This window comes from Aureimonas phyllosphaerae, from assembly GCF_047943035.1.
Classification (GTDB): domain Bacteria; phylum Pseudomonadota; class Alphaproteobacteria; order Rhizobiales; family Rhizobiaceae; genus Aureimonas; species Aureimonas phyllosphaerae.
On the sequence record NZ_CP181348.1, the window covers coordinates 3,411,000 to 3,464,305 of the forward strand.

At 65.1% G+C, this 53,306-nt stretch carries 68 protein-coding genes and 1 tRNA gene (2 of these 69 cut by a window edge); 13 read left to right on the plus strand and 56 right to left on the minus strand.

The window, feature by feature from the left end:
• The 5 genes from frr to ACLNGM_RS16265 form a co-directional block, all read right to left on the minus strand.
• On the minus strand, positions 1-54 hold the beginning of the coding sequence (gene frr / locus ACLNGM_RS16245; protein WP_055885618.1) for a ribosome recycling factor. The gene continues 504 nt to the left of window position 1, outside the view; only the first 54 of its 558 coding nucleotides appear in the window; it begins with the start codon at positions 52-54; its stop codon lies off the left edge, out of view.
• A gap of 40 nt (positions 55-94) precedes the next feature.
• Positions 95-808, minus strand: coding sequence for a UMP kinase (pyrH, locus tag ACLNGM_RS16250; RefSeq protein WP_055885615.1), 714 nt, complete (start codon positions 806-808; stop codon positions 95-97).
• A 104-nt stretch (positions 809-912) separates the two neighbouring features.
• Complete coding sequence (gene tsf, locus ACLNGM_RS16255) at positions 913-1,839, minus strand: translation elongation factor Ts (protein WP_090964487.1); 927 nt, start codon at positions 1,837-1,839, stop codon at positions 913-915.
• A gap of 105 nt (positions 1,840-1,944) precedes the next feature.
• Positions 1,945-2,739: a 30S ribosomal protein S2 gene (gene rpsB, locus ACLNGM_RS16260; protein WP_090964485.1), complete on the minus strand. Its 795-nt coding sequence runs from the start codon at positions 2,737-2,739 to the stop codon at positions 1,945-1,947.
• Between the two features lie 167 nt (positions 2,740-2,906).
• Positions 2,907-3,716: an EipB family protein gene (locus ACLNGM_RS16265; protein WP_416355732.1), complete on the minus strand. Its 810-nt coding sequence runs from the start codon at positions 3,714-3,716 to the stop codon at positions 2,907-2,909.
• A gap of 101 nt (positions 3,717-3,817) precedes the next feature.
• Here ACLNGM_RS16265 and ACLNGM_RS16270 point away from each other — a divergent pair, with 101 nt between their 5' ends.
• From ACLNGM_RS16270 to ACLNGM_RS16285, 4 genes are all read left to right on the plus strand, one after another.
• The gene (locus ACLNGM_RS16270; RefSeq protein ID WP_090964481.1) at positions 3,818-4,282 is read left to right on the plus strand and encodes a RidA family protein; all 465 of its coding nucleotides are present in this window, start codon (positions 3,818-3,820) and stop codon (positions 4,280-4,282) included.
• A 4-nt stretch (positions 4,283-4,286) separates the two neighbouring features.
• Positions 4,287-5,006, plus strand: a complete 720-nt coding sequence (locus tag ACLNGM_RS16275) for a glycerophosphodiester phosphodiesterase family protein (RefSeq protein ID WP_416355733.1) — start codon at positions 4,287-4,289, stop codon at positions 5,004-5,006.
• A 27-nt stretch (positions 5,007-5,033) separates the two neighbouring features.
• Entirely contained in the window at positions 5,034-6,236 is a 1,203-nt protein-coding gene (locus ACLNGM_RS16280) for a GNAT family N-acetyltransferase (protein WP_416355734.1), read from the plus strand.
• A 65-nt stretch (positions 6,237-6,301) separates the two neighbouring features.
• A complete protein-coding gene (locus ACLNGM_RS16285) occupies positions 6,302-6,724 on the plus strand; it encodes an HIT family protein (RefSeq protein WP_416355735.1) in 423 nt (140 codons plus the stop codon).
• A 4-nt stretch (positions 6,725-6,728) separates the two neighbouring features.
• On the opposite strand, the gene ACLNGM_RS16290 is transcribed toward ACLNGM_RS16285, so the two are convergent.
• The 5 genes from ACLNGM_RS16290 to ACLNGM_RS16310 form a co-directional block, all read right to left on the minus strand.
• Entirely contained in the window at positions 6,729-7,094 is a 366-nt protein-coding gene (locus ACLNGM_RS16290; RefSeq protein ID WP_416355736.1) for an AzlD domain-containing protein, read from the minus strand.
• A complete protein-coding gene (locus ACLNGM_RS16295) occupies positions 7,091-7,831 on the minus strand; it encodes an AzlC family ABC transporter permease (RefSeq protein WP_416355737.1) in 741 nt (246 codons plus the stop codon). Before ACLNGM_RS16295 ends, ACLNGM_RS16290 begins: the two co-directional genes overlap by 4 nt.
• A gap of 65 nt (positions 7,832-7,896) precedes the next feature.
• Complete coding sequence (gene clpA / locus ACLNGM_RS16300) at positions 7,897-10,404, minus strand: ATP-dependent Clp protease ATP-binding subunit ClpA (RefSeq protein WP_416355738.1); 2,508 nt, start codon at positions 10,402-10,404, stop codon at positions 7,897-7,899.
• A gap of 8 nt (positions 10,405-10,412) precedes the next feature.
• Positions 10,413-10,760 carry an ATP-dependent Clp protease adapter ClpS gene (gene clpS, locus ACLNGM_RS16305; RefSeq protein ID WP_416355739.1) on the minus strand — a complete coding sequence of 116 codons (348 nt, stop codon included), beginning with the start codon at positions 10,758-10,760 and terminating at the stop codon, positions 10,413-10,415.
• Between the two features lie 278 nt (positions 10,761-11,038).
• On the minus strand, positions 11,039-11,410 hold the full coding sequence (locus ACLNGM_RS16310; RefSeq protein WP_090964465.1) for a phasin family protein: 372 nt from the start codon (positions 11,408-11,410) through the stop codon (positions 11,039-11,041).
• A 324-nt stretch (positions 11,411-11,734) separates the two neighbouring features.
• Between ACLNGM_RS16310 and ACLNGM_RS16315 the strand changes: the two genes are divergently transcribed.
• Together ACLNGM_RS16315 and ACLNGM_RS16320 are read left to right on the plus strand one after the other, a co-directional pair.
• Positions 11,735-13,216: a serine hydrolase gene (locus tag ACLNGM_RS16315; RefSeq protein ID WP_416355740.1), complete on the plus strand. Its 1,482-nt coding sequence runs from the start codon at positions 11,735-11,737 to the stop codon at positions 13,214-13,216.
• Positions 13,217-13,320: 104 nt separating this feature from the next.
• Positions 13,321-13,584: a hypothetical protein gene (locus tag ACLNGM_RS16320; RefSeq protein ID WP_175526874.1), complete on the plus strand. Its 264-nt coding sequence runs from the start codon at positions 13,321-13,323 to the stop codon at positions 13,582-13,584.
• A 3-nt stretch (positions 13,585-13,587) separates the two neighbouring features.
• Here the strand turns inward: ACLNGM_RS16320 and ACLNGM_RS16325 are convergent, their stop codons facing one another.
• Positions 13,588-14,010, minus strand: coding sequence for a DUF1489 family protein (locus ACLNGM_RS16325; protein WP_416355741.1), 423 nt, complete (start codon positions 14,008-14,010; stop codon positions 13,588-13,590).
• 110 nt (positions 14,011-14,120) lie between these two features.
• Here ACLNGM_RS16325 and ACLNGM_RS16330 point away from each other — a divergent pair, with 110 nt between their 5' ends.
• On the plus strand, positions 14,121-14,819 hold the full coding sequence (locus ACLNGM_RS16330) for a DUF599 domain-containing protein (protein WP_416355742.1): 699 nt from the start codon (positions 14,121-14,123) through the stop codon (positions 14,817-14,819).
• Entirely contained in the window at positions 14,819-15,091 is a 273-nt protein-coding gene (locus tag ACLNGM_RS16335) for a DUF3253 domain-containing protein (protein ID WP_416355743.1), read from the plus strand. Before ACLNGM_RS16330 ends, ACLNGM_RS16335 begins: the two co-directional genes overlap by 1 nt.
• A gap of 3 nt (positions 15,092-15,094) precedes the next feature.
• Here ACLNGM_RS16335 and ACLNGM_RS16340 read toward each other — a convergent pair whose 3' ends face one another.
• Positions 15,095-15,892 carry a YdcF family protein gene (locus ACLNGM_RS16340; RefSeq protein ID WP_416355744.1) on the minus strand — a complete coding sequence of 266 codons (798 nt, stop codon included), beginning with the start codon at positions 15,890-15,892 and terminating at the stop codon, positions 15,095-15,097.
• Between the two features lie 63 nt (positions 15,893-15,955).
• Positions 15,956-16,786 (minus strand): aldo/keto reductase, encoded by an 831-nt coding sequence (locus ACLNGM_RS16345; protein WP_416355745.1) that lies wholly within the window; start codon positions 16,784-16,786, stop codon positions 15,956-15,958.
• Positions 16,787-16,888: 102 nt separating this feature from the next.
• Between ACLNGM_RS16345 and ACLNGM_RS16350 the strand changes: the two genes are divergently transcribed.
• Positions 16,889-17,845 carry a heparan-alpha-glucosaminide N-acetyltransferase gene (locus tag ACLNGM_RS16350; protein WP_416355746.1) on the plus strand — a complete coding sequence of 319 codons (957 nt, stop codon included), beginning with the start codon at positions 16,889-16,891 and terminating at the stop codon, positions 17,843-17,845.
• A 4-nt stretch (positions 17,846-17,849) separates the two neighbouring features.
• On the opposite strand, the gene ACLNGM_RS16355 is transcribed toward ACLNGM_RS16350, so the two are convergent.
• Together ACLNGM_RS16355 and ACLNGM_RS16360 are read right to left on the minus strand one after the other, a co-directional pair.
• Positions 17,850-18,242, minus strand: coding sequence for a MerR family transcriptional regulator (locus ACLNGM_RS16355; RefSeq protein WP_055885566.1), 393 nt, complete (start codon positions 18,240-18,242; stop codon positions 17,850-17,852).
• Positions 18,243-18,369: 127 nt separating this feature from the next.
• Positions 18,370-18,454, minus strand: a tRNA-Leu gene (locus ACLNGM_RS16360).
• A 178-nt stretch (positions 18,455-18,632) separates the two neighbouring features.
• Between ACLNGM_RS16360 and lipB the strand changes: the two genes are divergently transcribed.
• From lipB to ACLNGM_RS16380, 4 genes are read left to right on the plus strand one after another with little or no spacing between them, the layout of a single operon-like run.
• Entirely contained in the window at positions 18,633-19,382 is a 750-nt protein-coding gene (gene lipB / locus ACLNGM_RS16365; protein ID WP_416358472.1) for a lipoyl(octanoyl) transferase LipB, read from the plus strand.
• Positions 19,379-19,834 (plus strand): YaiI/YqxD family protein, encoded by a 456-nt coding sequence (locus ACLNGM_RS16370; RefSeq protein WP_416355747.1) that lies wholly within the window; start codon positions 19,379-19,381, stop codon positions 19,832-19,834. Before lipB ends, ACLNGM_RS16370 begins: the two co-directional genes overlap by 4 nt.
• 57 nt (positions 19,835-19,891) lie before the next feature.
• On the plus strand, positions 19,892-20,719 hold the full coding sequence (locus tag ACLNGM_RS16375) for a cytochrome b/b6 domain-containing protein (RefSeq protein WP_416355748.1): 828 nt from the start codon (positions 19,892-19,894) through the stop codon (positions 20,717-20,719).
• Positions 20,716-21,495, plus strand: a complete 780-nt coding sequence (locus ACLNGM_RS16380; protein ID WP_416355749.1) for a molybdopterin-dependent oxidoreductase — start codon at positions 20,716-20,718, stop codon at positions 21,493-21,495. The genes ACLNGM_RS16375 and ACLNGM_RS16380 overlap by 4 nt, the downstream gene beginning before the upstream one ends.
• Here the strand turns inward: ACLNGM_RS16380 and ACLNGM_RS16385 are convergent, their stop codons facing one another.
• The 41 genes from ACLNGM_RS16385 to rpoB form a co-directional block, all read right to left on the minus strand.
• Positions 21,496-22,215: an ATP12 family chaperone protein gene (locus tag ACLNGM_RS16385; RefSeq protein WP_416355750.1), complete on the minus strand. Its 720-nt coding sequence runs from the start codon at positions 22,213-22,215 to the stop codon at positions 21,496-21,498.
• A gap of 29 nt (positions 22,216-22,244) precedes the next feature.
• The gene (locus ACLNGM_RS16390; RefSeq protein WP_416355751.1) at positions 22,245-22,934 is read right to left on the minus strand and encodes an HAD-IA family hydrolase; all 690 of its coding nucleotides are present in this window, start codon (positions 22,932-22,934) and stop codon (positions 22,245-22,247) included.
• Complete coding sequence (locus ACLNGM_RS16395; RefSeq protein WP_416355752.1) at positions 22,934-23,923, minus strand: RluA family pseudouridine synthase; 990 nt, start codon at positions 23,921-23,923, stop codon at positions 22,934-22,936. The genes ACLNGM_RS16390 and ACLNGM_RS16395 overlap by 1 nt, the downstream gene beginning before the upstream one ends.
• Positions 23,924-23,994: 71 nt before the next feature.
• Positions 23,995-24,372, minus strand: coding sequence for a fluoride efflux transporter CrcB (crcB, locus tag ACLNGM_RS16400; RefSeq protein WP_416355753.1), 378 nt, complete (start codon positions 24,370-24,372; stop codon positions 23,995-23,997).
• Between the two features lie 4 nt (positions 24,373-24,376).
• Positions 24,377-25,711, minus strand: a complete 1,335-nt coding sequence (locus ACLNGM_RS16405; RefSeq protein WP_416355754.1) for a replication-associated recombination protein A — start codon at positions 25,709-25,711, stop codon at positions 24,377-24,379.
• 6 nt (positions 25,712-25,717) lie between these two features.
• Complete coding sequence (locus ACLNGM_RS16410; RefSeq protein WP_416355755.1) at positions 25,718-27,157, minus strand: DegQ family serine endoprotease; 1,440 nt, start codon at positions 27,155-27,157, stop codon at positions 25,718-25,720.
• A gap of 102 nt (positions 27,158-27,259) precedes the next feature.
• Complete coding sequence (locus ACLNGM_RS16415) at positions 27,260-27,430, minus strand: hypothetical protein (protein ID WP_175526873.1); 171 nt, start codon at positions 27,428-27,430, stop codon at positions 27,260-27,262.
• Between the two features lie 229 nt (positions 27,431-27,659).
• Entirely contained in the window at positions 27,660-28,613 is a 954-nt protein-coding gene (locus tag ACLNGM_RS16420) for an NAD-dependent epimerase/dehydratase family protein (RefSeq protein WP_416355756.1), read from the minus strand.
• Positions 28,614-28,763: 150 nt separating this feature from the next.
• Positions 28,764-29,186, minus strand: a complete 423-nt coding sequence (rplQ, locus tag ACLNGM_RS16425) for a 50S ribosomal protein L17 (RefSeq protein ID WP_416355757.1) — start codon at positions 29,184-29,186, stop codon at positions 28,764-28,766.
• Positions 29,187-29,333: 147 nt separating this feature from the next.
• Positions 29,334-30,353, minus strand: coding sequence for a DNA-directed RNA polymerase subunit alpha (locus ACLNGM_RS16430; RefSeq protein ID WP_090964429.1), 1,020 nt, complete (start codon positions 30,351-30,353; stop codon positions 29,334-29,336).
• Between the two features lie 136 nt (positions 30,354-30,489).
• The gene (gene rpsK / locus ACLNGM_RS16435; protein ID WP_055885547.1) at positions 30,490-30,879 is read right to left on the minus strand and encodes a 30S ribosomal protein S11; all 390 of its coding nucleotides are present in this window, start codon (positions 30,877-30,879) and stop codon (positions 30,490-30,492) included.
• A 113-nt stretch (positions 30,880-30,992) separates the two neighbouring features.
• On the minus strand, positions 30,993-31,361 hold the full coding sequence (gene rpsM / locus ACLNGM_RS16440) for a 30S ribosomal protein S13 (protein ID WP_055885544.1): 369 nt from the start codon (positions 31,359-31,361) through the stop codon (positions 30,993-30,995).
• 170 nt (positions 31,362-31,531) lie between these two features.
• Positions 31,532-32,125, minus strand: coding sequence for an adenylate kinase (locus ACLNGM_RS16445; RefSeq protein ID WP_416355758.1), 594 nt, complete (start codon positions 32,123-32,125; stop codon positions 31,532-31,534).
• Positions 32,122-33,465 carry a preprotein translocase subunit SecY gene (gene secY / locus ACLNGM_RS16450; RefSeq protein ID WP_090964425.1) on the minus strand — a complete coding sequence of 448 codons (1,344 nt, stop codon included), beginning with the start codon at positions 33,463-33,465 and terminating at the stop codon, positions 32,122-32,124. The genes ACLNGM_RS16445 and secY overlap by 4 nt, the downstream gene beginning before the upstream one ends.
• 206 nt (positions 33,466-33,671) lie before the next feature.
• Positions 33,672-34,148: a 50S ribosomal protein L15 gene (gene rplO, locus ACLNGM_RS16455; protein WP_416355759.1), complete on the minus strand. Its 477-nt coding sequence runs from the start codon at positions 34,146-34,148 to the stop codon at positions 33,672-33,674.
• A 16-nt stretch (positions 34,149-34,164) separates the two neighbouring features.
• Positions 34,165-34,368: a 50S ribosomal protein L30 gene (gene rpmD, locus ACLNGM_RS16460; RefSeq protein WP_090964576.1), complete on the minus strand. Its 204-nt coding sequence runs from the start codon at positions 34,366-34,368 to the stop codon at positions 34,165-34,167.
• 65 nt (positions 34,369-34,433) lie between these two features.
• Positions 34,434-34,985 (minus strand): 30S ribosomal protein S5, encoded by a 552-nt coding sequence (rpsE, locus tag ACLNGM_RS16465; protein ID WP_055885533.1) that lies wholly within the window; start codon positions 34,983-34,985, stop codon positions 34,434-34,436.
• Positions 34,986-35,125: 140 nt separating this feature from the next.
• Complete coding sequence (gene rplR / locus ACLNGM_RS16470) at positions 35,126-35,488, minus strand: 50S ribosomal protein L18 (RefSeq protein ID WP_090964421.1); 363 nt, start codon at positions 35,486-35,488, stop codon at positions 35,126-35,128.
• Between the two features lie 10 nt (positions 35,489-35,498).
• Complete coding sequence (rplF, locus tag ACLNGM_RS16475; RefSeq protein WP_090964419.1) at positions 35,499-36,032, minus strand: 50S ribosomal protein L6; 534 nt, start codon at positions 36,030-36,032, stop codon at positions 35,499-35,501.
• A 44-nt stretch (positions 36,033-36,076) separates the two neighbouring features.
• Positions 36,077-36,475, minus strand: coding sequence for a 30S ribosomal protein S8 (gene rpsH, locus ACLNGM_RS16480; RefSeq protein ID WP_055885525.1), 399 nt, complete (start codon positions 36,473-36,475; stop codon positions 36,077-36,079).
• 12 nt (positions 36,476-36,487) lie between these two features.
• Positions 36,488-36,793: a 30S ribosomal protein S14 gene (gene rpsN, locus ACLNGM_RS16485; protein WP_055885522.1), complete on the minus strand. Its 306-nt coding sequence runs from the start codon at positions 36,791-36,793 to the stop codon at positions 36,488-36,490.
• Between the two features lie 21 nt (positions 36,794-36,814).
• Positions 36,815-37,372: a 50S ribosomal protein L5 gene (gene rplE / locus ACLNGM_RS16490; protein ID WP_416355760.1), complete on the minus strand. Its 558-nt coding sequence runs from the start codon at positions 37,370-37,372 to the stop codon at positions 36,815-36,817.
• Complete coding sequence (gene rplX, locus ACLNGM_RS16495) at positions 37,365-37,688, minus strand: 50S ribosomal protein L24 (protein WP_416355761.1); 324 nt, start codon at positions 37,686-37,688, stop codon at positions 37,365-37,367. The genes rplE and rplX overlap by 8 nt, the downstream gene beginning before the upstream one ends.
• A 12-nt stretch (positions 37,689-37,700) precedes the next feature.
• On the minus strand, positions 37,701-38,069 hold the full coding sequence (gene rplN / locus ACLNGM_RS16500) for a 50S ribosomal protein L14 (RefSeq protein WP_055885514.1): 369 nt from the start codon (positions 38,067-38,069) through the stop codon (positions 37,701-37,703).
• A gap of 67 nt (positions 38,070-38,136) precedes the next feature.
• The gene (gene rpsQ, locus ACLNGM_RS16505) at positions 38,137-38,382 is read right to left on the minus strand and encodes a 30S ribosomal protein S17 (RefSeq protein WP_055885512.1); all 246 of its coding nucleotides are present in this window, start codon (positions 38,380-38,382) and stop codon (positions 38,137-38,139) included.
• 12 nt (positions 38,383-38,394) lie between these two features.
• Positions 38,395-38,595 carry a 50S ribosomal protein L29 gene (gene rpmC / locus ACLNGM_RS16510; RefSeq protein ID WP_055885509.1) on the minus strand — a complete coding sequence of 67 codons (201 nt, stop codon included), beginning with the start codon at positions 38,593-38,595 and terminating at the stop codon, positions 38,395-38,397.
• Between the two features lie 11 nt (positions 38,596-38,606).
• Positions 38,607-39,020: a 50S ribosomal protein L16 gene (rplP, locus tag ACLNGM_RS16515; RefSeq protein ID WP_055885507.1), complete on the minus strand. Its 414-nt coding sequence runs from the start codon at positions 39,018-39,020 to the stop codon at positions 38,607-38,609.
• Between the two features lie 26 nt (positions 39,021-39,046).
• Entirely contained in the window at positions 39,047-39,775 is a 729-nt protein-coding gene (gene rpsC / locus ACLNGM_RS16520; RefSeq protein ID WP_090964413.1) for a 30S ribosomal protein S3, read from the minus strand.
• Entirely contained in the window at positions 39,775-40,161 is a 387-nt protein-coding gene (gene rplV / locus ACLNGM_RS16525; protein WP_416355762.1) for a 50S ribosomal protein L22, read from the minus strand. The genes rpsC and rplV overlap by 1 nt, the downstream gene beginning before the upstream one ends.
• A gap of 1 nt (position 40,162) precedes the next feature.
• Complete coding sequence (rpsS, locus tag ACLNGM_RS16530) at positions 40,163-40,441, minus strand: 30S ribosomal protein S19 (RefSeq protein ID WP_055885498.1); 279 nt, start codon at positions 40,439-40,441, stop codon at positions 40,163-40,165.
• A 12-nt stretch (positions 40,442-40,453) separates the two neighbouring features.
• On the minus strand, positions 40,454-41,290 hold the full coding sequence (rplB, locus tag ACLNGM_RS16535) for a 50S ribosomal protein L2 (protein ID WP_055885495.1): 837 nt from the start codon (positions 41,288-41,290) through the stop codon (positions 40,454-40,456).
• Positions 41,291-41,315: 25 nt separating this feature from the next.
• Positions 41,316-41,609, minus strand: a complete 294-nt coding sequence (locus ACLNGM_RS16540; protein WP_055885492.1) for a 50S ribosomal protein L23 — start codon at positions 41,607-41,609, stop codon at positions 41,316-41,318.
• Positions 41,606-42,226, minus strand: a complete 621-nt coding sequence (gene rplD / locus ACLNGM_RS16545) for a 50S ribosomal protein L4 (protein ID WP_055885488.1) — start codon at positions 42,224-42,226, stop codon at positions 41,606-41,608. The genes ACLNGM_RS16540 and rplD overlap by 4 nt, the downstream gene beginning before the upstream one ends.
• Complete coding sequence (gene rplC, locus ACLNGM_RS16550; RefSeq protein ID WP_416355763.1) at positions 42,226-42,942, minus strand: 50S ribosomal protein L3; 717 nt, start codon at positions 42,940-42,942, stop codon at positions 42,226-42,228. The genes rplD and rplC overlap by 1 nt, the downstream gene beginning before the upstream one ends.
• A gap of 63 nt (positions 42,943-43,005) precedes the next feature.
• On the minus strand, positions 43,006-43,314 hold the full coding sequence (gene rpsJ / locus ACLNGM_RS16555) for a 30S ribosomal protein S10 (protein WP_006205468.1): 309 nt from the start codon (positions 43,312-43,314) through the stop codon (positions 43,006-43,008).
• Between the two features lie 168 nt (positions 43,315-43,482).
• A complete protein-coding gene (tuf, locus tag ACLNGM_RS16560; RefSeq protein ID WP_090957917.1) occupies positions 43,483-44,658 on the minus strand; it encodes an elongation factor Tu in 1,176 nt (391 codons plus the stop codon).
• Between the two features lie 63 nt (positions 44,659-44,721).
• Positions 44,722-46,812 (minus strand): elongation factor G, encoded by a 2,091-nt coding sequence (gene fusA, locus ACLNGM_RS16565; protein ID WP_090966821.1) that lies wholly within the window; start codon positions 46,810-46,812, stop codon positions 44,722-44,724.
• 30 nt (positions 46,813-46,842) lie between these two features.
• A complete protein-coding gene (rpsG, locus tag ACLNGM_RS16570) occupies positions 46,843-47,313 on the minus strand; it encodes a 30S ribosomal protein S7 (protein WP_055889358.1) in 471 nt (156 codons plus the stop codon).
• Positions 47,314-47,348: 35 nt separating this feature from the next.
• A complete protein-coding gene (rpsL, locus tag ACLNGM_RS16575; RefSeq protein WP_019998957.1) occupies positions 47,349-47,720 on the minus strand; it encodes a 30S ribosomal protein S12 in 372 nt (123 codons plus the stop codon).
• Positions 47,721-48,098: 378 nt separating this feature from the next.
• Entirely contained in the window at positions 48,099-52,298 is a 4,200-nt protein-coding gene (gene rpoC / locus ACLNGM_RS16580; protein WP_090966819.1) for a DNA-directed RNA polymerase subunit beta', read from the minus strand.
• Between the two features lie 139 nt (positions 52,299-52,437).
• Positions 52,438-53,306: the end of a DNA-directed RNA polymerase subunit beta gene (gene rpoB, locus ACLNGM_RS16585; RefSeq protein WP_090966817.1), read on the minus strand. 3,286 nt of this gene lie beyond the right edge of the window; 869 of the gene's 4,155 nt are visible here — the last part of the coding sequence; its start codon lies beyond the right edge, outside the window — the gene reads right to left on this strand; the stop codon is at positions 52,438-52,440.

Consider the following 53,306-nt stretch of genomic DNA (forward strand, 5'->3'; position numbering starts at 1 on the left):
GGTGATCGCGCCATCCATGCGGCGCTTCAGTTCGTTGAGGTCGGGAGCGGCCATTGCGGTTCCTTTCTGCTGGTCTTCGTCTTGTCTGGGCGGATTAGTCGGTGACGATGGTCGAGCGTCCGCCACCGGTGAGAATGCGCGCGAACTCGCCCTTTTCGTGGAGCGAGAACACGACGATCGGAATATGGTTCTCGCGCGCCAATGCGACAGCCGTCACATCCATGACGGCAAGACCCTTCGACAGCACCTCGTCGTGGGTCAACTGGTCGAAGCGGGTGGCGTCGGGCACGAGCTTCGGGTCGGCGCTGTAGATCCCGTCGACCTGCGTGCCCTTGAAGAGCGCGGTCGCGCCCATCTCGGCGGCGCGCAGCGCTGCGGCGGAGTCGGTGGTGAAGAACGGGTTGCCCGTGCCGCCAGCGAAGATCACGACGCGCCCGGCGCTGGCATGGGCCAGAGCGGCGCGCTGCGAGAAGCTTTCGCACAGTTCCGGCATGGCGATGGCCGACAGCACGATCGCGTCGACACCGAGTTTCGTCAGCGACGTGCGCAGGGCCATCGCGTTGATGACGGTCGCCAGCATGCCCATGTGGTCGCCGGTCACCCGGTCGCCACCCTTCGACGCGACGGCGACGCCGCGAAAGATGTTGCCGCCGCCGATGACGACCGAAATCTCGACGCCCAGATCGCGGGCTTCCTTGATGTCGGCGGCGATGCGATCGGCCACCGCGACATCGATGCCGAACCCCTGCCCGCCCATCAGCGCTTCGCCGGAAACCTTCAGAAGAACGCGCGTGAAACGGATCGCCATGGAATGTCCTTCGGATGATGCCGGCCTGCGATACAGGAAGGGCGCCCGCTTCTCAAGCGGACGCCCTTTCCCAGTTCCATGAAGGAAGAAAGCTTAGGAAACGCTTACTTCTTGCCGGCAGCCGCCGCGACTTCCGCCGCGAAGTCGCTCTGCTCGCGCTCGATGCCCTCGCCGAGGGCGAAGCGCACGAAGCCGACGATCTTGGCCGGGGCGCCGAAGTCCTTGGCGCCGGCTTCGAGGGCCTTCTCGACCGTCAGGTCGGGGTTGATGACGAAGTTCTGCTTGAGGAGGACGACCTCCTCGTAGAACTTGCGCATGCGGCCCTCGACCATCTTCTCGATGATCGCTTCCGGCTTCCCGGACTCGCGCGCTTGCTCCGAGAAGATCGCCTTCTCGCGCTCGGCGGTGGCCGGGTCGACCTCGGCGTCGGTCAGCGCCAGCGGGTTGGTCGCGGCGACGTGCATGGCGACCTGACGGCCGAAGGCGGTCAGCGCGGCCTTGTCGCCGGTCGACTCGATGGCGACCAGCACGCCCAGCTTGCCGAGACCCTCGGCGACCTGGTTGTGGATGTAGGTCGCGACCACGCCGTTGGAGACCGTGAGCTTGGCCGAGCGGCGCAGGTTCATATTCTCGCCGATCGTGGCGACGGCGTCCTTGATCGAGTCGACGACGCTCTTGCCGGTGTCGGCGAGGGTCGCGGCGCCCGTGGCGTCGGCCGTACCGTCGGTGCCGAGGGCCGCCTGCGCGACGTTGCGCACGAGCGCCTGGAAGGCGTCGTTGCGGGCCACGAAGTCGGTCTCGGAGTTCACCTCGACGACGACCGCGCTGTTGTCGCCGCTGGCGACGCCCACGAGGCCCTCGGCGGCCGTGCGGCTCGACTTCTTGTCGGCCTTGGCGATGCCCTTGGCGCGCAGCCAGTCGATCGCGGCCTCCATGTCTCCGTTGGTCTCGGCCAGGGCGGCCTTGCAGTCCATCATGCCTGCGCCGGTCTTCTCGCGCAGTTCCTTCACCATCGAAGCGGAGATCGTCATGAATTGGCCTCTATCAGAAAAAGAAACGGCGCACGGCTTCTTCGGGAAGGAGTGCGCCAGTCCTGTGACGGCGCGGTGACGCCGTCACAACGATGGTGGGTCGGATCAGGCGGCCGAAGCAGCCTGCTCCTCGGAAGCCGCCTCGGGCTCGTCGAGCGTCTCTTCCATCGGCGCCTCTTCCATCGCGCCGAGATCGACGCCCATGGAGCCCTGCTGACGGGCGATACCATCGACCGCCGAACGGGCGATCAGGTCGCAGTAGAGCGAGATGGCGCGAGCCGCGTCGTCATTGCCCGGGATCGGGTAGTCGATGCGGGAAGGATCGCAGTTCGAATCGACGATGGCGACGACCGGGATGCCGAGACGCTTGGCCTCGTCGATCGCGATCGCTTCCTTGTTGGTGTCGATGATGAAGATCATGTCCGGCACGCCGCCCATGTCCTTGATGCCGCCCAGCGCGCGGTCGAGCTTGTCGCGCTCGCGCTGCAAGGTGAGGCGCTCCTTCTTGGTGAAGCCGTGGGCTTCGCCCGCCAGGAGCTCGTCCAGCTTGCGCAGGCGCTGGATCGAATTGGAGATGGTCTTCCAGTTCGTCAGCATGCCGCCGAGCCAGCGGGCGTTGACGTAGTACTGGGCCGAGCGGTTGGCGGCGTCGGCGATGATCTCGGAAGCCTGGCGCTTGGTGCCGACGAAGAGGACGCGGCCGCCCTTGGCGACGGTGTCCGACACCGCCTGCAGGGCACGATGCAGCATCGGCACCGTCTGCGCGAGGTCGATGATGTGGATGTTGTTGCGCGCGCCGAAGATGAACGGGGCCATCTTCGGGTTCCAACGGTGGGTCTGGTGACCGAAGTGAACGCCCGCCTCGAGCAGCTGGCGCATGGAGTAGTCTGGCAGAGCCATGATCGTTTTCCTTGACCGGTTTATGCCTCCACGGAAAGAAGCGGCCGGCGGCCGCCACCGGAGGGAAGAAAGAGCTTTCGCTCTTCAGATGCCCAACTTCCGTGTGTGGAATGTCGGCGCGCATACACCATATGCGCCGCCCCGGCAAGTGGAACCCTCGCGCGGCGTCAGTTCGCCGGGCACCCCGCCGGACGGTCGTAGAAGTTCAGGCGCGCCAGTCCACCTTCCAGCGTGTAGTCGCCGAAGTCCAGTTTCAGCCGGTCGGTGACACCGTTCTCGTAGAGACGATAGCTCGTCTCGAAGATCGGCAGGCCGTCCCCGTCGCTGTCGCTGTTGTAATAGGATTCCGTCACGTTCCAGGATCGCAGGCCGTCCAGCATCTTGGCGACCTCGGGCTTGGCCGGCACCTCGTCCTTCCTTGCGGGGAGGATCAGCGAGGTCGTGGTCAGATGCTTGTCGGCGTCGTCGTCGCCGTCGAAGAGATTGGCCTGGACCATTCGCTCTCCGGCGAGCGCGCGATCGATGAGCTTGGCGGTATGGCCGAGAGGGAATACCGATAGAGGCAGCTCGGTCTCGCGCTTGACCGGCGAGGTGTAGGACACCGCCGTCGCATCGACCCCGTTGGTCGCGACGCCTTCGACGATCCCCTGCTCCACCCCGTCGACGACTGTCCGGGTGCGGAACTCGTAGCGCTTGCCGTCGCGCGTCTCCTTCGCCAGCGTCTGCTGGTCGGTCACCGTCAGTTCGTCATCCTCGTGGAACCTGGCGACGAACCGGTAATCCAGCGAGAGCGCGTCGCAGGCGTCCGGCTTCAGCTGCAGGGCGATGCGCCCGTCGACGCTGTTGAAGTTGGACGTCTGGGACGCCAGCGCCAGGTCGTAGACCGCCTCGTGCGGCTGGAGATCCGCAGCGCCGGCGGCGCCGCTTGGGACGAAGGCCAGGACGATCGCCGAAAGGGCCATGCCGTATTGCTTCAAGGCGCGTGCATCCCATCATGAAGGCTCATGGGTTCGACGATCGAACCGGCCGATAAAACCTGATAGCCGTGTGCGGCGCAAATTCCCATCCGGAGTGGATCATGACCGAATCGATCGCAGACCGCCTCGCCGCCGCCGGCGTGACCGTACCGGACGCTGCGGCGCCCGCTGCCAACTACGTCTCGTTCGTCCGTTTCGGCTCGATCCTGCAGACGTCCGGCCAGCTTCCCATGGAAGGCGGCAAGGTCGCCGTGACCGGCAAGCTCGGCGGGGGCGTATCGCTCGAGGACGGCCAGCGCGCGGCGCGGCTCTGCGCGATCAACATTCTGGCGCAGGCAAAGGCCGCGCTCGGCGATCTGGAGACGATCGGGCGCCTCCTGAAGCTGACGGTCTTCGTGGCGAGCGCGCCGGAGTTCACCGAGCAGCACAAGGTCGCCAACGGCGCCTCCGACTTCCTCGCCGAAATCCTCGGCGAGCGCGGTCGCCATGCCCGCTCGGCGGTCGGCGTGCCCGCGCTGCCGATGGATGCGGCGGTGGAAATCGAGGCGATGTTCGAGATCGCGTGATCCGATGAGCGGCGCGGCATCCGACCTCGGCTGGCTGACGGCCCGCCCGATCGCCCATCGCGGCCTGCACGACAAGGCGCGGGGCATCCCGGAGAACTCGATGGCGGCGTTCCGCGCCGCCATCGATGGCGGCTACGCGATCGAGTGCGACATCCACCGCACGCGCGATGGCGTTCCCGTCGTCTTCCACGACCACGATCTCGAACGGCTGACCGGCCGGACGGGGACGATCGACGCGCTATCGCCCGCCGAGGTCGCCGATCTCCGCCTCTTCGACACTGAGGAGGCTCCGCCGACGCTCGCCGCGCTTCTGGAACTCGTGGATGGACGCGTTCCGCTCGTCGTCGAGGCCAAGGGGATCGATGCCGCGACCGACGCCGGGTTCATGGCGGACGTGGCGCCCGTCATCGAAGGTTACCGTGGGCCGCTGGCGCTGATGTCCTTCGACGAATGGCTGCTCGACCAGACCGACGGGATCGGCGCTCCGGTGGGCCTTACGGCGGAGGGCACGCGCGCCGACGTTCTGGCGCGACATCGTGCCGTGTTCGAGAGACGCTGCGCCTTTGTGTCCTATAACGTCCACCATCTTCCCAACGCATTCGTGACGTGGGTTCGGGAGAATCGAGGCGCGCCTGTCATCACTTGGACCGTCCGCACCCCGGCCGATGTCGCGCAGACCGAAGCCCACGCCGATCAGATGACGTTCGAGGGCTTCACGCCCTAGCGTCGATACAGAGCAGGACAGACCCGCATGATCGATGAACCTTCCGGCGACGACGGGGCGGACTTCATCGTGCGGGTGGCGGAGGGCCTGAAGGACATCGAGCCGGCCGCCTGGGACGCGCTGGCCGATCCCGGCGGCACGAAGGACGCGTTTCCGCATCCCTTCACGCGGCACGCGTTCCTGTCGTCGCTGGAGGATTCGGGCAGCGTCGGCGGGCGCACCGGATGGCTTCCGCAGCACCTCCTGCTGGAGGATTCCGACGGACAGCTTCTCGCCGCCGTGCCCGCCTATCTTAAAGGGCATAGTCAGGGCGAGTACGTTTTCGACCACGGCTGGGCGGACGCATTCGAGCGCGCGGGCGGACGCTATTATCCGAAGCTTCAGATCAGCGTTCCCTTTACACCTGCGACCGGACCTCGCCTGCTCGTCGGGCATGGCGCCGAGGCGACCGTGCTGCGCGGCGCGATGGTCTCGGCCATCTCCGGCTATGTCCGGCAGACGGGCGTCTCGTCGGCGCACGCGACCTTCCTTCAGGACGCAGACCTGGAGCCGATGCTGCAAGCCGGTTTCCTGCACCGCACCGACCAGCAGTTCCACTTCGTCAATCGCGGCTACGCCAGCTACGACGACTTCCTCGATACATTGGCCTCGCGCAAGCGCAAGGGTCTGCGCAAGGAGCGCCGCGAAGCGCTGGCCGCCGGCATCACGATCGAGCGTCTGTCGGGCTCGGACATCAGCGAGGAGGCGCTCGACGCCTTCTTCGCCTTCTACATGGATACGGGAAGCCGCAAGTGGGGCCGGCCCTATCTCAACCGCGCCTTCTTCCGGCTCGTCACCGAGCGGATGGCGGAAGCAATTGTCCTCGTCATGGCCCGGCGCGAGGGGCGCTACATCGCCGGGGCGCTCAACTTCGTCGGCGGTGACCGCATCTTCGGTCGCTATTGGGGCTGCACCGAAGACCACCCGTTCCTGCATTTCGAGGTCTGCTACCACCAGGCCATCGACTACGCGATCGAGCACAAGCTCTCGATCGTCGAGGCAGGCGCGCAGGGCGAGCACAAGCTCGCGCGCGGCTACGAACCGGTGATCACCCACTCGGCGCACGACATCGCGCATCCCGGCCTGCGTTCGGCCATCGAGGACTACCTCGAACGTGAGCGTCGGCATGTTCTCCTCGCGCAGCCGGAACTCGCGGCCGCCACGCCCTTTCGTCGAGGCGAGGTCGAGTAGACGCGCCGGGGCCATCGACGCTAGATCGGGTCCGTCAGAATCGGCATCAACTTGGGACGGACTGCATGAGCGGCTACGACGACGGCAACATCTTCGCCAAGATCCTGCGCGGCGAAATTCCGGCCGCGAAGATCTTCGAGACCGACGATTTCGTGGCGATCATGGACGTGATGCCGCAGTCGAAAGGCCATTGCCTGCTGCTGCCGAAGGCGCCCTCCCGCAACCTCCTCGACGCGGACGACACGACGCTGGCGAAGGCGCTGCCGGAACTCGCGCGCCTTGCCCGAGCCGCCAAGGCCGCCTTCGACGCTGACGGCGTGGTGATCAACCAGTTCAACGAGGAAGCCGGCGGCCAGACGGTGTTCCACCTGCATTTCCACGTCGTGCCGCATTACGAGGGTGTACCGCTCAAGCGTCATGCCGGCGGCATGGCGGACCCTGCCGAACTGCGCGAGCACGCCGAAGCGATCCGCGCCGCGCTCGCCTGACGCTTCAGAGCATCCCGAGCGCCCATGGCACGCCGAAGAGAACGACCTCGGCGAACAGGATGGCGACGAGGGTTTGGCGCCCCAGCCAGAAATAGGCGGCGAACCCGGTCGCGAGCGCGGCGATCCGGATCGGCAGCGGGATCGCCTCGAGCGAGCCGCCGGGGACGAGCACAAGCCGGCCGATGACCGCCGCCACGAGTGATGTCGCAATCGTCCTCGCCAACGCCACGGCCGGTGATCGCTCGTCGAGCCGGCCGGCCGACAGGACGCCCAGCCAGCGCCAGACATCGGTCGGCAGCCATCCCGCCAGCAGAATGAAGACGTAGGGCCACCAGGCGGCGTCGATCCCGTCGTAGGTCAGCGCATTCATTCCACGCTCCCCGACGCCGCCTTCCAGCGCCCGATCGCATAGGCGACTACACCGCCGACGACGCCGGCGACGAGGATATCGAAACCGGGCGTCAGCCAGTGCGCCAGCGGAATGGCAAGAAGACCGGTCAGAAGCGCGAGGCGCCCGGACAGTTCGCGCGCCGATCCGTAAAGCGAGGTCAGGAAGTAGACGGGCGTGAAGAACGCCAGCGCTCCGGTCGCAAGGGCCGGCAGTTGGCCCATCAGGTTGAAGGCGAAGGCGACCGCCGTGGTGTTGACCGCTGTGAGCGTGATCGCGAATCCGCCGAAGAAATGCGTGCGATGGGCGCGGGGGACACCCGGCAGCTTGTCCAGAGCCACCACCCAGGCCGTCACCGCGACGAAGTGGGACAGGAACAGGAGCGTCGAGCGTCTCGTCCCGGGACCGCGAAGATCCGGTAGGAGCGCGATCACCATCGGCATCATCCGCAATGAGGAGAGGCCGACCGCCAGCGCCGTCGCGGCCAGCGACAAGCCCGCCGTGACCGCGCCGAGCAGAATCAGGTTGGCAGGCAAGGCCCAGATCGTCGCGACCATGAAGGCCGCCTCGGTCCACGTGACGCCGGCCTCGCGCGCGAGGCCCGCAAACCCGAGGTGGGCAACCACGAGAATCAGGGCCGGCGCGCTCAGCACCTGCCTCATGCCGAGAAGGATCCATCGGGAGGCGGGGTCGGCCGGCGCCTCGATCGGTTCTGTCATGTGCTTGCTCGCCCGCCTGTGCATCGAGCCAAAAAAGGCCGCTCCGGGGAGCGGCCTCTTCTAGATCATTCGGCGGGCTTTCTGGGAACCTTCGGAACCGCCCCTGCCCGCTTTTCCGCCTTTTCTCTGGCGGCTGCGGGTTCCTTCGCCGGCTGGACGTCCGGCGCGTCATCCTCCGGCTCGTCTTCGTCGAAGGACGTCGGCTCGTCCTCGATCTCCTCGCCGTCCGGTCCGACGCGGACCTTGCCTCGCGCCTCGTCGGCCTTCCTGGGCTTGGCGTAGGTTTCCTCGGGGATCGATTCGAGGTGCAGCTTGCGGCCGTCCTCGCCATCGACCACCGTCACCTTGACGGTGCCGCCACGCTTCAGCTTGCCGAACAGGACCTCGTCGGCCAGCGGCTTCTTGACGTATTCCTGGATCACGCGGCCAAGCGGACGCGCGCCCATGTGCTCGTCGTAGCCCTTGTCCGCCAGCCAGGCGATCGCCTCCTGATCGAGATCGAAGGTCACGCCGCGCTCGGAGAGCTGGGCTTCCAGCTGCATGACGAACTTCTGAACCACCTCGTGGATCACCGGCGTCGGCAGCGCGCCGAACGGGATGATCGCGTCGAGACGGTTGCGGAACTCCGGCGTGAACAGGCGATTGATCGCCTCCACGTCGTCGCCGGTCCGCTTGCTCGAACCGAAGCCGATCGCTGCGCGCTGCGACTCGGATGCGCCGGCGTTGGTCGTCATGATCAGGATCACATTGCGGAAGTCGATCCGCTTGCCGTTATGATCCGTCAGCTTCCCGTGATCCATCACCTGCAGGAGGATGTTGAACAGGTCGGGGTGCGCCTTCTCGATCTCGTCGAGCAGCAGCACGCAATGCGGATGCTGGTCGACGCCGTCGGTCAGGAGACCGCCCTGGTCGAAACCGACATAGCCCGGAGGCGCGCCGATCAGCCGCGAGACGGTATGCCGCTCCATGTACTCCGACATGTCGAAGCGCAGGAGCTCGATGCCGAGCGCAGACGCAAGCTGCTTGGCGACCTCGGTCTTGCCGACGCCGGTCGGGCCCGAGAAAAGGTAGGAGCCGATCGGCTTCTCCGGTTCGCGAAGGCCGGCGCGCGCCAGCTTGATCGCGGTCGTCAGGTTCTCGATCGCCGCGTTCTGGCCATAGACGACGCGCTTCAGCTGCTCGGAAAGGTTCGACAGAACCTCCTCGTCGTCCTTCGACACCGACTTCGGCGGGATGCGGGCCATCGTTGCGACAGTCGCCTCAATCTCCTTGACGCCGATGCTCTTCTTCCGCTTCGCCTCGGGCAGCAGCATCTGCGACGCACCCGTCTCGTCGATCACGTCGATCGCCTTGTCCGGCAGCTTGCGGTCGTTGATGTAGCGCGCCGACAGCTCGACCGCCGACTTGATCGCATCGTTCGAGAACTTCACGTGGTGGAAGTCCTCGAAATAGGGCTTGAGGCCCTTGAGGATCGCGATCGCGTCCTCGATCGTCGGCTCGGCGACGTCGATCTTCTGGAAGCGGCGGACCAGTGCCCGGTCCTTCTCGAAGAACTGGCGATACTCCTTGTAGGTGGTGGACCCGATGCAGCGGATCGCACCCGACGAGAGGGCCGGCTTCAGAAGATTCGATGCATCCATTGCCCCGCCCGACGTCGCGCCGGCGCCGATCACGGTGTGGATCTCGTCGATGAACAGGACCGCGCCCGGATACTCCTCGAGTTCCTTCACGACCTGCTTCAGGCGCTCCTCGAAGTCGCCCCGATAGCGCGTGCCGGCGAGCAGCGTCCCCATGTCGAGCGAGAAGATCGTGGCGTCCGCCAGCACCTCCGGCACGTCGCCCTCGACGATGCGCTTGGCGAGCCCCTCGGCAATCGCCGTCTTGCCGACGCCGGGATCACCGACATAAAGCGGGTTGTTCTTCGAGCGGCGGCACAGGACCTGGATCGTCCGGTTGATCTCGCTCGCACGGCCTATCAGCGGGTCGATCCGGCCGGTCTTGGCCTTCTCGTTGAGATTGACGCAGTACGCGGTGAGCGCGTCCTGGGCGGTCTTGCGGCGTCCTTCCTCCTCGTTGCCCATGACAGACTGCTCGTCCTCCGCTCCGCGCACGGTACGGCTTTCCGAGCCGCCCGGACGCTTCGAGATCCCATGGGAAAGGAAGTTCACGGCGTCGTAGCGGGTCATCTCCTGCTCCTGCAGGAAGAAGGCCGCATGGCTCTCGCGTTCGGCGAAGATGGCGACGAGCACGTTGGCGCCTGTCACTTCCTCGCGGCCCGACGACTGGACGTGGATCACCGCACGCTGGATCACCCGATGGAACCCGGCTGTCGGCTTGGAATCCTCGTCATGCCCCGTCACGAGGTTGGCGAGTTCGGTGTCGATATACTCCGTCAGCGACGAACGCAGGACGTCGATGTCGACGCTGCACCCCCGCATGACCGCGGAGGCATCCTTGTCTTCAAGCAGCGCGAGGAGCAGGTGCTCCAGCGTCGCGAATTCCTGGTGCCGTTCGTTGGCGAAGGTGAGCGCCTGATGGAGAGATTTCTCCAGGCTTTGCGAAAATGTCGGCAAGCTTCACCTCAATTCTTTTCCATCACGCACTGAAGCGGATGCTGGTGCTGGCGTGCGAAATCCATCACTTGGGTCACCTTCGTCTCGGCCACTTCGTAGGTGTAGACCCCGCACTCACCCACCCCGTGCTGGTGCACGTGGAGCATGATGCGCGTGGCCGCCTCCCGGTCCTTCTGGAAGAAGCGTTCGAGGACGTGGATGACGAACTCCATCGGCGTGTAATCGTCGTTCAGAAGCAGGACCCTGTAAAGGCTCGGCTTCTTGGTCTTGGGCTTGGTCCGGGTGATTACGGAGGTGCCGCGATCGGGCCCGTTCGGACGATCGTCGTCCGGCCCTTGCGACCGGGTCGCCATCATTCGGGCCCCATGCGGAGCCGCCCGTTCGTTCAAGGAGTTCACGTTCGCCATCGCTCGATATGTATGTGCGCCGATCGACAATTTAAGACGCCCTCAGGATGCGGCAAAATTTCGTTCCGCCTAAGCCGGCCGCCACGCCGGGTGTCGCATCTGGAATCGCCGGTCCAGCCGGGACAGTGCGGCTACGACCGGACGCCACGCAACGAAAAAAGGCCCGGCGGGAGCCGAGCCTTTCCAGGATGCATCCCCGGAGGGACGGTCCCGATCGCGAGACCGGATCAGTTCGTATGGTTGGCGGCCTGGTTCGCCATGTTCTGTGCGAACTGCTGGTTCTGCTGGGCCGAGGACTCGAGCGGGCGATAGGCCTCGCGCGCGATGTCCTGGTAGATCTCGCCCATCTTGGTCGCCTGCGACACCCAGGCCTCGTAGGCCGAACGGGCGTACTCGGACTGGACCTCGATCGCCTTGTCGAGCGTGCGGACCTGGGCGAGACGCTCCAGCATCTGCGCGGACTGCTCGTAGGACTTCTTGGTGTACTCGGTCGCCTCGGCGGCGATCTGCTGGAAGCCCTTGGTCATGGCCGACATGGAGCGGAGCGCGTTGTCCATGTTGTCCTTACCAACCTTGTTGGCGTCGGTGTATGCGTTCATCGAACTCTCCCTTGCATGGTTGGGTGACGGCGGGCAGCGTCCAACACCGTCTTCGGGTGCCATATATTGCACTGCACAAATTCCTGCAAGGGGATGGTGCGCCGCGATACCTACTGTTTGGCGACGAGGTCGATCACGACAATTCGAGGCGAATGCCACAAACCGATCACAAGGTTCCGGCAACCATAAACGGATTGGTAAGACCGCCCTGCGTATCTTTCCCTCAAGAAGAGATCGCGAAGACACAGTCTTTAGGACCTGGACAGGCGCTTGGCGTCGCGACCGGGGGCAGCATCTCGACACACGAACACGAGAGTGCCGCCCATGCCGCTGTCCATGTCGACGATCACCGCCGCAGCGAAGCGCATGTCCCACTGTTTGATGGCGGCCACCCTGATCGGCGGTGCGGTTCTCGCGATCGTCCCGGCGCAGGCTCAGGAATCTCCGGAACGCTACTCGGCGATCGTGATCGACGCGAACAATGGCAAAGTGCTCTTCTCGCGAAGCGCGGACGACCGCCGTTACCCCGCCTCCCTCACCAAGATGATGACGCTCTACATGCTCTTCGACGCGCTGGAGAGCGGCCGCGCGACGCTGTCGACGCCGATGAAGGTGTCGGCCTACGCGGCAGCCCGTCCGCCTTCCAAGCTCGGATTGAAGACCGGCTCGACGCTCTCGGTCGAGGAAGGCATCATGGGTCTCGTGACGCGCTCGGCGAACGATGCCTCGGTCGTTATCGGCGAATTCCTCGGCGGCACGGAAAGCCGTTTTGCCGAGATGATGACTGCCAAGGCGCGCAAGCTCGGCATGTCCCGGACCACGTTCCAGAACGCCAACGGCCTGCCGAACGACGCGCAGATGACGACGGCACGCGACATGGCGACGCTCGGCATCGCGCTCCGCGAGCATTTCCCGCAGTATTACAAGTACTTCAGCACACGCAGCTTCAAGTTCCGCGGCCAGACCATCGGCAACCACAACCGGCTCCTCGGCCGCGTCGAGGGCGTCGACGGCATCAAGACCGGCTTCATCAACAAGTCCGGCTTCAATCTCGTTACCTCCGTCGTTCGCGGCGACCGCAAGCTCGTCGCCGTGGTGATGGGCGGTCGCACGGCTCGCTCGCGGGACGACCATATGGCCGAGCTGGTGAAGCAGTACCTCCCGCAGGTCAGCACCCGTGCATCGACGGCCCTGATCGCGGCCTACAACCCGAGCGCTCGCGGCCCGGCCGTCACCGCCCATGCCGAGACCGTCGCGGAAGCGATGCTTCCGAGCGCCGTGCCGGTGCCGACACGCCGCACGTCCAACATCAACCAGCGCGTCGCCGAGGCCTATGGCTCCAACGCCACCGGTGCGATGAACGCGATCACGGCGCCCGAGCGCCGCTCGGTGGTCGGCCGCGACGCGATCCGGGAAGCGCTCGAGGCCAACGATCGTGCCGCGCCGAACGTGGCCACTGCACTCGCCGCGGCCCCCGTGCCCCGCGCGTCGATCCCGAACGTCATCAGCCAGGCCTCCGCAGCGACGGTCGTGCCGACCTCCAGCCGCGACGCCGTCTCGGGCTGGGTCGTCCAGATCGCCGCGACCCCTGCCGAAGCCACCGCCTACGACATCCTGGCGGAAGCCAAGCAGCGCGCCGGCTCGGCCCTCATCGGCGCCCAGGCGTTCACGCAGGCCGTCGCCAGCGGCTCGCAGACCCTCTACCGCGCCCGCTTCTCCGGTTTCGCCGACAAGGCGGCCGCCAACGCTGCCTGCGACGTGCTGAAAAGCAAGGCCTACGCCTGCTACGCCATCGCGGCGAACTGATCGCCCGCGACCACTCCACCCTAGCCGCCGTGCGTCACGCGGAGCCTCCGGGCTCCGAGCGGTCCCCCTTCGCCTGCAGTTTTCAGAGCGTAACCGAGGTTGTCATGTCGTTCGAAACCGAAAGCGCCCTCCTGCCGACCGCCGAGCAGAAGTCGACCGTGATCGGGCTGCACCCGCTGCAGCAGGCGGCTGCACGGCTGACCGACTACCGCGATGGCCGCTCGCGGATGCGTGCCAAGGATCTGGTGGGTATGCTTCTGTGCCACGGCGCGCGTGCCTGGCGGGCCTCGCAGCCGCGCTCCAACACGCGTCTCGTCGTGCGCTCGGCGTCCGGCAACCCGGCCGTCCGGATCGCGTTCGGCCGCTGAGACTCAGAGAAGGCCGAGTTCGGCCAGTTCGCGGCGGAGCGCGGAAGGGAGTTCGGCAAGATCCGCCGCATCGCCTAGATCGGCGGGCGCATCCTCGGCCGTCAGATAGCGCCACCCTTGAAACGGGCGCTTGGGCAATGGCCACGTGCGGATGAAGTCCGGCTTCAGCACGATCCGGCAGCGCTCGATCCCGTCCTCGGTGCGAATCGCGTCGAAGCGCAGGATCGGCTGTCGCACCTGAACCTGTCCCTTGATCACCCAGAAGAGCGAACCGGCGCCGACCATCTCGTCGGCGCGCTTCGGCATCACGCGGGTGACATGCGTCTGTTCGGCGCCCGGTCCGGCGGACAGGCGGGTGCGCACATGGGCCTCGAGATCCTCGACGCTGTCGACACCCACGCAAAGCTTGATCATATGGAGCGGCATGCGCGCTGTTTGCTCGCGCCTTCGGGCGTCGTCAAGGCAAGCGCCGATGTGACGGATCGGCGCCGCGGCACCGACCGTCGAAGCCCGTCCCGTCGTTGTTTCGAGCCGCTATGCGCATCGCCGACATCTTCGATCTCCCCGACCTCATCGCCTTCCTCGCCTTTCTCGGAGGCTGGGTCGCCTATTCCTTCGTGGTCGAATTTCCGGTCTTCGCCCGGCACGGGCTCAGCCGGCAGATGAACCGGCAGCGGGAGGTCTGGATGCAGACCCTCCTGAAGCGCGATCTTCGCATGATCGACACGGCGATCATGACAGGGCTCCAACAAGGGACGGGCTTCTTCGCCTCGGCCTGCATCTTTGCGATCGGCGGCTGCTTCGCGCTGATTGGCTCGGCCGAGCAGATCGCGCTGATCGTCACCGACCTGCCTCTGGAGGGGCGGTTCGACCGGGCTCTGGTGGAGGCGAAGCTGCTGGGCCTCGTCACCATCTTCGCCTATGCCTTCTTCAAGTTCGGCTGGTCCTACCGGCTCTTCAACTACTGCTCGATCCTGATCGGCGCGATCCCGATGCGGCAGGAAGCGGACGCCGATCCGGAGGCTGCCGAAGCCGCCGTCCGGCGTGCCCTCACGATGAACCGCATTGCGGCGCGGCACTTCAACGCGGGCCTGCGCGGCATCTTCTTCGGGCTGGCCTATCTCGGCTGGTTCGTCGGACCGCTGGTGCTGGTCGGCACCACCGTTCTGGTGATCCTGATCCTCGGACATCGCCAGTTCTTTTCCGATGCCAACGTGTCGCTGCGAGATTCCTGATGCCCGACCGCCACGACCAGTCAGCGCTGCGCGAGGAAATCTTGCGCGCGGTCCACGAGCGCGGAGTGGGCAAGACCGTCTGCCCGTCCGAGATCGCCCGCAATCTCGCGGGGTCCGACGAGAAGCGCTGGCGCCTTCTCATGCAGCCCATACGCCAAGCAGCGAGCGCGCTTTCGGACGACGGACTGGTCGTCATCAAGCGCAAGGGCCGCCCGGTCGCGCCGGCCGACCTGAAGGGCATCTACCGTCTATCGCTGCCGGATCGCGCCTGACGCTCAAGCCCGCGGTGCGGGAAACAGGGCGTCGGTCTTCCCCGTCATCCGGTAGACGGCGAGGCCGAGATACTCCCGGATCGCGAAATGCACCTTCTCGAGGTTTCGAACCGTCGTCGCGGATGGGCGATAAAGCGAGGTCCCGGACGGCGTCTGGTAGTCGGTCGGATAAGGCAGCACGTCGAAGCCCGCGACGCGGAAGCATCCGACGGAGCGCGGCATGTGCGCGGCCGACGTGACGAGAAGCCAGGTTTCCCCCGGCTTCGGTTGGGCAATCTCACGGGTGAAGATCGCATTCTCCACGGTGTTCCGCGAGCGGTCCTCGAGTTCGAGTCGCTGCGGTGGCAAGCCTAGCGCCGCAAACAGTTCCTCGGCCATCGACGATTCGGTGATGTCCTCTTCCAGCATGGCCGCTGCGCCGCCGCTGAAAACGACGCGCGCTTGAGGATATTTGCGCGCAAGTGCCATCGTCGTCGTGATGCGGTCGGCTGCGTCGTTGAGTTCCAGTTCGCCCCTCGTGCGTCCGATGCGGGTATCGAACGATCCACCGAGAACCACGATGCCGGCAATGTCTTCCGGTAGCTGCGGCTTCGGAAAGCGGTTCTCGAGGACGCTCAGCATCAGGAGCCCGAGCGGCGTTAGGCTGACGATCGCAAGGATGAAAAACGACGTCCCGACCAGACCGAGCCCGAGGCGCGGCATCTTCAGGAGAAAGGTGAGGATGCCGGCCGCCCCGACCAAGAGAATGATCACGAGCGGCTGGACGAGAAACCAGACGATTTTGGACGCGGCGAAGAACATGGATCAGATCGTCTCGTGGCATGGGTCGCCGCCGCGTCCCGCACGGCGAAGGGCGCTTTGGCGTCAGCGATCGTCCCAGCGCGGCGCAAAGGACGGGTTCACCAGACGCTGGCGGGCGCGCGACATCTCGTGCAGGCGGCGACGGTCTTCGTCCTGAAGTTCGAAGTCGAAGACGTCAAGGTTCTCGGCCAGTCGCTCTGGCTTCGACGTGCGGGGAATGGCCCCGACCATCGGTTGCTCGATCTCCCAACGCAGCACAACCTGCGCTGGCGTCTTGCCGTAGTGCTTCGCCATGTCGGCGACCGCAGGGTCCGTCAGTAGATCCTTGCCCTGCCCGATCGGTGAGTAGGCCATCATCGCCATGCCGAGGCGCTGGCAGGCCGCATGCACCTTCTCCTGCGACAGGCGCGGGTGATACTCGACCTGATTGCAGACCAGCGGTTGCCGACTGAGTTGGGCCGCGCGATCGAGCAGTGCCGAATCGAAATTGGCCACCCCGATGTGCCGGGTCAGGCCATCCTCGTGCGCTTTATTAAGTGCGTCGATCGTACCCTCCAGCGGAATCGCGGCGTTCGGCCAATGGATCAAGAGAAGGTCCACCGCGCCGATATCGAGCGCGCGCACCGCCGCCTCCGCCGATCGCCTGAAGTCCGCCGGCGCGAGATCGTCGGTCCAAACCTTGGTCGTGACGAAGAGCTCGTTGCGACCGATGCCACTGGCGCGAACGCCCTCGCCGACCTTGGCTTCGTTGCCGTACATGCGCGCCGTGTCGAGATGCCGGTAGCCGACGTCGATCGCCTGGCCGACCATTTCGACGCAGGTTTCGCCTTCGAGACGATAGGTGCCGAGCCCGATCGCAGGAATGCGGGCGCCGTTGGCTTCGATGATGTGCATGGTATCCGCCCGTCCCGCTGCAGTTGCTGCGGCGACCTCGGCGGTCGCCATCAAGAGGGTTTTCAGATAGGCGAGATGCCGTCAGGACCAGAGGACCAGCCTATGATCGCATCCCAGGCCAGCCGCTTCGGCTCGCGCGTCGAACTCCTCGATGTCCTGCGCGGGGTCGCGCTCCTCGCCATGCTGGCCTACCACTTCACCTGGGACCTCGAATTCTTCGGCTACCTTCCGCCGGGCTATGCGCAGGTCGGCGGCTGGCGCATCTTCGCTCGATCGATCGCGATCAGCTTCCTCGTGCTGGTCGGTCTCAGCCTCTTTCTCGCCAATCGCAACGAGGTGCGCTGGCCGTCATTTCGAAAGCGCCTGGCGCAGATCGTTGCGGGCGCTGCGGTCATTTCGCTCGCGACCTACGCGTTCACGCCCGACTCTTTCGTCTTTTTCGGCATCCTCCACCTGATCGCCGTCGCGAGCGTGATCGGCCTTCCGGCGCTTCGCGTTCCCTTCGCCGTGAATCTCGCGCTCGCCGCCGTCCTCGTCGCCCTGCCGCTCGTCGTCTCGACGCCGGTGACCGACCCGCGCTGGCTGGCTTGGATCGGGCTGTCGGAGCACCCTCCGATCTCCAACGACTTCGTGCCGGTGATCCCTTGGCTGGCCCCCGTGCTGGTCGGGATCACGCTGGCCCAAATGGCGGAACGCTTCGACGTCTGGCCCCGCTTGCGACGGCTGAATGGGCGCTTCGGACCGGCTCGCCATCTCGGACGCCTCGGCCAGCATTCGCTTCTATTCTATCTCGTCCATCAGCCAATCTCGATCGGCCTCGTCGCCGCGTTCGCGTGGATCTCGCCACCCGACCCGACCGCAGCCTTCGACCAGAGCTGCCGGCAGACCTGTCTTCAGACCCGCGACGAGGGCTTCTGCCAGCGCTATTGCGGATGCGTCCTGGGAAACCTGAAGACGCAGGATCTCCTTGCGGACCTTCTTTCCGGGCGGCTCGACGAGACCAAGCAGCAGACGGTCCGACAAACCGTCGATCAGTGCTCCTTCTCGGCCGAACCATGAGGCGTCAGCTCGTCGGCGAGATGCCAAGCTCGGCCATGCGCGTGAGGCAGGCTTCCTCGGCCTGATCGAGCTCCGACAGGAGATCCTCGATGTCGCGACGCTTCTGCTCCAGTTCGGCGCGACGCTCGCTGACGCGACGGATGATCGTCCGCAGCTGGCCGGCCTCTCCCGGCGGCGTGCGGTACATGCCCATGATCTCGCGGATCTCGGCGATCGAAAAGCCGAGGCGCTTGCCGCGCAGAATCATCTTCAGGAGCTGGCGGTCGGAATGCCGGAACAGTCGCGTGCGGCCGCGACGGATGGGAGCGATCAGCCCCTCGTCCTCGTAGAAGCGAATCGTGCGCGTGGAGATGTCGAATTCCCGCGTGAGTTCGGTGATCGTGTAGTAGTCGCGCATCCGGCAGCCCCTCTTCAGGCGAGACAAACCAGATTGACGTAAAAGTCAATCGCGACGCCATCGGACCGCCTTGCGGTGCCGCAAGGCTCAAGTCGGAACATCGATGTCAGGGGATATCAAGCAAGGCTGGTGCGGTCGAGAAGACTCGAACTTCCACGGGTTGCCCCACAGCGACCTCAACGCTGCGCGTCTACCAATTCCGCCACGACCGCACGCCGTGTTCCGGTCCGAAGGCCGGCCCGGTCTGTCTCGACCGGTGGCGGCGATGTAACAAACGCCCCGAAGGCGCACAAGCCTTTTCGCAGCGCCGCCCGCATTCTTTTTTCAAGACGGTGGCTCGGAATGCGCAAGCCCTTTGCGCACCGGCCTTTGCGGCGCTATCTCAGCCGCATGGACAACCCGACACCACGCGACGCGCTCGACACCGGAAGCTTTTTTGCCCGATCGGACAGCCCTCCGGTCGAGTGGATCGTGATCGACGGGAGAATCGACTACCCAGCGTCGGTGGCGCTGATGGAGGACCGCGCGGCTCTCGTGGCGGACGGCACGGCGCCGGAGGCGGTGTTCCTCGTGGAGCACCCCCCGCTCTATACGAGCGGCACCAGCGCACAGGACGGCGATCTCCTCGACGCGGCGCGTTTCCCGGTCTTTCGCTCCGGGCGCGGCGGCGAGTTCACCTATCATGGACCCGGACAGCGCGTGGCCTACGTCGTGCTCGACCTGAAACAGCGTCGTCAGGATATTCGCGCCTTCGTCGCGGCTCTGGAGGAATGGGTCATCTCGACGCTCGCCGAGTTCCAGGTCCGCGGGGAACGCCGCGAGGACCGCGTCGGTGTCTGGGTCCGGCGCCCCGAGCGCCCGCCGCTTCCCGGCGGCGACCCGGCCGAGGACAAGATCGCCGCGATCGGCATCCGCGTGAGAAAATGGGTGACCTTTCACGGCATCAGCCTGAACGTCGATCCCGAACTCTCCCACTTCGACGGCATCGTGCCCTGCGGCATCCGCGGCTACGGCGTCACCAGCCTTCTCGACCTTGGCTTCGTCGTTTCGATGCCCGAGGTGGACGGAATCCTTCGCCGTCGCTTCGAGGCGATCTTCGGTGCGACCGTCATGCCTGTACCCGGTGGGAGCGCGCCATGACTGCCCGTGTCATCGTCGACGCCGACGCCTGCCCGGTGAAGGACGAGGTGATGGACGTCGCGGACAGGCTCGGTGCCGGTGTGGTTCTGGTGTCGAACGGCGGGATGCGACCCTCGCGTTATCCCGGCGCCCGCATCGTCAGCGTCTCAAGCGGCTTCGACGCGGCCGACGACTGGATCGCGGACGAAGCGACGGCCAATGACGTGGTGATCACGGCGGACATTCCGCTGGCGTCCAGGGCGTTGGAAAAAGGCGCGGTGGTGATCGGCCCCGACGGGCGGCCGTTCACGCCGGACAACATCGGTGCTGCCCTATCCTTTCGCTCGTTCAACCAGCATCTTCGCGAGACCGGCGCATCGAGCGGCTACAACAAGCCGTTCACCGCGGCCGACCGCTCGCGCTTTCGACAGGAACTCGACAAAGCTCTCCGCCGCGTCATCATCGCACCGTGATGCGTCCGCGCGCCTCGTCTAGACGTAGCTTGGCACGCGGCTCTTGATGGACGACACATGAAGTTTCTCGCCAAACGCGACGGCCCGCTGGTGTATCGGCAGCGCTTCGTCACCCGCCTCACCCACTGGGTCTGGGTTGTCTGCCTGTTCTTTCTGCTGCTCTCCGGGCTACAGATCTTTATGGCGCGGCCCGATCTCTACATCGGTCAGCAGTCCGGTTTCGAGTTCGAGAATCGGGTGCTCAGCATCGGCGCCGCCTTCAACGAGGGCGAACTCGGCGGGGTCACGACGGTCTTCGGAAAGAGCTTCGACACGACCGGTGCGCTTGGCGTGATCGAGGACGAGAACGGCGATTTCCGGCCGCAGACCTTTCCCGGCTGGATGACGATCCCTTCCTACCGCGACTTGGCGACCGGGCGCGTCGTGCACTTCTTCTTCGCCTGGGCGCTGGTCGGTACCTTATTGGTCTGGCTGGTCGGAAGCCTCGTCAACCGCCATCTGACGCGCGAAATCTTGCCGCGCGGGAGCGACTGGGCGGCCCTGCCCCGCGACATCGCCGACCATGCCCGGCTGCGCTTGCACCACAAGCGCACCTATGGCCCGCTCCAGAAGATCTCCTACTTCGCGATCCTCGTCGTGGTGCTGCCGCTCATGGTGGCGACCGGGCTGACGATGTCTCCGGGGATGAACGCTTGGGCACCGTGGACGCTCGATCTCTTCGGCGGACGGCAGACCGCCCGCACCATCCACTTCGTGCTGATGCTGGCACTCGTCGTCTTCTTCGTGGTGCACATCGCGATGGTTCTCCTCGCCGGGCCGATCAACGAGATGCGCTCGATGATCACCGGCTGGATGCGGGTCGACGGCAAGGAGGACGCCCGATGAAGACGTTCCTCGACCGGCGCCGCTTCCTGGGTGGCCTGGCAGCTGCGTCGACGCTGCCGCTGTCGGGTTGCTTCGACCCGCTGGTGGCAAGCGACTCCGAGGTTCGCGGCGTTCTGGAGAGTGCGAACACGCTCACCTACAAGGCGCAGCGACTGCTCCTCGGATCGGATCATCTCGCGCGCGAGTTCGATCGTTCGGACATTCGGCAGCCGATGCGGCCGAACGGCTCGACGAACCCGCAGGATGAGCCATACCTCGCACTCGCACGCAACAGCTTCCAGGACTACCGGCTGTCCGTCACCGGAGCCGTCAGAACTCCGCTGTCGCTGTCGCTCGCCGATCTCCAGTCCATGCCCGCGCGGACACAGATCACCCGCCACGACTGCGTGGAGGGATGGAGTTGCATTGCGGAGTGGACGGGGACGCCGCTCGGCCTCGTGCTCGACCGGGCCGGGGTCGCCTCCTCCGCCCGCTACGTCGTGTTCCTGTGCTTCGACACGCTCGACAACGGGTTCGCCGGTCCGATCCGCTACTACGAATCGATCGATCTTCTCGACGCCCGCCATCCGCAGACGATCCTCGCCTACGGGATGAACGGCACGGCGCTGCCCGTGGCCAACGGTGCACCGTTGCGGGTGCGGGTGGAACGGCAGCTCGGCTACAAGATGGCGAAATACATCCGCGCCATCGTCGTCACCGACTCGCTCGTCGCTTATGGCGAAGGCAACGGGGGCTTTTGGGAAGATCGTGGCTACGAGTGGTTCGCAGGCATCTGATCAGCGGTGCAGGAAAAGGTCCGCCGCGCGCATGTCGGTAAAACGGGACGCGCGGCGGGCCTGCGCTTCCTCGTCCTCGCCCCAGAGCGAGATGTTCCAGTCCTCGTCCACATGGGCGAGGCGCCAGGCTTCGTCCGAACCGAGGCGCCCTTCGGCGACGGCCAGCGCAATGATCAACGAGCCTGTCAGGGTCGTCATCTGGTGGATCGCCGCCAGCCGGAACGGATCGTTCTCCTCGGCAAGCCGTGCCCGAAGCGCCTCGATGGTGGCGGGCTCCTGCGCGACGTGCATGACCCCGGCGCCCGTCCTGACACGAGCACCGAAGCGCGCCTCGACCCACGCGATCAGCGGATCCCACGCCTCGGCCTGCCGGGCCACAAGGCGCTCCGGCTCGTCCGCCCGGTAGGCGATGAGATCGGTCTCGGCATAGCGCGCGAGGTCGTCGCGCGTTGCGCCAAGATCGTTCACCACTCCGTCGAGCACCGTATTGGCAAGCCGCGTCACCGGCATGGTCGACGGGTCGACATGCGTCTCTTGCCGCTCCCATTCCGCTGCGATGGCCTCGGCGATGACGCGGTCCGGCACCGCCAGGAGCGTGCGGATCGGCGTGCGCACGGGCCGCCCGTCGAGGCGGATCTCGAAGCCGGCCGCAGTCTCCTCGACCGCGACACCTTGATAGAAGCGCTTCGGCAGTTCGGGCTTCTGGAGCGGGTTCGACATGGCGGGAAGTCCCTGCTGCAACTCGTTTCTCACGCTCCGACCACCCTCGACGGTTCCGGCATCGACCATGCGGCCAGCGCCGCTTCGAGTTCGCCGATCGTCTGTGCGACGCCTCGGGCGCCTGCAGAGATCAGTGTCTCCGTCGATTGCGCGCCCCAGGCGACACCCCAGCCGACCGCGCCGGCCGCAACGGCCATCTGCATGTCGTAGACGGCATCGCCGACCACAAGCGTGTCCTGCGGCCGCACGCCGAGAAGATCGCAGCACTCCGTCACCATTGCGGGGTGCGGCTTCGACGGGCAGTCGTCCGCGGTGCGCACCGCCGCGAACATCCCGTGCAGGTCGTGGGCTTCCACGACGTGGGACACGCCGCGTCGCGACTTGCCGGTCACCATGCCGAGGAGAACGTCGTCCCGCTGGGCAAGACGGCGGAGCATCGGCTCAATGCCGGGAAAGAGCCGTTCCGGGTAGGTGCCCTCCGCACGGATCTCGTGAAAGGCGTCGCGATAGGTGTCGACGAGCGCCGGCAGGTCTCGCGGCGCGACGGTCGGCGCCAGACGATGGATCGCGAGATCGAGCGACAGCCCGATGATGCCACGGGTCGCGGCGTCATCGGGCTCCGGCAGCCCTGCCTTTTCGAAACAGCGCCGCATCGTCTCGCAGATCAGGCCGAAGCTGTCGGCCAGCGTCCCGTCGCAGTCGAAGAGGATCGCACGCATCAGTCGTTCTCGGCGGCCTCGTCGAAGCCGAACAGGTTCCACGTCTGGACCATGTGCGGTGGCAGCGGCGCGATCTGGTCGATGCGCCGTCCGCCGTCGGGATGAGGAATGATGATCCGGCGGGCGTGAAGATGGAGCCGCTGCTGCACGCCGCCGGGAAACTCCCAGTTGGTGTCGTGCTCGAAATATTTCGGGTCGCCAAGGATCGGATGGCCGATATGCGCGGCGTGGACGCGCAGCTGGTGGGTACGCCCGGTATAGGGCTCCATCTCGATCCAGGCGAAGGCCTGCGCCACCTGATCCACCACGCGGTAATGGGACATGGCATGGTCTGCGCCCTCCTCGCCGTGCTTGGCGATCCGCATCCGGTCGCCGTCCCGCGTCTGCTCCTTGACAAGGTAGGTCGAGATCCGGCCGTCGTGCGGCGTCGGCACGCCCTTCACGAGAGCCCAGTAGAGCTTCTTGGTATCGCGCTCGCGAAATGCCTTGGTCAGCGAGACGGCCGCCCCGCGGGTACGCGCGACCACCAGGATGCCCGACGTGTCCCGGTCGATGCGGTGAACGAGACGCGGCTTCTCGCCCCGCTTGTTGCGCCATGCCTCCAGCATTCCGTCGACATGGCGGTTGACGCCCGAGCCGCCCTGCACGGCGAGGCCCGCCGGCTTGTTGAAGACGTAGACCTTCTCGTCTTCGTAGATCAGCATCTGACCGAGCACGTCGCCGTCGTGCTTGTCGCGCATCGTGTTGGGCGTGAGCACGGCCGTCCGCGGCCGTCCGGCGTCGACGCCCATCGGCGGCACGCGGATCATCTGGCCGGCCTTGAGGCGCGTATCGGTCTTGGCGCGGCCGCCGTCGATGCGCACCTGCCCCGATCGCAGCAGCTTCTGGAGGTGTCCGAACCCGAGGCCCGGATAATGGATCTTGAACCAACGATCGAGGCGCAGGCCCGTCTCGTCCGCCTCCACCCTGATCTGCTCGACTACCGACATCTTCTTTTCCTATCGCTCTTGCCAAGGGCGATACAGCATTCGGCGCGCGGCCGGAACACCGGGAGCGTTCTTCAGCCGAGGTGCCGGACGAGCGCGAGCCCTGCGGCGAGCGCCAAAAGTCCGCCGAACATCGACAGGCCGACATAGAGAAGAGCCGCAGCCTGGCTGCCGCCTTCCCACAGACTGACGGCGTCGAGGCTGAAGGACGAGAAGGTCGTGTAGCCCCCAAGGACGCCGACCGCGAGGAAGACGCGCAGTTCGGGCGGCATCTCCAGATGCTGGGAGAGCCAAGCGACGAGCACGCCCATCACGAACGACCCGGTGACGTTGACGAACAGCGTGCCATAGGGAAACGCGACACCGAGCCAGCGGCCTGCCGCGACGGACACGCCGTAGCGGGCGACGCTTCCCAGGGCGCCGCCCAACGCAACGAGCGCGACATTCAGCATCGGGTCATTTCCGGCGTTCCTGTCGCAGGCGAGCCCAACGTTCCATCCGCTCGGCGATCCGCGCCTCCTCGCCTCGCCCGGTCGGCTGATAGAAGCTCGTCCGACCCATGGCTTCCGGGAAATAGTCCTGCCCGGAGAAGGCGTCCGGCGCATCGTGATCGTAGGCATAGCCCGACCCGTAACCCTCGTCTTTCATAAGCTTCGTCGGCGCATTGAGGATATGGCGCGGCGGCAGCAGCGATCCGTGCTCCTTGGCCGCCCGCATCGCCGCCTTGTAGGCGACGTAGACGGCGTTCGACTTCGGTGCGGACGCGAGATAGACGACAGCCTGCGCCAGCGCCAACTCGCCTTCCGGCGAGCCGAGATAGTCGTAGGCGTCCTTGGCCGCGTTCGCGACGAGAAGCGCGCGCGGATCGGCAAGCCCGATATCTTCGGACGCCATGCGCACGATGCGCCGACCGAGATAGAGCGGATCTTCGCCTGCATCGAGCATCCGGCAGAGGTAGTAGAGCGCCGCATCGGGATCGGACCCGCGGACCGATTTGTGTAGCGCCGAGATCAGGTTGTAATGACCGTCCTGCCCCTTGTCGTAGATCGGCGCACGCCGCTGCACGACGGACCTCAGACCCTCTCCGTCGAGCATCTCGCCCGGCCGAGCCGCGCGCCATACCTCCTCGGCGAGTGTCAGCACCGCCCGCCCGTCGCCGTCCGCCATCCGGACCAGCATATCGCGGGCGGCATCGTCGAGCGGCAAAGGGCCCTTCATCGCCTCTTCCGCACGCAGGAGCAGTTGACCGAGGCTTTCCGCGTCGTGCGCCCGGAACGTCAGCACGCGGGCACGAGACAGAAGCGCCGCATTCAACTCGAACGACGGGTTCTCGGTACTGGCACCGACCAGGACGATCGTCCCGTCCTCCATGACCGGCAAAAACGAGTCCTGCTGCGCTCGATTGAACCGATGGATCTCGTCGACGAACAGCAGCGTCTGCCGCCCGCTCGTCCTGCGAAGGCGGGCCGCCTCGAATACCTTCTTCAGATCGGCCACACCCGTGAAGATCGCCGAAATCTGCTCGAACGCGTAGTCGACCTCCCGCGCCAGCAGCCGGGCAACCGTGGTCTTGCCGGACCCCGGCGGCCCCCACAGGATCACCGAGCCCAGCGAACCGCTTTCCAGCATCCTCGTCAGCGCCCCTTCGGGGCCGGTCAGGTGTTCCTGCCCGACGACATCGCCGAGCCGCCGCGGTCTCAGACGCTCGGCCAGCGGTCCGTTGACCGCCGAAGCGGCGGGTTCGCTGCGCCTGCTGGGCTGCGGGTCGGCGTCGGCGAAGAGGTCGGCCACGTCGGATCAGCGCACGGTCTGAACGAGCCGCTGCCCGTTCCGGTCAACCTCGATACGCCAGCCGCCGCGTTCTCCTGCCGCGTCTTCCTCAAGTTCCTCCGTTGAAACGACATCGCGGCCGTTCAGGCTCGCAATGATGTCCTTCGGTCGAAGCCCCAATCGCGCCGCCGGCGAGTTGCGCTCGACGTCCGTCACGACGACACCGTCGGCGGTTTGCGGCATCTCGAGTTCTCCGGCGAGGCGCGGCGAGAGGTTTGCGATCGTCGCCCCCGCGAACGGCGTGCGTCCGTCGAGCGTGCGCAGATCGCGCGCCGGGGTCTCGGGCGCCGCCTTTAGCGCTAGGCGCACCCGTTCGCGCTTGCCATCGCCCGCCATGACCTCCATCTCGGCCTCGCGCCCGAGACCCGCCGTCGCAAGGCGATAACCGAGCGTGTCGGGGTTATCGACGGGAAAGCCGTTCATCGACAGGACGACGTCACCCTCCCGCAGTCCGGCATCGTCGGCCGGCGTGCCTCGACGCACCATCTGAACCAGAGCCCCCATCGGCCGATCGAGCCCGAGCGCCTCGGCCATGTCCGACGTCACCGCCACGAAGCCGGCGCCGATGTAGGGGCGCTCGAACGGACGCCCCTCCCTTGCTGCGTCCGTGAAGGCGCGGACCATGTTCGAAGGAATGGCAAAGCCGATCCCATTGGAGCCGCCCGTCCGCGAGAAGATCGCCGTGTTCACGCCGACGAGTTCGCCGCGCATGTCGATCAGCGCACCACCCGAGTTGCCGGGATTGATCGCAGCATCGGTCTGAATGAAGTAGCCGACATCGTTGACGCCGACATGCGTTCGGGCAAGCGCCGACACGATGCCGTTCGTCACCGTCTGTCCGATGCCGAACGGATTACCGATGGCGAGCACCAGATCGCCAATCTGCGTCGTATCCGAATCGGCGATCGCGATGCTCGGGAACGGCTCGTCGTCTTCGATCTTCAGAACGGCGAGGTCGGCCTGCTCGTCCTTTGACAGGATGCGCGCGTCGTATTCGCGCCCGTCGGCCAGCGCGACGCGCACTTCCTCGGCGTCGGCGATGACATGGTGATTCGTGACGACAAGTCCCGCAGGATCGACGATCACCCCGGAACCGAGCGAGGATTCACGTCGCGTTCGCCCTTCTCCGCGACCGAAGAACTGCTCGAAAAACGGGTCGCCCGCAAACGGCGTCCGCACCGGGACCTGCCGAGCCGCGTAGACATTGACCACAGCCGGCGCGCTCTTGCGAACCAACGGGGCGAAGCTCAGCTTCACTTCGGCTTCCGAACCCGGCACCCGATCCACGGGGGCGGCCGGCGCGATCGGCGCAGGAACGACGGGAGACTGCGCCACGACGGGCGCAGAAAATGCCACCAGCGCCAATGCTGCGACGCCCGGTCCAAGAATCAGCCTGCGATGCTTCATGCTCGTTCGCCTCGAAGATCGAATCACGCGTCTGGTATCGCGCCTTCTTCGAACGAAAAAAGGGCCTCGCGGCCCTTTTTCCAAAGTCGCTGCCGAAGTGGCTCAGCGGGCGGTGACGTCCTGCTGGACGTCGACCGATGCCGTCGCCGGTAACTCGGCCGTCGCATAGCTCGCGGTCAGGATGCCGAAAGCAAAGACAGCGCCCAGAAGGGTCAGCATAGTACGACGCATCGAGAACTCGCTCGTGTGGGTGGAAGCGGTTCGATTTTCCATGATATCCGTTTAATCCGTCTAAACTCGCCGCGGTGCCGCTCGGCGATAGCCCCCATTCGCCAGCAAAATGCCGCAATCCACCAAAGGTTGCATGCGAAGCATCGGATGTCGTGAGGGGTTGCCTTCGCGCTTTCAATTGCACAAGGGCGACGTGACCGCTATCGCGGGCTAGCAACACTCACAGGATATGCACTGCGTCCTGCAGAGGGCACGACCGGCAGGGTCGCGATCACACGCAGCGATATCGGATCAGGCTTTCCCCCAGTGCGACGACAGCCTCTCCTGCCGACCGGAAATCGATCCTGAGAACGTCGCGGGCCGGGGATGTGTCCACCCGTTTCGAGCGTCCGAGATCGTCGGCCAGCATCGCGGCTCCCGGCGAAACGAAAGCGCCCAGACGAATCAGGGCGGACGGCAGTCGATGCTTCGGCAATCGCCACCGCCGGTCCGGAAACGCCTCGGCGAGAAACGCCGACAACTGAAGAAGTGACGGCGTATCGGGTGATGCGAGGAGGAAGCGCCGTCCCGCCTCCGGTGCGAGCATGGCGCGGACGTGGGCACGAGCAACGTCTCGGACGTCCACGGAGGGAATGGCGACGTCCGGCAGCAGCGGGATGCGCCCCTTCATCATCGACGCAATCAACTGCGCCGACGTGCCCAGTCGCGAATCGAGCACGGGTCCCAGCACGAGCCCGGGATTGATCGTCGAGAGCGACAGTCCCGTCTCGCGCGCCACATCCCACGCTGTGCGCTCGGCGACGGTCTTCGAACGTGCGTAGGGGGAGACGGATCGGCTCGCCAGATTCGTGAAATCGCTCTCGTCGAACGCTCGCATTCGATCGCGCGGATGCCCGTAGAAGACGGCCGCGACCGACGACGTGACGACCGCGCGCTCCACCCCCGCTCGGGACGCGGACCGCAGGGCCCTCTCGGTGCCCTGACTGGCAAGTTCCACGAGCTGCTCGGGACGGCGGGGCTGGACGAGCGGAAAGGGCGAAGCGGTGTGCAGGAGGTATCGGCAGCCCTCGGCGGCATGGCTCCAGCCATCCTGCGACCCGAGATCGGCTTCGACGAATTCGCAGCGCACGGCATCGCCCCCGTGAGCCCGCACCACCGCCCTTACCTCTTCGGCACGCGAATTGGTGCGGACGGTCCCGCGAACATCGAAGTCCTCGCGCAGCAATTCGAGAACGACATGCTTGGCGATGAAGCCGGAAACTCCGGTGACGAGAACCCTGTCGCGTGCCATCCGCATCCCCACTTGGATCTGGACAGCAAAAAGGGGCCCACAGGCCCCTTTTCAATGGCAGTCGGATCGCGGTGCGACGAAGCGTCAGGCTGCTTCGTTCTGCGCCTCGGCCTCAAGACGCGCGCGGTCGGCGGCGCCACGGGCGTTGACGTCGCGCTCGACGAACTCGATCACGGCCAGCGGGGCGTTGTCGCCACGACGGAAGCCGGCCTTCAGCACACGGCAGTAGCCGCCGTTGCGATCGGCGTAGCGCGAGGCGATCGTGTCGAAGAGCTTGCGCACGGCAGCCTCGTCGCGGATCTGGCTGATCGCCTGACGACGAGCGTGCAGGTCGCCGCGCTTGCCGAGCGTGATGAGCTTCTCGACGATCGGACGCAGGTCCTTCGCCTTGGGGAGGGTGGTGACGATCTGCTCGTGCACGATGAGCGAGGCCGCCATGTTGGCGAACATCGCCTTGCGGTGCTCGTGGGTGCGGTTGAGCTTGCGACCGGAATTACCGTGGCGCATGGGTGTTTCTCCTCAGTCAGGTCCGGCTTGGCGCCGGGGACGGCATCCTCGCAACCCGGCTTGCTGCCGGTGCATGTGCCTTTGAATCTTTTGGGTGTCATGCGTGCTGCCCGCCGCAGACGCGGCGAGCACCGTGTTCGGGTCGAATCAGTACTGATCCTCGTAGCGCTTGGCCAGATCGTCGATGTTCTCCGGCGGCCAGGCGCTGACTTCCATGCCGAGATGCAGGCCCATCGAGGCCAACACTTCCTTGATCTCGTTCAGCGACTTGCGGCCGAAGTTCGGGGTGCGGAGCATTTCCGCCTCGGTCTTCTGGATCAGGTCGCCGATGTAGACGATGTTGTCGTTCTTCAGGCAGTTGGCCGAACGAACCGACAGTTCCAGCTCGTCCACCTTCTTCAGCAGCGCCGGATTGAAGGCGAGCTCGGCGATCTGCTCCTCGGCGCCGCGCACCTCGCGCTGCGGCTCCTCGAAGTTGACGAACACCGAAAGCTGGTCCTGCAGGATGCGCGCGGCGTAGGCCACGGCGTCCTCGCCGCTGATGGAGCCGTCGGTGACGATCTCCATCGTCAGCTTGTCCTTGTTCAGGTCCTGCCCCTCGCGGGTGTTCTCGACCTTGTAGGACACCTTCTTCACCGGCGAGAACAGGGCGTCGACGGGGATGAGCCCGATCGGGGCATCCTCGGCGCGGTTCTGGTCGGCCGGGACGTAGCCCTTGCCGGTGTTGACCGTGAACTCCATGCGGATTTCGGCGCCCTCGTCGAGGGTGCAGATCTCGTGCTCGGGGTTCAGGATCTCGATATCGCCGACGGTCTGGATGTCACCGGCCGTGACGACGCCAGGCCCCGACTTGCGAAGCACCATGCGCTTCGGGCCGTCGCCCTGCATGCCGATCGACACTTCCTTCACGTTCAGGACGATGTCCGTCACGTCCTCGCGCACGCCGGCGATCGAGGAGAATTCATGCAGCACGCCATCGATCTGGATCGCGGTGACAGCCGCGCCCTGGAGCGACGAGAGAAGAACGCGGCGCAGGGCGTTGCCGAGCGTCAGGCCGAAGCCGCGCTCAAGAGGTTCCGCCACAAGCGACGCCTTCGTGCGGCTTCCGCCGTTCTTGAAGACGACCTGGTTCGGCTTCGTGAGGTTCTGCCAGTTGCTGGCGATCATGTCGCTTGCCTTTCAGCTACCTCGCCACCATCCAATCGTGGCGAAAGGTCCCTTGGGAAGGATCGGCTTCCCGAATACGGCGAAAGCCGCGCAGTCCATGTCGGACTGCGCGGCATAGTCTCGAAACTGCGCTCGCTTAAACGCGGCGCTTCTTGCGCGGGCGAACGCCGTTATGCGGGATCGGCGTCACGTCGCGGATCGACGTGATCGTGAAGCCCGCAGCCTGCAGAGCGCGCAGAGCCGACTCGCGGCCCGAACCCGGACCCGACACCTCGACCTCGAGGGTCCGCATGCCGTGCTCCTGCGCCTTCTTGGCGGCGTCCTCGGCGGCGATCTGCGCGGCGAACGGCGTCGACTTGCGCGACCCCTTGAAGCCCTGCGCGCCGGCCGAAGACCAGGCGATGGTGTTGCCCTGCGCGTCCGTGATGGTGATCAGGGTGTTGTTGAACGAGGAGTTCACGTGAGCGACGCCCGACGTGATGTTCTTGCGTTCGCGACGACGGATGCGCTGTGCGTCCTTGGCCATTTTCTTATCCTTGGATCTCGACACCGCCGTAATGCCGGCGGCTCCACCGGCCGGAGAGCGCTTGGCTTCCGGCCATCAAACTCGACCGACCCGGACGGTCCGGGTCGACCCGATTACTTCTTCTTGCCGGCGATCGCCTTCGCCGGGCCCTTGCGGGTGCGGGCGTTGGTGTGCGTGCGCTGACCGCGAACCGGCAGGCCGCGACGGTGACGCAGGCCACGGTAGCAGCCGAGGTCCATGAGACGCTTGATGTTCATCGACGTCTCGCGACGAAGATCACCCTCGACGCGGTAGTCGCGGTCGATAAGCTCGCGAATCTGAAGCACCTCGGCGTCGGACAACTCGTTCACGCGGCGCTCGGCCGAGAGGTTCGCCTTGTCCATGATCTCCTGCGCAAAGCGCGGGCCGATGCCGTGGATGTACTGGAGCGCGATGAGAACGCGCTTGTTGGTGGGAATGTTGACGCCTGCAATACGGGCCAAGAGAGCCTCCTTTGGTCGCGGATCCGCCACGACACTGATCTGCACGACCCGTCCGGGCCGCTCCTAAACGCCAAGCGACCGTACGCAAACGCTTCCGCGTATACGCCGATCGCCTGATGATGCGCGAATTGGACCGGTCCTTATAAGATTCCCCGGCCCTTAGTCAACCGTCAGGCCGAAACCCGTGTCGTCAGCAGCGTCTCGATCTCGTCGGTGACGTGATCCACCGGCGCCATGCCGTCGATCTGCCGCAGGAGACCGCGCTCGCGATAGTAGGGCGAGACTGCAGCCGTCGCCTGACGAAACTCGCGAAGACGCCGATGGAACACCTCCGGTGTATCGTCCTTGCGCACCGGAAGACCAGCCTCGGCGGTTTCCCGCGCCCGCTTCTCGATCCGCTCGACGAGCCTCTGCTCATCGACACGGAACTCCAGAACGGCATCGATGGCGAGCTTGCGCTCGTCCAGCATCTCGTCGAGCGCCCTCGCCTGCGCCACAGTCCTCGGGAAGCCATCCAGAATGAAGCCCTTGCGAGCATCGTCCTGGTCGATGCGGTCCGCAACGATGCCGATGACGATCTCGTCCGACACGAGCTGACCGGCATCCATCACGGCCTGGGCGCGACGCCCGACATCCGTCCCCTTGGCCACGGCTTCCCGCAGCATGTCGCCGGTCGAAAGCTGCGGTATCCCATGCCGCTCCACCAGACGATGCGCCTGAGTCCCCTTCCCCGCCCCGGGGGGGCCCAGCAGTATGACCCTCATCGAGCTCCTCGCCTTCCTCCGCGCAGCTTCGCCTTCTTGACGAGGCCTTCGTATTGATGCGCCAGCAGGTGTCCCTGGACCTGAGCGACCGTATCCATCGTCACCGACACGACGATCAGCAGAGACGTACCACCCAGGTAGAACGGGATGCCTGCGGCCGAGATCAGGATCTCCGGGAGAAGGCAGATCACCACGAGGTAGATCGCGCCAACCACGGTGATGCGGGTGAGAACGTAATCGATGTAGTCGGCGGTTCGCTCGCCCGGACGGATGCCCGGGATGAAGCCACCATGCTTCTTCAGGTTATCGGCCGTGTCCTTCGGATTGAAGACGATGGCCGTGTAGAAGAAGGCGAAGAACGCGATCATGCCGGCGTAAAGCAGCATGTAGAGCGGCTGGCCGTGGCCCAAAGACGCGATGATCGCGGTTGCCCAACCCGGAAGCGTACTCGTGTCGGCAAAGTTCGCGATCGTGACCGGCAGGAGCAGCAGAGACGATGCGAAGATCGGCGGAATGACGCCGGCCGTGTTCAGCTTCAGCGGAAGGTGCGACGTGTCGCCCTGGAACATGCGGTTGCCGACCTGACGCTTCGGATACTGGATCAGAAGCCGGCGCTGCGCACGCTCGAAGAACACCACGCCGGCGATGCAGGCGACGACCACGACGACGACGATCAGAATGATCGCGGTCGACAGCGCGCCCGTGCGGCCGAGCTCGAGGAGATTGGCCAGAGCCGACGGCAGGTTCGCCGCGATGCCTGCGAAAATGATCAGCGAGATGCCGTTACCGATGCCGCGCGCGGTAATCTGCTCGCCGATCCACATCAGGAACATCGTCCCGCCGACCAGCGTAATGACGCTGGACAGGATGAAGAACGTGCCCGGATTGGTGACGATGCTGCTCGTCGACTGGAGGCCCGCCGCGATCCCGTACGCCTGAACGGTCGCCAGAAGCACGGTGCCGTAGCGCGTGTACTGGTTGATGATCTTCCGCCCGGACTCCCCCTCCTTCTTGAGGGCCTCGAGCGACGGGATGACCGATGTCATCAGCTGGATGATGATCGATGCCGAGATGTACGGCATGATGCCGAGCGCGAAGATGGCCATGCGGCCGACGGCGCCGCCGGCGAACATGTTGAACAGGCCGAGAATGCCCGTCGACTGCTGCTGGAACGCCTGTGCCAGCGCGTGCGGATCGATGCCGGGCATCGGGATGTAGGTGCCGAGCCGATAGACTAGGAGCGCCCCCAGCGTAAACCAGATGCGCTTCTTCAGGTCTTCCGCCTTCGAAAAGGCGGAGAAGTTCAGGTTTGCGGCAAGTTGTTCCGCGGCCGATGCCATGTCTGCGCTCTCTCCGGATGATCCGACGCGCCCAGCCCGACGCAATGCGTAGGCCGCGCGGACGATTCCGACACGTTCGTGACGTTATGTAGAACGGCCTACCGAAGCGAATTACAAGACAAATTCGGTCGTCGGGCGGTCCCAAAAGAAAAAAGCCGCCCTCGTGTGGGAGGGCGGCTTTCGAACTTCAACCGCGAAGCGGAGGATCAGGCCTCCGCCGAGGCCTTCTGCGGCACGGTGAGCGTGCCACCGGCCTTTTCGACCTTCTCGATCGCCGAGCGCGACGCGCCGTCGGCCTGGATCGTCAGCTTGCCGGAGACGTCGCCGTCGCCGAGGATCCGGACGCCGTCGCGCGAGCGGCCGACAAGCCCGGCCGCCTGAAGAGCCGCCATGTCGATCGTGGCCTTCGCGTCGAGCTTGCCCGCCTCGATCGCCTTGGCGATCTTGTCCAGCGAGACGACGTTGAAGGTCTTCGCGAAGATGTTCACGAAGCCGCGCTTCGGAAGGCGACGATAGAGCGGCATCTGGCCGCCCTCGAAGCCGTTGATCGCAACGCCGGAGCGGGCCTTCTGGCCCTTGACGCCGCGACCACCGGTCTTGCCGGAACCGGAACCGATGCCACGGCCGAGACGCTTGCGCGAATGGGTGGCGCCGTCCTTGTCGGCGATCTCGTTGAGCTTCATCTCGTTTACTCCCGGCTCACTGGCCGTCGACGACGCGGACGAGGTGGCTGACCTTGGCGATCATGCCACGGACCGAAGGCGTATCCTCCAGCGTCCGAACGCGGTGCAACTTATTCAGCCCGAGGCCGATCAGCGTGGCGCGCTGCTCGCTCGGACGGCGGATCGGGCTTCCGATCTGTTCGACGGTGATCGTCGAGCCCTGGGTCTGGGTCTTGGACATCATTCGGCTCCTTGAATGGGGACGACGGGCGGCAAGCGCGAGAGTCTCGCGCTCGCGCTGCTCCATCAGTCCTCAGCGCCGACCAGGTCGCGACGGCGCGCCTGGAGCGTGGAATACTTGATGCCGCGACGGGCAGCGACATCCTTCGGATGCATCTGACCCTTCAGGGCGTCGAACGTGGCGCGAACCATGTTGTAGGGGTTCGACGAACCGAGCGACTTCGCGACGACGTCGTGCATGCCGACGGCCTCGAAGACGGCGCGCATCGGACCACCGGCGATGATGCCGGTACCCGCCTCGGCGGTGCGCAGAAGCACCTTGCCGGCGCCATGACGACCGGCGACGTCGTGGTGCAGCGTGCGGCCGTCGCGCAGCGGCACGAAGATCAGGTCGCGCTTGGCGGCTTCCGTGGCCTTGCGGATGGCCTCCGGCACTTCGCGTGCCTTGCCATGGCCGAAGCCGACGCGGCCCTTCAGGTCGCCGACGACGACGAGCGCGGCGAAACCGAAGCGACGGCCGCCCTTGACCACCTTGGCGACGCGATTGATGTGGACGAGCTTGTCGACGAAGCCGTCATCCCGCTCTTCGCGGTCGTTACGTTCATTACGAGGCGCCATATCCTGTCCTTGTTTTTTTCCGGAGGCGTCCTAGGGTAGATGCCGATCGATGCGGCACCCGGCTTAAAGCATGACACGGCCGGCAGGAAAACCCACCGGACCGCAATCACACCGAAGATCGTCGGCCCGAAGGCCGAGGATCAGAAGTTCAGACCACCCTCGCGCGCGGACTCGGCCAAGGCCTTGATGCGGCCGTGGTAGATGAACGCGCCGCGATCGAACACGACGTCGGTCACACCCGCTTCCTTGGCGCGCTCGGCGACGAGCTTGCCGACAGCGGCGGCGGCCGCGATGTCCGCACCGGTCTTCAGGTCACCGCGCAGGCCGACGTCTAGCGTCGAAGCGGCAGCGAGCGTACGCCCAGCGGCGTCATCGATGATCTGGGCGTAGATGTTCTTCGACGAGCGGTGGACCGACAGGCGCGGACGCCCGTTCGCCACCGCCTTGATCGAACGGCGGACGCGGGATGCGCGGCGCCGGAGGAGTTCCTTCTGCGTTGCCATGTCCCGAGCCTTACTTCTTCTTGCCTTCCTTACGGACGATCTTCTCGCCCGCGTACTTCACGCCCTTGCCCTTGTACGGCTCGGGACCGCGATACTCGCGGATTTCGGCCGCGACCTGACCGACCTGCTGCTTGTCGATGCCGGTGATCACGATCTCGGTCGGCTTCGGCACGGCAATCGAGATGCCCTCCGGAACCGGGTAGAGAACGTCATGGCTAAAGCCGAGCGCCAGCTGCAGGTTCTTGCCCTGCATGGACGCGCGATAGCCGACGCCGCTGATCTCGAGACGCTTCTCGAAACCATCCTTCACACCTGACAGGATGTTCACGATCATCGTGCGGGACATGCCCCACTTCGAACGCGCATCCTTCGAGTCGTCGCGCGGGTCGACCTTGATCGACCCGTCTTCCATCTTCACGAGCACCTCGTCGTTCACCACGAACGAAAGCTCGCCCTTCGGGCCCTTAGCCCGGACGGTCTGACCGTCGACCGAGGCGGTGACCCCGCCCGGGACGGCAACCGGCTTCTTGCCAATACGAGACATCTGAGAACCTGTCCGTTGATCGCTTGGGAGACCTCGATGCCGCGTCAGAAGACGCGGCAGAGGATCTCGCCACCGACGTTCTGTTCGCGAGCGGCGTGGTCCGCCATGACGCCCTTCGGGGTCGAGAGCACCGAGATGCCCAAGCCGTTGGCGACATGCGGGATCGTCTTCGCCGAAACGTAGACGCGGCGGCCGGGCTTCGACACGCGGGAGATCTCCTTGATGACCGGAGCGCCCTCGTAATACTTGAGCTCAATGTTGAACTCAGCCGTGCCGTTCTCGAACTTGGTCTCGGAATAGCCGCGGATGTAGCCTTCGTCCTTTAACACGTCGAGGACGCGCGCGCGAAGCTTGGAGGCAGGGGTGGCGACTGACGTCTTGCTCCGCATCGTAGCGTTGCGGATGCGCGTCAGCATATCGCCGAGAGGATCGGAAAGTGCCATTGCAGTGCCTCCTTACCAGCTCGACTTGACGATGCCCGGGATCTGCCCGGTGTTGCCGAGGTCGCGAAGCGCGATACGGCTCATCTTCAGCTTGCGATAATAGGCGCGCGGACGACCCGTCACCTCGCAACGGTTGCGGACGCGAACCTTGGAGGAGTTGCGCGGCAACTCGGCCAGCTGGAGCTGAGCGCGGAAACGCTCCTCCATCGAGGCCTCCTGGTTCGTCGTCACGGCCTTCAGCGCTTCGCGCTTGGCCGCGTACTTCGCGACCAGCTTCTGCCGGCGCTTGTTCTTCTCGATGGCGCTCTTCTTGGCCATAACTTTTCCTTTCGCCTGCCGTTACTGGCGGAACGGGAAGTTCAGCGCCTTCAGAAGGGCGCGGGCTTCTTCGTCAGTCTTCGCCGTCGTACACACGATGATGTCCATGCCCCACATCTGATCAACCTTGTCGTAGTTGATCTCCGGGAACACGATGTGCTCCTTCAGGCCCATGGCGAAATTGCCGCGGCCGTCGAAGCTCTTCGGGTTGAGGCCGCGGAAGTCGCGCACGCGGGGCAGAGCGATCTGCACCAGGCGGTCCACGAACTCGTACATGCGCTCCTTGCGAAGGGTGACCTTCGCGCCGATCGGCATGTTCTCGCGCACCTTGAACCCGGCGATCGAGTTGCGGGCGCGCGTGATGACGGGCTTCTGACCGGCGATCTTCGCCAGGTCTTCCGCCGCGATCGTCGGCTTCTTGGAGTCGCCGGTGGCCTCACCGACGCCCATGTTGATCACGACCTTGTCGAGCCGAGGCACTTCCATCTCGTTGGAGTACTTGAACTCCTCGAAAAGCTGCTTGCGGATCTCGTCGCGGTATACGGCCTTGAGCCGAGGCGTGTAGCTGGTCTCAGCCATCGATCTGTTCTCCCGAACGCTTGGCGACACGCACCTTCTTTGCGTTCTCGCCTTCGCCGACAACCTTGAAACCGACGCGGGTCGGCTTGCCATCCTTCGGGTCGGCGACCGAAAGGTTCGAGAGGTGGATGGGGGCCTCCTTGGAGACGATCCCGGCTTCCTGGCTGGCGGACTGCTTCTGGTGGCGCTTCACCATGTTAACGCCGGAGACGACCGCACGGTCCTCCTTCGGCATGACCTGGAGCACCTTGCCCAAGCGGCCCTTGTCCTTGCCGGCCAGCACGACGACGTTGTCGCCCTTCTTGATCTTCTGCATCGGTCCGGCTCCTTACAGCACTTCCGGGGCCAGGGAAATGATCTTCATGTGGTTCCGGCCGCGCAGCTCACGCGGGACGGGTCCGAAGATACGAGTTCCAACCGGCTCCTTCTTGTTGTCGATCAGCACGGCCGCATTGCGGTCGAACCGGATCACCGAACCGTCCGGACGACGGATGTCCTTGGCCGTGCGAACCACGACCGCCTTCATCACGTCACCCTTCTTCACGCGGCCGCGCGGAATGGCTTCCTTGATCGAAACGACGATAATGTCGCCGACCGAGGCATACTTCCGCTTCGAGCCGCCCAGCACCTTGATGCACATGACACGACGGGCGCCGGAATTGTCCGCCACATCGAGGTTTGTTTGCATCTGAATCATGTCAGGCCGCCTTCAAATCACGAGCAGCCGGGGAGCGCAGGATCATGCGCTGCACCCGAGCCTATATTCACTGAGCCGAAGCCTGGGAGGCAACGACGATCCAAGTCTTGTCCTTCGAGATCGGCTTGGTCTCCTCGATGGAGACGATGTCGCCGACCTTGTACTGGTTGGATTCGTCGTGCGCCTTGTACTTCTTCGACCGGCGAACGGTCTTCTTGAAGAGCGGATGCGTGAAGCGACGCTCCACGAGCACGACGACCGTCTTGTCATTCTTATCGGAGACCACGGTCCCCTGCAAAACGCGTTTCGGCATAGTTGACTACCTTCAGGCCTTGGCCGTGCCGGCCTTCTGGCGGGCAATGGTCTTGATCCGGGCGATGTCCCGACGGACTTCCTTGACACGAGACGTGTTCTCGAGCTGGCCCGTGGCACGCTGGAAGCGCAGGTTGAACTGCTCCTTCTTCAGCTTGCCGAGGTCGGCCGTCAGCTCGTCCTGCGTCTTCGTGGTCAGGTCGGAGGCTTTCATCGAATTTCTCCTTACTCGGCGATGCGCTGGATGAACCGCGTGCGGATCGGAAGCTTCGCCGCGCCGAGGCGCAGGGCCTCGCGAGCGACATCTTCCGCCACGCCGTCGATCTCGAACATGATACGACCGGGAGCGACGCGGGCCGCCCAGTACTCGATCGCACCCTTGCCCTTACCCATGCGGACTTCCGTCGGCTTGGCGGTGACAGGCAGGTCCGGGAAGATCCGGATCCAGACGCGGCCCTGGCGCTTCATCTGACGGGTGATCGCGCGGCGAGCCGCTTCGATCTGGCGGGCGGTGACGCGCTCCGGCTCGAGGGCCTTCAGACCGAAGGTCCCGAAGCTGAGCAACGAGCCGCCCTTGGAGTTGCCGTGAATGCGTCCTTTGAACGCCTTCCGGAACTTCGTGCGCTTTGGTTGCAACATTTCCTATTACTCCGAAACTTCGACTATCAGGCGTGCTCGCGCTCGCGCTCACGACGACGGTTATTGCCGCCACCGGAGTTCGAGCCGTCGCCCTCGACCGCACGACGCTCGGAAGCCATCGGATCGTGCTCCAGGATCTCGCCCTTGAAGATCCAGACCTTCACGCCGCAGACACCGTACGCCGTATGGGCTTCCGCGGTCCCGTAGTCAACATCCGCACGAAGCGTATGCAGCGGGACGCGGCCCTCGCGGTACCATTCCATGCGGGCGATTTCCGCGCCGCCGAGACGACCGCCGCAGTTGATGCGGATACCCTCGGCGCCGAGGCGCATCGCCGACTGCACGGCGCGCTTCATGGCGCGGCGGAACGCGATGCGGCGCTCCAGCTGCTGGGCGATCGACTGCGCCACCAGCGTCGCATCGGTCTCGGGCTTCCGGACCTCGACGATGTTGATGTGCGTCTCCGCGTTGGTCATCGCCGACAGCTTCTTGCGAAGCTTCTCGATGTCCGCGCCCTTCTTGCCGATCACGATGCCCGGACGCGCCGAGTGGATCGTGATGCGGCACTTCTTGTGCGGGCGCTCGATGACGATCTTGGAGACCGCCGCCTGCTTCAGCTCGCTGAGGAGGTACTTGCGGATCGCAAGGTCCTCGTGGAGCAACTGGCCGTACTCGCCGGTGTTGGCGAACCAGCGGGAGTCCCAGGTCCGGTTGATGCCGAGGCGCAGGCCGATCGGATTGACTTTCTGACCCATTACGCGGCCTCCTCTTCGGCCTTCTCGCGGACGATGATCGTCAGGTGCGAGAACGGCTTCTCGACCCGGCTCGCCCGACCGCGACCGCGGGCGTGGAAACGCTTCATCGTGATCGACTTGCCGACGAACGCCTCGGCGACGACCAGCGTGTCGACGTCGAGATGGTGGTTGTTCTCGGCGTTCGCGATGGCGCTTTCCAGCGTCTTCTTCACCGTCTCGGCGATCCGCTTGCGCGAGAAGGTCAGGTCCGCGAGAGCGCGATCCACCTTCTTGCCGCGGATCATCTGCGCGACGAGGTTCAGTTTCTGCGGGCTCACGCGGATCGTACGGGCGACAGCCTTCGCCTCGTTGTCCTTGAGCACGCGCTCGGCCTTGGCCTTGCCCATGTTACTTCCTCTTCGCCTTCTTGTCGGCGCCGTGGCCGTAATAGGTACGGGTCGGGGAGAACTCGCCGAACTTGTGTCCGACCATGTCCTCGTTCACCGAGACCGGGATGTGCTTGTTGCCGTTGTAGACGCCGAACGTCAGGCCAACGAACTGCGGCAGGATCGTGGAGCGACGGCTCCAGATCTTGATGACTTCGCTGCGACCACCCGAGCGGACCTTTTCGGCCTTCTTCAGGAGGTAGCCATCAACGAACGGACCTTTCCAGACGGAACGTGTCATGGAGTGTTTCCCTTACTTCTTGCGCTGATGGCGCGAGCGCATGATGAACTTGTCGGTCGCCTTGTTCTGGCGCGTGCGCTTGCCCTTCGTCGGCTTGCCCCACGGGGTGACCGGGTGGCGACCACCCGAGGTGCGACCCTCACCACCGCCGTGCGGGTGATCGACCGGGTTCATCGCGACGCCGCGAACGTGCGGGCGGCGACCGAGCCAGACAGAGCGGCCCGCCTTGCCGAGGTTGATGTTGCCGTGGTCCGGGTTGGACACGGCACCGACCGTGGCGAAGCACGAACCCGACACGAGGCGCTGCTCACCCGAGTTTAGGCGAAGGATCGCCATGCCCTGGTCACGACCGACGAGCTGGGCGTATGCGCCAGCCGAACGGGCGATCTGGCCGCCCTTCATCGGCTTCATCTCAACGTTGTGGATGATGGTGCCGACCGGCATCGCCGACAGCGGCATAGCGTTCCCCGGCTTCACGTCGATGCCGGTGAGACCTGCCACCACCTTGTCGCCGGCAGCCAGACGCTGCGGAGCCAGGATGTAGGACAGCTCGCCGTCCTCGTAGCGGATCAGCGCGATGAACGCGGTGCGGTTCGGATCGTACTCGAGGCGCTCCACCGTCGCGACGACATCAAGCTTGCGACGCTTGAAGTCGATCATGCGATAGGTGCGCTTGTGACCGCCGCCTTGATAGCGAGCGGTGATGCGACCCATGTTGTTGCGGCCGCCGCTGGAGTGCAGGCCCTCGGTCAGCTGCTTGACCGGCTTGCCCTTCCAAAGGCCGGAGCGGTCGACCAGCACCAGCTGGCGGGTGCTCGGGGTGACCGGCTTGAAGTTCTTCAGTGCCATGATCTTCTATCCTCGCAGCCAGCCGTCAGAGACCGGTCGAGACGTCGATAGACTGGCCTTCGGCCAGCGTCACGATCGCCTTCTTCTGGTCGCTCTGGCGGCCCGGACGGCCGCGGAAACGCCGCACCTTGCCCTTGCGGACGAGGGTGTTGACGGCAGTGACCTTGACCCCGAACAGAGCCTCGACGGCCGCCTTGATCTGCGGCTTGGTCGCGGTCTTCGCAACGTTGAAGATCACTTGGTTGAACTCGGAGACCAGCGTCGACTTCTCAGTGATCACCGGGCTCGTAATGACGTCGTAATGGCGCAGATCGCTCATTTGAAGCGCTCCTCGAGGGCCTCGACGGCAGCCTTCGACAGGACAAGCGTCTGACGGCGCAGAATGTCGTAAACGTTGATGCCCTGAACCGGCAGCACGTCGATGTTCGGGATGTTGCGGGCCGAGCGAGCGAAGTTCTCGTTCAACTGCGCGCCGCCGATGATCAGCGCGTTCGTCAGGCCGAGGCCCGCGAACTGAGCCAGCACCGCTTTGGTCTTGCCGTCGGCCGAAGTCAGATCGTCGATGACGATCAGGCCGCCCGACTTGGCCTTCGCCGAGAGGGCATGCTTGAGCGCGAGCGCGCGCACCTTCTTGGGAAGGTCGTGAGCGTGGCTGCGCGAGACCGGGCCGTGGGCCTTGCCGCCGCCGCGGAACTGCGGCGCACGAGCCGAGCCGTGACGAGCGCGGCCGGTGCCCTTCTGCTTGTAGAGCTTGGCACCCGTGCGGGCGATCTCCGCGCGACCGAGCGACTGGTGCGTGCCCTGCTGGCGCTTGGCGAGCTGGTAGCGAACCATACGCTGCAGGATGTCCTCGCGCGGCTCGAGACCGAAGATCTCGTCAGCGAGGGTCACCGAACCGGCTTCGGCGCCGGCGAGGGTCTTGATCTTGATGTCCATTACTCGGTTCCCTCGGAAGCGGCCGAAGCGCCGTTGTTGGCGGCCTGGCGCAGGGCAGCCGGCTTGGGGGCGTTCTCGGGGAGCTTCGCCTTGACCGCATCACGGACGAGGATCCAGCCGCCCTTCGAGCCCGGCACGGCGCCGCGGATCAGGAGGAGGCCCTTCTCGGCGTCCGTGCGGACGACCTCGAGGTTCTGCGTCGTCACGCGGGTCTGACCCATGTGGCCGGCCATCTTCTTGTTCTTGAAGACCTTGCCCGGATCTTGGCGCTGACCGGTCGAACCGTGCGAGCGGTGCGACACGGACACGCCGTGCGTCGCGCGAAGACCACCGAAGTTGTGGCGCTTCATGACGCCGGCGAAACCCTTACCGATCGAGGTGCCGGTGACGTCCACCAGCTGGCCCGCGACGAAGTGGTCGGCCGTGATCTCGGCGCCCACGTCGATGAGGTTGTCGTCCGACACGCGGAACTCGGCCATCTTGCGCTTCGGCTCGACGGCGGCCTGGGCGAACACGCCGCGCATCGCCTTCGAGGTGTTCTTCACCTTGGCGGTGCCGACACCGAGCTGAACGGCGGTGTACCCGTTCTTGTCCTGGGTGCGCTGCCCCACGACCTGGAGGTTCTCGACCTTGAGAACCGTGACCGGCACATGCTCGCCCGCATCATTGTAGATGCGGGTCATGCCGACCTTCTGTGCAATCAAACCTGAACGCATTCTCGTTCTATCTCCAGAGGAACCATGAGACCCAGAGAGGTCCTGCCGGTTCTTGTCCGCTCGTTAGAGCTTGATCTCGACGTCGACGCCTGCGGCGAGGTCGAGCTTCATCAGCGCATCGACCGTCTGCGGCGTGGGGTCGACGATGTCGAGCAGCCGCTTGTGGGTGCGCATTTCGAACTGCTCGCGGGACTTCTTGTCCACGTGGGGCGAGCGGTTGACCGTAAACTTCTCGATACGGGTCGGCAGCGGGATGGGCCCGCGCACGTTGGCGCCGGTGCGCTTTGCCGTCGATACGATCTCGCGGGTGGAAGCGTCGAGCACACGGTGGTCGAACGCCTTCAGGCGGATGCGAATATTCTGGCCGTTCATTGCATTCGTCCTTCCGTCGGAGCCATGCCGGAGTGCCGGCGCTTTCCGATCGCTAAACAGTCTTCAGCCAATCAAACCGGACGCCTGAACGGCGCCCGAACCGCCCCGTAGGGCAAAGAGAACGCGGCGGTGTAGACCGCCGCGCCCTTGATTTCAAGAGGCCGAGTCTTACTCGACGATCGATGCGACGATACCGGCGCCGACGGTGCGGCCGCCCTCGCGGATGGCGAAGCGCAGCTTCTCTTCCATCGCGATCGGAACGATCAGCTTGACGTCCATCGTCACGTTGTCGCCCGGCATCACCATCTCGGTGCCCTCCGGCAGCGTCACCACGCCCGTCACGTCCGTCGTGCGGAAGTAGAACTGCGGGCGGTAGTTCGTGAAGAACGGCGTATGGCGGCCGCCCTCCTCCTTCGTCAGGATGTACGCCTCTGCCATGAAGCGCGTGTGCGGCTTCACCGAACCCGGCTTGCACAGGACCTGCCCGCGCTCGACGCCCTCACGGTCCACGCCGCGGATCAGCGCGCCGATGTTGTCGCCCGCCTGGCCCTGGTCCAGCAGCTTGCGGAACATCTCGACGCCCGTCACCGTCGTCTTCTTGTTGTCGCGGATGCCGACGATCTCGACTTCCTCGCCAACCTTCACGATGCCGCGCTCGACGCGACCCGTCACCACCGTGCCGCGGCCCGAGATCGAGAACACGTCCTCGATCGGCATCAGGAACGGCATGTTGATCGGACGCTCGGGCGTCGGGATGTAGGCGTCGACCTGCTTCATCAGCTCGCGAACCGCGTCCTCACCGATCTCCTTGTTGGAGTCCTCGAGAGCGGCCAGCGCCGAGCCCTTGACGATCGGAACGTCGTCGCCCGGGAAGTCGTAGGACGACAGAAGCTCACGCACCTCGAGCTCGACGAGCTCCAGAAGCTCGGCGTCGTCGACCTGGTCCACCTTGTTCAGGAACACCACCAGCGCCGGAACGCCGACCTGGCGCGCCAGGAGGATGTGCTCGCGCGTCTGCGGCATCGGGCCGTCGGCCGCCGAGCAGACCAGGATCGCGCCGTCCATCTGCGCCGCGCCCGTGATCATGTTCTTCACGTAGTCGGCGTGCCCCGGGCAGTCGACGTGCGCGTAGTGACGGTTCTCCGTCTCGTACTCGACGTGCGCCGTCGAGATCGTGATGCCGCGCGCCTTCTCCTCCGGCGCCGCGTCGATCTGGTCGTACGCGCGGAACTCGCCGAAGTACTTCGTGATCGCCGCCGTCAGCGACGTCTTCCCGTGATCAACGTGACCAATCGTCCCGATGTTCACATGCGGCTTGTTACGCTCGAATTTGCTCTTCGCCATTTGAGGCTCTCCAATTCACGCGCCCGTGAGGGCTTCAGAGGGTTGTCGCCGAGGCCGGAGGCCTCAGGCGTACTTCTTCTGGATTTCTTCGGCGACCTGGTTCGGCACCTGCTCGTAGTGGTCGAACTGCATCGTGTACTGCGCACGGCCCTGCGACATCGAGCGGAGCGTGTTGACGTAGCCGAACATGTTGGCCAGCGGCACCATCGCGTTCACCACGGTCGCGATGCCGCGAGCCTCGGTGCCCTGGATCTGGCCACGGCGGGAGTTCAGATCGCCGATAACGTCACCGACGTAGTCTTCCGGCGTCACGACCTCGACCTTCATGATCGGCTCGAGAAGCTTCGGACCCGCCTTGGCGATGGCTTCGCGGAAGCCGGCGCGCGAGGCGATTTCGAAGGCCAGCACCGACGAGTCGACGTCGTGGTAGGCACCGTCCATCAGCTCGGCCTTGATGTCGACCATCGGGAAGCCCGCGAGCGGACCCGAGGTCATCACCGAAGCGATACCCTTCTGGACGCCCGGCACGTATTCCTTCGGAACCGCACCGCCGATGATCTTCGACTCGAACACGAAGCCCGTGGTCGGCTCGCCCGGCTCGATATGCAGCTTCACGCGGGCGAACTGGCCGGTACCACCGGTCTGCTTCTTGTGCGTGTAGTCCACATCCGCGGCGCGGGTGATCGTCTCGCGGTAGGCCACCTGCGGGGCGCCGATGTTCGCCTCGACCTTGAACTCGCGCTTCATGCGGTCGACGAGGATGTCGAGATGAAGCTCGCCCATGCCGGCGATGATCGTCTGCCCGGACTCCTCGTCCGTCTTGACGCGGAAGGACGGATCCTCGGCCGCAAGACGGTTGAGCGCGAGGCCCATCTTCTCCTGGTCGCCCTTGGTCTTCGGCTCGATCGCGATCTCGATGACCGGATCGGGGAATTCCATGCGCTCGAGGATGACCGGCTTCAGCGGATCGCAGAGCGTGTCGCCCGTGGTGACTTCCTTGAGACCGGCCAGGGCGACGATGTCGCCGGCATACGCCTCTTCGATGTCTTCACGCGAGTTGGAGTGCATCTGCAGCATACGCCCGATGCGCTCCTTCTTCTCCTTCACCGTGTTCTGGACGCCGGTGCCCTTTGTGAGCTTGCCGGAGTAGATGCGGCAGAAGGTGAGCGAACCGACGAACGGGTCGTTCATGATCTTGAAGGCCAGCATCGAGAGCGGCTCTTCATCCGACGACACGCGGCTCGTCTCGGCCTCGGTCTTCGGATCGATGCCCTTGATGGCGGGCACGTCGACCGGCGACGGCAGGAACTCGACGACGCCGTCGAGAAGCGGCTGGACGCCCTTGTTCTTGAAGGCCGAGCCGCAGAAGATCGGCGTGAAGGTCACCTCGCAGGTGCCCTTGCGGATCAGCGCGCGCAGCTGCTCATTCGAAGGCATGTTGCCCTCGAGGTAGGCTTCCATCGCGGCCTCGTCGACCTCGACCGCGGTCTCGATCATGAGCTCGCGATACTCGGCGGCCTTGTCCTTGAGGTCGTCCGGGATTTCGACGACGTCCCACTGGGCGCCGAGCGACTCGTCGCGCCAGATGAGGGCGTTCATCTCGATCAGATCGACGACGCCCTTGAACTCGTTCTCGGCACCGATCGGCAGCTGGACGACGATGGCCTTCGCGCCGAGGCGCGTCTTGACCATCTCGACGCAGCGGTAGAAGTCCGCGCCGGTCTTGTCCATCTTGTTGACGAACATCATGCGCGGGACGTTGTACTTGTCGGCCTGGCGCCAGACCGTCTCGGTCTGCGGCTCCACGCCGGCATTGGCGTCCAGCAGCGCGATCGCGCCGTCGAGCACGCGCAGAGAACGCTCGACCTCGATCGTGAAGTCGACGTGTCCCGGGGTGTCGATGATGTTGAAGCGGCGCTTCTTGCCGTCGCGGCCTTCCCAGAAGGTCGTGGTCGCAGCGGACGTGATCGTGATGCCGCGCTCCTGCTCCTGCTCCATCCAGTCCATGGTCGCGGCGCCGTCGTGGACTTCGCCGATCTTGTGGGACTTGCCGGTATAGTAGAGGATACGCTCGGTCGTCGTCGTCTTGCCGGCATCGATGTGGGCCATGATGCCGAAATTGCGGTAGTCTTCGATCTTATATTCGCGGGCCATGGGGCGTCGCCTTTCGAAGAGAAGAGTGGCTTACCAGCGGTAGTGCGAGAAGGCGCGGTTCGCTTCCGCCATGCGGTGCGTGTCTTCGCGCTTCTTCACGGCGGTGCCGCGGTTGTTGGCAGCATCCATCAGTTCGCCCGACAGACGATCCACCATCGTGGTCTCGTTGCGGTTGCGGGCAGCGGTAATGAGCCAGCGGATGGCGAGGGCCTGACGGCGCTCCGGACGGACGTCGACCGGGACCTGATAGGTGGCGCCGCCGACGCGGCGCGAACGGACTTCCACGTGCGGCGCAACGTTGTCGAGCGCCTGATGGAAGATCGCGATCGCGTCCTGGCGGGTCTTCTGGTTCACGACGTCGAAGGCGCCGTAAACGATGGTCTCGGCGACCGACTTCTTGCCGTCGTACATGACGGCGTTCATGAACTTCGTGACAACCAGATCGCCGAACTTCGGATCCGGGTTGATCTCACGCTTCTCGGCAGAGTGACGACGGGACATATTCTAGTCTCTCAATCTCGGACGGTCGTTCGGGCTTACTTCGGACGCTTCGCGCCGTACTTCGAACGACGCTGACGACGGTCCTTGACGCCCTGCGTGTCGAGCACGCCGCGGATGATGTGGTAGCGAACGCCGGGAAGATCCTTCACGCGGCCGCCGCGGATCATCACCACGGAGTGCTCCTGAAGGTTGTGCCCCTCGCCCGGGATATAGCCGATGACTTCGAAGCCATTGACCAGACGGACCTTGGCGACCTTACGGAGAGCCGAGTTCGGCTTCTTCGGGGTCGTGGTGTAGACGCGGGTGCAAACGCCGCGCTTCTGCGGATTGGCCTGGAGCGCCGGAACGGTGTTGCGCTCGCTGGGGCGAACGCGCGGCTTCCGGATCAACTGGTTGATGGTCGGCATTCCAACCTTCCTTCTCTTCAAATCCCGGTTCGGAACGTTCGGCACCACGACGCGAGAAGCCATCGGCTCATGCGCGAAACCGGGCATCGACCTCACCTAGTAAGAGGTCTGCCCGGCATTGAAGCAGAGGATCACGGGCGAAACCGCAATCGTGCGTCCAGCAATGGTACGTCTCGTTGAACGAAGCCTTGTTTGAAGCGCTGGTCCCCGACGTGTCGTCAGGAAAGCGATGCCTCACATCGGCTCTGTTGGCGGGTGTTTAACGATTCCGTCCCCGAACGTCAACCCTGTGCGGGCCTCGATGGGGCGCGATGTGAAAATGAAAAGGGGCCGCCCGATCGGAACGGCCCCTTCCCTGTCTCATGCCGGACGAACGCCTTATTCGGCGGCGTCGGTGAGCTTCGTCAGCATGCGATCGGCTTCCGCCGCGTTCGACGACTTGCGACGGTCGTCGAGGATCAGGTCGTCGCGCGAGGTCGCGATGCGACGAACCTGGGTCATCATGCCGCCCGTGCCGGCCGGGATGAGACGGCCGACGATGACGTTCTCCTTGAGGCCCTGCAGCGTGTCCATCTTGCCGGCGACCGCCGCCTCGGTGAGGACGCGCGTGGTCTCCTGGAAAGACGCCGCCGAGATGAAGCTCGGCGTCTGCAGCGAGGCCTTGGTGATGCCGAGCAGCACCGGGTTACCGGACGCGGGCTTCTTGCCCTCCTCCTCTAGGCGCTCGTTCATCTCGGCGAGCTCGATCCGGTCGACATGGTCGCCCGGAATGAGGCCCGAGTCGCCGGACTCCACGATCTCGACCTTCTGCAGCATCTGGCGAACGATCACCTCGATATGCTTGTCGTTAATCACGACGCCCTGGAGACGATAGACCTCCTGGATTTCGTTTACGAGGTAGCTCGCCAGCGCCTCGACGCCCCGGATGGCCAGGATGTCGTGCGGTGCCGGGTTGCCGTCGAGGATGTGGTCGCCCTTCTCGATAACGTCGCCTTCCTGGAGGTGGAACGGCTTGCCCTTCGGGATCAGGTACTCGACCGGCTCGACGCCATCCTCGTGCGGCTCGATGATGATGCGGCGCTTGTTCTTGTAGTCGCGTCCGAACCGCACCGTGCCGTCGATCTCGGCGATGACCGCGTTGTCCTTCGGCTTGCGGGCCTCGAACAACTCGGCCACGCGCGGCAGACCGCCTGTGATGTCCTTGGTCTTCGCGGACTCCATCGGGATACGCGAGAGAACGTCACCGGCGCGCACCGTCGCCCCCGGCTCGACCGACAGAATGGCGTCGACCGAGAGGAAGTAGCGGGCATCCGTGCCGCGGGCGAGCTTGGCGACCGAGCCGTCCTTGGCGCGGATCACCATCGCAGGCTTCAGATCGGCACCGCGCGGGTTGGCCCGCCAGTCGATGACCTGACGCTTCGTGATGCCGGTCGACTCGTCCGCCTGCTCGGAGACCGACAGGCCCTCGACCAGATCCTCGAACTCCACCGTGCCGTCGAGCTCGGTGAGAACCGGACGGGTGTACGGATCCCACTCGGCGATACGCTGGCCGCGACGCACCTGATCGCCGTCGTCGACGAAGATGCGCGAACCGTAGGTGATACGGTGCGACGCACGCTCCTTGCCGGACGGGTCGAGGATCAGGACCGCCATGTTGCGGCCCATCGCCACGAGACGACCGTCTGAGTCGCGCACGACGTTGCGGTTGCGGATCTGGACCGTGCCCTCGTACGAGGCTTCCAGGAACGACGAGTCGACGACCTGCGCCGTGCCGCCCATGTGGAACGTACGCATCGTGAGCTGCGTGCCCGGCTCGCCGATCGACTGCGCCGCGATGACGCCGACGGCCTCGCCCATGTTGACGGGCGTGCCGCGCGCGAGATCGCGACCGTAGCAGATCGCGCAGATGCCGGTGCGAACCTCACAGGTCAGCGCCGAACGGATCTTCACGGACTGGACGCCCGCCTTCTCGATCACCTCGACGTCACGCTCTTCGACCGTCGTGCCGCCCTTGACCAGCACTTCGCCGGTGGCCGGGTTCACGATGTCCTCAAGCGCGGTACGGCCGAGGATACGCTGACCGAGCGTCGCCACGACCTGACCGGCATCCACGATGGGCTGCATGGTCAGACCGTTCTCGGTGCCGCAATCGGCCTGCGTGATGATGCAGTCCTGCGCCACGTCGACGAGACGGCGGGTCAGGTAGCCCGAGTTCGCGGTCTTCAGCGCCGTATCCGCGAGGCCCTTGCGGGCGCCGTGGGTCGAGTTGAAGTACTCGAGAACCGTGAGGCCTTCCTTGAAGTTCGAGATGATCGGCGTCTCGATGATCTCGCCGGACGGCTTGGTCATCAGGCCGCGCATCGCGCCGAGCTGGCGCATCTGCGTGGGCGAGCCGCGCGCACCGGAGTGCGACATCATGTAGATCGAGTTCATCGGTTTCTGCCGGCCCGTCTCCGGGTTGAACTCGACCGCCTTGATGCGACCCATCATCTCTTCGGCGATCTTGTCCGTGCACTTGGCCCAGGCGTCGACCACCTTGTTGTACTTCTCGCCCTGCGTGATCAGGCCGTCGTTGTACTGCTGCTCGTATTCCTTCGCGAGCGCCTGCGTCTCGCCGATCAGCTTCGGCTTCGTCTCCGGGATGACCATGTCATCCTTGCCGAAGGAGATGCCGGCGATGCAGGCGTGCTTGAAGCCCAGCTGCATGATGCGGTCGCAGAAGATCACCGTGTCCTTCTGACCGCAGTGACGATACACTTGGTCGATCAGACGCGAGATGTTCTTCTTCGTCATCAGGTCGTTGGCGATGTCGAAGGGGATCTTGTGCGTCTTCGGCAGAAGCTGCGCGATGAGCATGCGACCCGGCGTGGTCTCGTAGATCTTCGAGACGGGCTTGCCTTCGGCGTCGACCGTCTTGAAGCGGCCCTTGATCTTCGTGTGAAGCGTGATCGCCTTGGTGAAGAGCGCCTGCTCCATCTCGCCGATGTCGGAGAACGCCATGCCTTCGCCCGGCTCGTTCTCGTTCATGATCGAGAGGTAGTAGAGACCCAGCACCATGTCCTGCGACGGCACGATGATCGGTGCGCCGTTCGCCGGATGCAGGATGTTGTTGGTCGACATCATCAGGACGCGCGCTTCCAGCTGCGCCTCGATGGAGAGCGGCACGTGCACCGCCATCTGGTCGCCGTCGAAGTCCGCGTTGAAGGCCGTGCAGACCAGCGGGTGAAGCTGGATCGCCTTGCCCTCGATCAGGATCGGCTCGAACGCCTGGATGCCGAGACGGTGCAGCGTCGGCGCGCGGTTCAAGAGAACCGGGTGCTCGCGGATGACCTCGTCCAGAATGTCCCAGACCTCCGGGCGCTCCTTCTCGACGAGCTTCTTCGCCTGCTTCACCGTGGAGGAGAAGCCCTTGGCGTCGAGGCGTGCGTAGATGAAGGGCTTGAAGAGCTCGAGCGCCATCTTCTTCGGCAGACCGCACTGGTGCAGCTTCAGCTCCGGGCCCGTCACGATGACCGAGCGGCCGGAATAGTCGACGCGCTTGCCGAGGAGGTTCTGGCGGAAGCGGCCCTGCTTGCCCTTCAGCATGTCGGACAGCGACTTCAGCGGGCGCTTGTTGGCGCCCGTGATGACGCGACCGCGACGGCCGTTGTCGAACAGCGCGTCGACCGCCTCCTGAAGCATGCGCTTCTCGTTGCGGATGATGATGCCTGGCGCGCGCAGCTCGATCAGCCGCTTCAGGCGGTTGTTGCGGTTGATGACGCGGCGGTAGAGATCGTTCAGGTCCGACGTCGCGAAGCGGCCGCCGTCCAGCGGCACGAGCGGGCGCAGGTCCGGCGGGATCACCGGAACGACGCGCATGATCATCCACTCGGGTCGGTTGCCCGACTCAAGGAAGTTCTCGACGATCTTCAGCCGCTTCATCAGCTTCTTCTGCTTCAGATCCGACGTGGTGGTCGCCAGTTCCTCACGCAAGTCGCCCGCGATGCGCTCGAGTTCCATGGAGCCGAGGAGCTCCTGGATCGCCTCGGCGCCAATCAGGGCCGTGAACGAATCCTCGCCGTATTCGTCGACGGCGATCATGTACTCCTCTTCCGTCAGGAGCTGATGCTCCTTCAGGGCGGTGAGGCCAGGCTCGGTGACGATGTAGTTCTCGAAGTAGAGGACGCGCTCGATGTCCTTCAGCGTCATGTCGAGCAGCGTGCCGATGCGGCTCGGGAGCGACTTCAGGAACCAGATGTGCGCGACCGGCGCAGCCAGCTCGATATGGCCCATGCGTTCGCGGCGCACGCGAGAGAGGGTGACCTCGACGCCGCACTTCTCGCAGATGATGCCCTTGTACTTCATGCGCTTGTACTTGCCGCACAAGCACTCGTAGTCCTTGATCGGGCCGAAGATGCGCGCGCAGAACAGGCCGTCGCGCTCCGGCTTGAACGTGCGGTAGTTGATCGTCTCCGGCTTCTTGATCTCGCCGAACGACCACGAAAGAATCTTCTCCGGGCTCGCGAGCGAGATCCGGATCGAATCGAACGTCTGCGCCTGCACCTGAGGATTGAAGAGATTCATGACCTCTTGATTCATGGTGCTGTCTCCTTTTCAGGGCCTCGTGCCCCGCCACGCGCCGGGCGGAGCCGGCGCCAAGATCATCCGCAAAGTCCGATCGGCGCCCTTTGGCTGTGGCGCCGACCATGGCCGCACAAGGCGACCTTTGCGTGGCGGCCTACTCGGCCGCGTCGGGGAGGCCCTGCAGCGGGCCGGCGCTCGACGGAAGCTGGTCGGGCACGGACTGCGACAGGTCGACGTCGAGGCCGAGCGAGCGCATCTCCTTGACGAGCACGTTGAAGCTCTCCGGAATGCCCGACTCGAACGCATCGTCGCCGCGCACGATCGACTCGTAGACCTTGGTGCGCCCCGCGACGTCGTCCGACTTCACCGTCAGCATTTCCTGCAGCGTGTAGGCCGCGCCGTATGCCTCGAGCGCCCAGACCTCCATCTCGCCGAAGCGCTGTCCGCCGAACTGCGCCTTGCCGCCGAGCGGCTGCTGAGTGACCAGCGAGTACGGGCCGATCGAGCGGGCGTGGATCTTGTCGTCCACCAGGTGGTGCAGCTTCAGCATGTAGATGTAGCCGACCGTGACCTGGCGATCGAACGGCTCGCCGGTACGCCCGTCGTAGAGCGTGACCTGACCCGAACCGTTGAGCCCCGCCTTCTCCAGCATGGCGACGATGTCCGGCTCGACCGCACCGTCGAACACGGGGGTCGCGATCGAGACGCCGCGCTTCATCTGCTTGGCGAGGGTCAGCACCGACTCGTCGTCGTAGTTGGCCACGCGCTCGTTCCGGTCGCTGTCGCCCAGAAGGCCCGCGATCTCCTGCCGAAGCGGCTGGACATCGTGCGACTGCTGGTAGGCTTCCAGCATCTCGCCGATCTTGCGCCCCATGCCGGCACAGGCCCAGCCAAGGTGCGTCTCCAGGATCTGACCGACGTTCATGCGCGAGGGCACGCCGAGCGGGTTCAGAACGATGTCGACATGCGTGCCGTCCGCGTTGAACGGCATGTCCTCGACCGGCACGATGCGCGAGACGACAC

Bases quoted from the DNA above. Each gene is read 5' to 3' on its own strand.
- ACLNGM_RS16540 (WP_055885492.1), bottom strand. From the start codon at position 41,609: ATGAGCGATCTGCGCCATTACGACGTCATTACGAGCCCGGTGATCACT.
- rplF (WP_090964419.1), bottom strand. From the start codon at position 36,032: ATGTCTCGTATTGGCAAGAAGCCGGTTGCCGTCCCGGGCGGGGTCACC.
- ACLNGM_RS16355 (WP_055885566.1), bottom strand. From the start codon at position 18,242: ATGCGCGACTACTACACGATCACCGAACTCACGCGGGAATTCGACATC.
- rpsB (WP_090964485.1), bottom strand. From the start codon at position 2,739: ATGGCTCTGCCAGACTACTCCATGCGCCAGCTGCTCGAGGCGGGCGTT.
- tuf (WP_090957917.1), bottom strand. From the start codon at position 44,658: ATGGCGAAGAGCAAATTCGAGCGTAACAAGCCGCATGTGAACATCGGG.
- ACLNGM_RS16395 (WP_416355752.1), bottom strand. From the start codon at position 23,923: ATGTCGGTAGTCGAGCAGATCAGGGTGGAGGCGGACGAGACGGGCCTG.
- fusA (WP_090966821.1), bottom strand. From the start codon at position 46,812: ATGGCCCGCGAATATAAGATCGAAGACTACCGCAATTTCGGCATCATG.
- rpsE (WP_055885533.1), bottom strand. From the start codon at position 34,985: ATGGCGCCTCGTAATGAACGTAACGACCGCGAAGAGCGGGATGACGGC.
- ACLNGM_RS16295 (WP_416355737.1), bottom strand. From the start codon at position 7,831: ATGACAGAACCGATCGAGGCGCCGGCCGACCCCGCCTCCCGATGGATC.
- rpsQ (WP_055885512.1), bottom strand. From the start codon at position 38,382: ATGCCGAAACGCGTTTTGCAGGGGACCGTGGTCTCCGATAAGAATGAC.
- ACLNGM_RS16370 (WP_416355747.1), top strand. From the start codon at position 19,379: ATGACTGCCCGTGTCATCGTCGACGCCGACGCCTGCCCGGTGAAGGAC.
- pyrH (WP_055885615.1), bottom strand. From the start codon at position 808: ATGGCGATCCGTTTCACGCGCGTTCTTCTGAAGGTTTCCGGCGAAGCG.
- ACLNGM_RS16270 (WP_090964481.1), top strand. From the start codon at position 3,818: ATGACCGAATCGATCGCAGACCGCCTCGCCGCCGCCGGCGTGACCGTA.
- ACLNGM_RS16430 (WP_090964429.1), bottom strand. From the start codon at position 30,353: ATGATCGCCAGCAACTGGCAGAACCTCACGAAGCCGAACCAGGTCGTC.
- rplC (WP_416355763.1), bottom strand. From the start codon at position 42,942: ATGCGTTCAGGTTTGATTGCACAGAAGGTCGGCATGACCCGCATCTAC.
- ACLNGM_RS16345 (WP_416355745.1), bottom strand. From the start codon at position 16,786: ATGCACATCATCGAAGCCAACGGCGCCCGCATTCCTGCGATCGGGCTC.
- rplQ (WP_416355757.1), bottom strand. From the start codon at position 29,186: ATGCGCCACGGTAATTCCGGTCGCAAGCTCAACCGCACCCACGAGCAC.
- ACLNGM_RS16325 (WP_416355741.1), bottom strand. From the start codon at position 14,010: ATGCCGCTCCATATGATCAAGCTTTGCGTGGGTGTCGACAGCGTCGAG.
- ACLNGM_RS16410 (WP_416355755.1), bottom strand. From the start codon at position 27,157: ATGAAGCATCGCAGGCTGATTCTTGGACCGGGCGTCGCAGCATTGGCG.
- secY (WP_090964425.1), bottom strand. From the start codon at position 33,465: ATGGCATCGGCCGCGGAACAACTTGCCGCAAACCTGAACTTCTCCGCC.
- rpsL (WP_019998957.1), bottom strand. From the start codon at position 47,720: ATGCCGACCATCAACCAGTTGATCCGGAAGCCGCGCGTTCGCCCCAGC.
- ACLNGM_RS16285 (WP_416355735.1), top strand. From the start codon at position 6,302: ATGAGCGGCTACGACGACGGCAACATCTTCGCCAAGATCCTGCGCGGC.
- rpmC (WP_055885509.1), bottom strand. From the start codon at position 38,595: ATGAAAGCCTCCGACCTGACCACGAAGACGCAGGACGAGCTGACGGCC.
- rplE (WP_416355760.1), bottom strand. From the start codon at position 37,372: ATGGCTGAGACCAGCTACACGCCTCGGCTCAAGGCCGTATACCGCGAC.
- ACLNGM_RS16445 (WP_416355758.1), bottom strand. From the start codon at position 32,125: ATGAGGGTCATACTGCTGGGCCCCCCCGGGGCGGGGAAGGGGACTCAG.
- rpmD (WP_090964576.1), bottom strand. From the start codon at position 34,368: ATGTCCAAGACCCAGACCCAGGGCTCGACGATCACCGTCGAACAGATC.
- rpsS (WP_055885498.1), bottom strand. From the start codon at position 40,441: ATGACACGTTCCGTCTGGAAAGGTCCGTTCGTTGATGGCTACCTCCTG.
- ACLNGM_RS16310 (WP_090964465.1), bottom strand. From the start codon at position 11,410: ATGAACGCATACACCGACGCCAACAAGGTTGGTAAGGACAACATGGAC.
- rpoC (WP_090966819.1), bottom strand. From the start codon at position 52,298: ATGAATCAAGAGGTCATGAATCTCTTCAATCCTCAGGTGCAGGCGCAG.
- rpsG (WP_055889358.1), bottom strand. From the start codon at position 47,313: ATGTCCCGTCGTCACTCTGCCGAGAAGCGTGAGATCAACCCGGATCCG.
- rplO (WP_416355759.1), bottom strand. From the start codon at position 34,148: ATGAAGCTCAACGAGATCGCCGACAAGGACGGCGCCACCCATTCGCGC.
- ACLNGM_RS16390 (WP_416355751.1), bottom strand. From the start codon at position 22,934: ATGCGTGCGATCCTCTTCGACTGCGACGGGACGCTGGCCGACAGCTTC.
- rplD (WP_055885488.1), bottom strand. From the start codon at position 42,226: ATGGACATCAAGATCAAGACCCTCGCCGGCGCCGAAGCCGGTTCGGTG.
- rplV (WP_416355762.1), bottom strand. From the start codon at position 40,161: ATGGGCAAGGCCAAGGCCGAGCGCGTGCTCAAGGACAACGAGGCGAAG.
- clpS (WP_416355739.1), bottom strand. From the start codon at position 10,760: ATGATGGCGACCCGGTCGCAAGGGCCGGACGACGATCGTCCGAACGGG.
- ACLNGM_RS16335 (WP_416355743.1), top strand. From the start codon at position 14,819: ATGCCCGACCGCCACGACCAGTCAGCGCTGCGCGAGGAAATCTTGCGC.
- ACLNGM_RS16275 (WP_416355733.1), top strand. From the start codon at position 4,287: ATGAGCGGCGCGGCATCCGACCTCGGCTGGCTGACGGCCCGCCCGATC.
- rplR (WP_090964421.1), bottom strand. From the start codon at position 35,488: ATGGCAACGCAGAAGGAACTCCTCCGGCGCCGCGCATCCCGCGTCCGC.
- ACLNGM_RS16290 (WP_416355736.1), bottom strand. From the start codon at position 7,094: ATGAATGCGCTGACCTACGACGGGATCGACGCCGCCTGGTGGCCCTAC.
- ACLNGM_RS16315 (WP_416355740.1), top strand. From the start codon at position 11,735: ATGCCGCTGTCCATGTCGACGATCACCGCCGCAGCGAAGCGCATGTCC.
- rpsK (WP_055885547.1), bottom strand. From the start codon at position 30,879: ATGGCCAAGGACGCACAGCGCATCCGTCGTCGCGAACGCAAGAACATC.
- ACLNGM_RS16280 (WP_416355734.1), top strand. From the start codon at position 5,034: ATGATCGATGAACCTTCCGGCGACGACGGGGCGGACTTCATCGTGCGG.
- ACLNGM_RS16415 (WP_175526873.1), bottom strand. From the start codon at position 27,430: ATGGAAAATCGAACCGCTTCCACCCACACGAGCGAGTTCTCGATGCGT.
- rpsN (WP_055885522.1), bottom strand. From the start codon at position 36,793: ATGGCCAAGAAGAGCGCCATCGAGAAGAACAAGCGCCGGCAGAAGCTG.
- ACLNGM_RS16375 (WP_416355748.1), top strand. From the start codon at position 19,892: ATGAAGTTTCTCGCCAAACGCGACGGCCCGCTGGTGTATCGGCAGCGC.
- ACLNGM_RS16385 (WP_416355750.1), bottom strand. From the start codon at position 22,215: ATGTCGAACCCGCTCCAGAAGCCCGAACTGCCGAAGCGCTTCTATCAA.
- ACLNGM_RS16330 (WP_416355742.1), top strand. From the start codon at position 14,121: ATGCGCATCGCCGACATCTTCGATCTCCCCGACCTCATCGCCTTCCTC.
- ACLNGM_RS16340 (WP_416355744.1), bottom strand. From the start codon at position 15,892: ATGTTCTTCGCCGCGTCCAAAATCGTCTGGTTTCTCGTCCAGCCGCTC.
- lipB (WP_416358472.1), top strand. From the start codon at position 18,633: ATGGACAACCCGACACCACGCGACGCGCTCGACACCGGAAGCTTTTTT.
- rplB (WP_055885495.1), bottom strand. From the start codon at position 41,290: ATGGCACTGAAGAACTTCAAGCCGGTCACCCCGAGCACCCGCCAGCTG.
- rplN (WP_055885514.1), bottom strand. From the start codon at position 38,069: ATGATTCAGATGCAAACAAACCTCGATGTGGCGGACAATTCCGGCGCC.
- ACLNGM_RS16380 (WP_416355749.1), top strand. From the start codon at position 20,716: ATGAAGACGTTCCTCGACCGGCGCCGCTTCCTGGGTGGCCTGGCAGCT.
- tsf (WP_090964487.1), bottom strand. From the start codon at position 1,839: ATGACGATCTCCGCTTCGATGGTGAAGGAACTGCGCGAGAAGACCGGC.
- crcB (WP_416355753.1), bottom strand. From the start codon at position 24,372: ATGCTGAATGTCGCGCTCGTTGCGTTGGGCGGCGCCCTGGGAAGCGTC.
- ACLNGM_RS16350 (WP_416355746.1), top strand. From the start codon at position 16,889: ATGATCGCATCCCAGGCCAGCCGCTTCGGCTCGCGCGTCGAACTCCTC.
- rpsH (WP_055885525.1), bottom strand. From the start codon at position 36,475: ATGGCACTTTCCGATCCTCTCGGCGATATGCTGACGCGCATCCGCAAC.
- ACLNGM_RS16320 (WP_175526874.1), top strand. From the start codon at position 13,321: ATGTCGTTCGAAACCGAAAGCGCCCTCCTGCCGACCGCCGAGCAGAAG.
- rplX (WP_416355761.1), bottom strand. From the start codon at position 37,688: ATGCAGAAGATCAAGAAGGGCGACAACGTCGTCGTGCTGGCCGGCAAG.
- rplP (WP_055885507.1), bottom strand. From the start codon at position 39,020: ATGTTGCAACCAAAGCGCACGAAGTTCCGGAAGGCGTTCAAAGGACGC.
- rpsJ (WP_006205468.1), bottom strand. From the start codon at position 43,314: ATGAACGGCCAGAATATTCGCATCCGCCTGAAGGCGTTCGACCACCGT.
- rpsC (WP_090964413.1), bottom strand. From the start codon at position 39,775: ATGGGTCAGAAAGTCAATCCGATCGGCCTGCGCCTCGGCATCAACCGG.